55 protein-coding genes and 1 pseudogene (1 of these 56 cut by a window edge) are annotated in these 56,827 nt (G+C 69.2%); 27 read left to right on the top strand and 29 right to left on the bottom strand.

Annotated elements, in window-relative coordinates; translation table 11 throughout:
- Positions 1–121 carry the start of a hypothetical protein gene (locus QMK34_RS13930; protein WP_326414323.1) on the bottom strand. It extends 194 nt beyond the left edge of the window, so the window shows 121 of its 315 coding nt (coding positions 1–121); the start codon lies at positions 119–121; its stop codon lies beyond the left edge, outside the window.
- 511 nt (positions 122–632) lie between these two features.
- Between QMK34_RS13930 and QMK34_RS13925 the strand changes: the two genes are divergently transcribed.
- Positions 633–2,498, top strand: a complete 1,866-nt coding sequence (locus QMK34_RS13925) for an NB-ARC domain-containing protein (RefSeq protein ID WP_442785148.1) — start codon at positions 633–635, stop codon at positions 2,496–2,498.
- Positions 2,499–2,857: 359 nt separating this feature from the next.
- Here QMK34_RS13925 and QMK34_RS13920 read toward each other — a convergent pair whose 3' ends face one another.
- A complete protein-coding gene (locus QMK34_RS13920) occupies positions 2,858–3,982 on the bottom strand; it encodes a hypothetical protein (RefSeq protein WP_326414321.1) in 1,125 nt (374 codons plus the stop codon).
- Positions 3,983–4,336: 354 nt separating this feature from the next.
- Between QMK34_RS13920 and QMK34_RS13915 the strand changes: the two genes are divergently transcribed.
- Positions 4,337–7,327: a tetratricopeptide repeat protein gene (locus QMK34_RS13915; RefSeq protein WP_326414320.1), complete on the top strand. Its 2,991-nt coding sequence runs from the start codon at positions 4,337–4,339 to the stop codon at positions 7,325–7,327.
- Positions 7,328–7,714: 387 nt separating this feature from the next.
- On the opposite strand, the gene QMK34_RS47825 is transcribed toward QMK34_RS13915, so the two are convergent.
- The 6 genes from QMK34_RS47825 to QMK34_RS13890 all read right to left on the bottom strand — a co-directional run bounded on the left by QMK34_RS47825 (position 7,715) and on the right by QMK34_RS13890 (position 13,884).
- Positions 7,715–7,852, bottom strand: a complete 138-nt coding sequence (locus QMK34_RS47825; protein WP_442785149.1) for a helix-turn-helix domain-containing protein — start codon at positions 7,850–7,852, stop codon at positions 7,715–7,717.
- A gap of 525 nt (positions 7,853–8,377) precedes the next feature.
- Positions 8,378–9,241: a non-homologous end joining protein Ku gene (gene ku / locus QMK34_RS13910; protein ID WP_326414318.1), complete on the bottom strand. Its 864-nt coding sequence runs from the start codon at positions 9,239–9,241 to the stop codon at positions 8,378–8,380.
- A gap of 52 nt (positions 9,242–9,293) precedes the next feature.
- Positions 9,294–9,680 carry a hypothetical protein gene (locus QMK34_RS13905; RefSeq protein WP_326414317.1) on the bottom strand — a complete coding sequence of 129 codons (387 nt, stop codon included), beginning with the start codon at positions 9,678–9,680 and terminating at the stop codon, positions 9,294–9,296.
- A gap of 155 nt (positions 9,681–9,835) precedes the next feature.
- Complete coding sequence (locus QMK34_RS13900; RefSeq protein ID WP_326414315.1) at positions 9,836–12,151, bottom strand: [protein-PII] uridylyltransferase; 2,316 nt, start codon at positions 12,149–12,151, stop codon at positions 9,836–9,838.
- Positions 12,152–12,160: 9 nt separating this feature from the next.
- On the bottom strand, positions 12,161–12,499 hold the full coding sequence (locus QMK34_RS13895; protein ID WP_326414314.1) for a P-II family nitrogen regulator: 339 nt from the start codon (positions 12,497–12,499) through the stop codon (positions 12,161–12,163).
- Positions 12,496–13,884: an ammonium transporter gene (locus QMK34_RS13890; protein WP_326414311.1), complete on the bottom strand. Its 1,389-nt coding sequence runs from the start codon at positions 13,882–13,884 to the stop codon at positions 12,496–12,498. Before QMK34_RS13890 ends, QMK34_RS13895 begins: the two co-directional genes overlap by 4 nt.
- A 174-nt stretch (positions 13,885–14,058) precedes the next feature.
- Between QMK34_RS13890 and QMK34_RS13885 the strand changes: the two genes are divergently transcribed.
- Positions 14,059–14,907, top strand: coding sequence for a putative RNA methyltransferase (locus QMK34_RS13885; RefSeq protein WP_326414310.1), 849 nt, complete (start codon positions 14,059–14,061; stop codon positions 14,905–14,907).
- The gene (locus QMK34_RS13880; RefSeq protein WP_326414309.1) at positions 14,907–15,521 is read left to right on the top strand and encodes a (2Fe-2S)-binding protein; all 615 of its coding nucleotides are present in this window, start codon (positions 14,907–14,909) and stop codon (positions 15,519–15,521) included. The genes QMK34_RS13885 and QMK34_RS13880 overlap by 1 nt, the downstream gene beginning before the upstream one ends.
- A 106-nt stretch (positions 15,522–15,627) precedes the next feature.
- Here the strand turns inward: QMK34_RS13880 and QMK34_RS13875 are convergent, their stop codons facing one another.
- Positions 15,628–16,524 carry an SAM-dependent methyltransferase gene (locus tag QMK34_RS13875; protein WP_326414308.1) on the bottom strand — a complete coding sequence of 299 codons (897 nt, stop codon included), beginning with the start codon at positions 16,522–16,524 and terminating at the stop codon, positions 15,628–15,630.
- 114 nt (positions 16,525–16,638) lie between these two features.
- Between QMK34_RS13875 and QMK34_RS13870 the strand changes: the two genes are divergently transcribed.
- Genes QMK34_RS13870 through QMK34_RS13860 form a run of 3 tightly spaced genes read left to right on the top strand, consistent with a single transcriptional unit; the run spans position 16,639 to position 18,616 of the window.
- Positions 16,639–17,928 (top strand): O-acetylhomoserine aminocarboxypropyltransferase/cysteine synthase family protein, encoded by a 1,290-nt coding sequence (locus QMK34_RS13870; protein WP_326414307.1) that lies wholly within the window; start codon positions 16,639–16,641, stop codon positions 17,926–17,928.
- On the top strand, positions 17,925–18,398 hold the full coding sequence (locus QMK34_RS13865; RefSeq protein WP_326414306.1) for a CoA-binding protein: 474 nt from the start codon (positions 17,925–17,927) through the stop codon (positions 18,396–18,398). The genes QMK34_RS13870 and QMK34_RS13865 overlap by 4 nt, the downstream gene beginning before the upstream one ends.
- Positions 18,399–18,445: 47 nt before the next feature.
- Positions 18,446–18,616 carry a hypothetical protein gene (locus tag QMK34_RS13860; RefSeq protein ID WP_326414303.1) on the top strand — a complete coding sequence of 57 codons (171 nt, stop codon included), beginning with the start codon at positions 18,446–18,448 and terminating at the stop codon, positions 18,614–18,616.
- Here the strand turns inward: QMK34_RS13860 and QMK34_RS13855 are convergent.
- Positions 18,613–18,939, bottom strand: coding sequence for a hypothetical protein (locus QMK34_RS13855; RefSeq protein ID WP_326414302.1), 327 nt, complete (start codon positions 18,937–18,939; stop codon positions 18,613–18,615). The two genes, QMK34_RS13860 and QMK34_RS13855, sit on opposite strands and share 4 nt — an antisense overlap.
- A 254-nt stretch (positions 18,940–19,193) precedes the next feature.
- A complete protein-coding gene (locus QMK34_RS13850; RefSeq protein WP_326414301.1) occupies positions 19,194–19,601 on the bottom strand; it encodes a RidA family protein in 408 nt (135 codons plus the stop codon).
- Positions 19,602–19,673: 72 nt separating this feature from the next.
- Between QMK34_RS13850 and QMK34_RS13845 the strand changes: the two genes are divergently transcribed.
- Entirely contained in the window at positions 19,674–20,312 is a 639-nt protein-coding gene (locus QMK34_RS13845; RefSeq protein ID WP_326414299.1) for a TetR/AcrR family transcriptional regulator, read from the top strand.
- A gap of 53 nt (positions 20,313–20,365) precedes the next feature.
- On the opposite strand, the gene alc is transcribed toward QMK34_RS13845, so the two are convergent.
- Entirely contained in the window at positions 20,366–21,373 is a 1,008-nt protein-coding gene (alc, locus tag QMK34_RS13840; protein ID WP_326414297.1) for an allantoicase, read from the bottom strand.
- A gap of 3 nt (positions 21,374–21,376) precedes the next feature.
- Positions 21,377–22,705 carry an allantoinase AllB gene (allB, locus tag QMK34_RS13835; RefSeq protein WP_326414296.1) on the bottom strand — a complete coding sequence of 443 codons (1,329 nt, stop codon included), beginning with the start codon at positions 22,703–22,705 and terminating at the stop codon, positions 21,377–21,379.
- Between the two features lie 127 nt (positions 22,706–22,832).
- Here allB and QMK34_RS13830 point away from each other — a divergent pair, with 127 nt between their 5' ends.
- From QMK34_RS13830 to QMK34_RS13810, 5 genes and pseudogenes are all read left to right on the top strand, one after another.
- Positions 22,833–23,309 carry a helix-turn-helix domain-containing protein gene (locus QMK34_RS13830; RefSeq protein WP_326414295.1) on the top strand — a complete coding sequence of 159 codons (477 nt, stop codon included), beginning with the start codon at positions 22,833–22,835 and terminating at the stop codon, positions 23,307–23,309.
- Positions 23,310–23,403: 94 nt separating this feature from the next.
- Positions 23,404–23,895 carry a 2-oxo-4-hydroxy-4-carboxy-5-ureidoimidazoline decarboxylase gene (uraD, locus tag QMK34_RS13825; protein ID WP_326414294.1) on the top strand — a complete coding sequence of 164 codons (492 nt, stop codon included), beginning with the start codon at positions 23,404–23,406 and terminating at the stop codon, positions 23,893–23,895.
- A complete protein-coding gene (uraH, locus tag QMK34_RS13820) occupies positions 23,892–24,218 on the top strand; it encodes a hydroxyisourate hydrolase (RefSeq protein WP_326414293.1) in 327 nt (108 codons plus the stop codon). The genes uraD and uraH overlap by 4 nt, the downstream gene beginning before the upstream one ends.
- Positions 24,219–24,224: 6 nt before the next feature.
- A complete protein-coding gene (gene pucL / locus QMK34_RS13815; RefSeq protein WP_326414292.1) occupies positions 24,225–25,115 on the top strand; it encodes a factor-independent urate hydroxylase in 891 nt (296 codons plus the stop codon).
- A 28-nt stretch (positions 25,116–25,143) separates the two neighbouring features.
- Positions 25,144–26,477: pseudogene (locus QMK34_RS13810) on the top strand (nucleobase:cation symporter-2 family protein).
- Here the strand turns inward: QMK34_RS13810 and QMK34_RS13805 are convergent.
- Positions 26,428–27,285, bottom strand: coding sequence for an alpha/beta fold hydrolase (locus QMK34_RS13805; RefSeq protein ID WP_326414291.1), 858 nt, complete (start codon positions 27,283–27,285; stop codon positions 26,428–26,430). The pseudogene QMK34_RS13810 and the gene QMK34_RS13805 sit on opposite strands and share 50 nt — an antisense overlap.
- 83 nt (positions 27,286–27,368) lie before the next feature.
- Here QMK34_RS13805 and QMK34_RS13800 point away from each other — a divergent pair, with 83 nt between their 5' ends.
- From QMK34_RS13800 to QMK34_RS13790, 3 genes are all read left to right on the top strand, one after another.
- Complete coding sequence (locus QMK34_RS13800; protein ID WP_442785147.1) at positions 27,369–27,965, top strand: TetR/AcrR family transcriptional regulator; 597 nt, start codon at positions 27,369–27,371, stop codon at positions 27,963–27,965.
- A gap of 31 nt (positions 27,966–27,996) precedes the next feature.
- Positions 27,997–28,428 carry an SRPBCC family protein gene (locus QMK34_RS13795; RefSeq protein WP_326414290.1) on the top strand — a complete coding sequence of 144 codons (432 nt, stop codon included), beginning with the start codon at positions 27,997–27,999 and terminating at the stop codon, positions 28,426–28,428.
- 157 nt (positions 28,429–28,585) lie between these two features.
- Entirely contained in the window at positions 28,586–29,254 is a 669-nt protein-coding gene (locus tag QMK34_RS13790) for a hypothetical protein (protein WP_326414289.1), read from the top strand.
- 59 nt (positions 29,255–29,313) lie between these two features.
- Here QMK34_RS13790 and QMK34_RS13785 read toward each other — a convergent pair whose 3' ends face one another.
- From QMK34_RS13785 to QMK34_RS13755, 7 genes are all read right to left on the bottom strand, one after another.
- Complete coding sequence (locus QMK34_RS13785; protein WP_326414288.1) at positions 29,314–29,685, bottom strand: allophanate hydrolase-related protein; 372 nt, start codon at positions 29,683–29,685, stop codon at positions 29,314–29,316.
- Positions 29,676–31,118, bottom strand: coding sequence for an NCS2 family permease (locus QMK34_RS13780; RefSeq protein ID WP_326414287.1), 1,443 nt, complete (start codon positions 31,116–31,118; stop codon positions 29,676–29,678). Before QMK34_RS13780 ends, QMK34_RS13785 begins: the two co-directional genes overlap by 10 nt.
- Before the next feature lie 38 nt (positions 31,119–31,156).
- Positions 31,157–31,651 carry a nucleoside deaminase gene (locus tag QMK34_RS13775; protein WP_326414286.1) on the bottom strand — a complete coding sequence of 165 codons (495 nt, stop codon included), beginning with the start codon at positions 31,649–31,651 and terminating at the stop codon, positions 31,157–31,159.
- A 124-nt stretch (positions 31,652–31,775) separates the two neighbouring features.
- Entirely contained in the window at positions 31,776–34,061 is a 2,286-nt protein-coding gene (pucD, locus tag QMK34_RS13770) for a xanthine dehydrogenase subunit D (RefSeq protein ID WP_326414285.1), read from the bottom strand.
- Complete coding sequence (locus QMK34_RS13765) at positions 34,061–35,404, bottom strand: 8-oxoguanine deaminase (RefSeq protein ID WP_326414284.1); 1,344 nt, start codon at positions 35,402–35,404, stop codon at positions 34,061–34,063. The genes pucD and QMK34_RS13765 overlap by 1 nt, the downstream gene beginning before the upstream one ends.
- Positions 35,401–35,871 (bottom strand): (2Fe-2S)-binding protein, encoded by a 471-nt coding sequence (locus QMK34_RS13760; RefSeq protein ID WP_326414283.1) that lies wholly within the window; start codon positions 35,869–35,871, stop codon positions 35,401–35,403. The genes QMK34_RS13765 and QMK34_RS13760 overlap by 4 nt, the downstream gene beginning before the upstream one ends.
- A complete protein-coding gene (locus tag QMK34_RS13755; protein WP_326414282.1) occupies positions 35,862–36,734 on the bottom strand; it encodes an FAD binding domain-containing protein in 873 nt (290 codons plus the stop codon). Before QMK34_RS13755 ends, QMK34_RS13760 begins: the two co-directional genes overlap by 10 nt.
- A gap of 124 nt (positions 36,735–36,858) precedes the next feature.
- On the opposite strand from QMK34_RS13755, the gene QMK34_RS13750 reads away from it, so the two are divergent.
- From QMK34_RS13750 to QMK34_RS13735, 4 genes are all read left to right on the top strand, one after another.
- Positions 36,859–38,328: a PucR family transcriptional regulator gene (locus QMK34_RS13750; protein WP_326414281.1), complete on the top strand. Its 1,470-nt coding sequence runs from the start codon at positions 36,859–36,861 to the stop codon at positions 38,326–38,328.
- Between the two features lie 66 nt (positions 38,329–38,394).
- Positions 38,395–38,658 carry a hypothetical protein gene (locus QMK34_RS13745; protein ID WP_326414280.1) on the top strand — a complete coding sequence of 88 codons (264 nt, stop codon included), beginning with the start codon at positions 38,395–38,397 and terminating at the stop codon, positions 38,656–38,658.
- A gap of 31 nt (positions 38,659–38,689) precedes the next feature.
- Complete coding sequence (locus QMK34_RS13740; protein WP_326414278.1) at positions 38,690–39,817, top strand: DUF2786 domain-containing protein; 1,128 nt, start codon at positions 38,690–38,692, stop codon at positions 39,815–39,817.
- A gap of 236 nt (positions 39,818–40,053) precedes the next feature.
- Positions 40,054–40,560 (top strand): GNAT family N-acetyltransferase, encoded by a 507-nt coding sequence (locus QMK34_RS13735; protein ID WP_326414277.1) that lies wholly within the window; start codon positions 40,054–40,056, stop codon positions 40,558–40,560.
- 1 nt (position 40,561) lies between these two features.
- On the opposite strand, the gene QMK34_RS13730 is transcribed toward QMK34_RS13735, so the two are convergent.
- Positions 40,562–41,455 (bottom strand): aldo/keto reductase, encoded by an 894-nt coding sequence (locus tag QMK34_RS13730; RefSeq protein WP_326414276.1) that lies wholly within the window; start codon positions 41,453–41,455, stop codon positions 40,562–40,564.
- Between the two features lie 82 nt (positions 41,456–41,537).
- Between QMK34_RS13730 and QMK34_RS13725 the strand changes: the two genes are divergently transcribed.
- From QMK34_RS13725 to QMK34_RS13710, 4 genes are all read left to right on the top strand, one after another.
- Positions 41,538–42,107: a TetR/AcrR family transcriptional regulator gene (locus QMK34_RS13725; protein WP_326414274.1), complete on the top strand. Its 570-nt coding sequence runs from the start codon at positions 41,538–41,540 to the stop codon at positions 42,105–42,107.
- A gap of 73 nt (positions 42,108–42,180) precedes the next feature.
- Positions 42,181–42,645 (top strand): hypothetical protein, encoded by a 465-nt coding sequence (locus tag QMK34_RS13720; protein WP_326414273.1) that lies wholly within the window; start codon positions 42,181–42,183, stop codon positions 42,643–42,645.
- A complete protein-coding gene (locus QMK34_RS13715; protein WP_326414325.1) occupies positions 42,629–43,252 on the top strand; it encodes a rhomboid-like protein in 624 nt (207 codons plus the stop codon). Before QMK34_RS13720 ends, QMK34_RS13715 begins: the two co-directional genes overlap by 17 nt.
- Positions 43,245–44,702, top strand: coding sequence for an NAD-dependent epimerase/dehydratase family protein (locus tag QMK34_RS13710; RefSeq protein WP_326414272.1), 1,458 nt, complete (start codon positions 43,245–43,247; stop codon positions 44,700–44,702). Before QMK34_RS13715 ends, QMK34_RS13710 begins: the two co-directional genes overlap by 8 nt.
- 197 nt (positions 44,703–44,899) lie before the next feature.
- Here QMK34_RS13710 and QMK34_RS13705 read toward each other — a convergent pair whose 3' ends face one another.
- Entirely contained in the window at positions 44,900–46,096 is a 1,197-nt protein-coding gene (locus QMK34_RS13705) for a DUF6986 family protein (RefSeq protein WP_326414271.1), read from the bottom strand.
- A gap of 4 nt (positions 46,097–46,100) precedes the next feature.
- The gene (gene aceB / locus QMK34_RS13700; protein ID WP_326414270.1) at positions 46,101–47,681 is read right to left on the bottom strand and encodes a malate synthase A; all 1,581 of its coding nucleotides are present in this window, start codon (positions 47,679–47,681) and stop codon (positions 46,101–46,103) included.
- A 123-nt stretch (positions 47,682–47,804) separates the two neighbouring features.
- Between aceB and QMK34_RS13695 the strand changes: the two genes are divergently transcribed.
- Positions 47,805–48,569, top strand: a complete 765-nt coding sequence (locus QMK34_RS13695; protein ID WP_326414269.1) for an IclR family transcriptional regulator — start codon at positions 47,805–47,807, stop codon at positions 48,567–48,569.
- A gap of 49 nt (positions 48,570–48,618) precedes the next feature.
- Here QMK34_RS13695 and QMK34_RS13690 read toward each other — a convergent pair whose 3' ends face one another.
- Together QMK34_RS13690 and ftsY are read right to left on the bottom strand one after the other, a co-directional pair.
- Positions 48,619–49,134 (bottom strand): GNAT family N-acetyltransferase, encoded by a 516-nt coding sequence (locus tag QMK34_RS13690; protein WP_326414268.1) that lies wholly within the window; start codon positions 49,132–49,134, stop codon positions 48,619–48,621.
- 105 nt (positions 49,135–49,239) lie between these two features.
- On the bottom strand, positions 49,240–50,535 hold the full coding sequence (gene ftsY / locus QMK34_RS13685; protein WP_326414267.1) for a signal recognition particle-docking protein FtsY: 1,296 nt from the start codon (positions 50,533–50,535) through the stop codon (positions 49,240–49,242).
- Positions 50,536–50,676: 141 nt separating this feature from the next.
- Between ftsY and QMK34_RS13680 the strand changes: the two genes are divergently transcribed.
- The gene (locus tag QMK34_RS13680) at positions 50,677–51,918 is read left to right on the top strand and encodes an anhydro-N-acetylmuramic acid kinase (RefSeq protein ID WP_326414266.1); all 1,242 of its coding nucleotides are present in this window, start codon (positions 50,677–50,679) and stop codon (positions 51,916–51,918) included.
- Entirely contained in the window at positions 51,905–53,479 is a 1,575-nt protein-coding gene (locus QMK34_RS13675) for a sodium:solute symporter (RefSeq protein ID WP_326414265.1), read from the top strand. The genes QMK34_RS13680 and QMK34_RS13675 overlap by 14 nt, the downstream gene beginning before the upstream one ends.
- Before the next feature lie 28 nt (positions 53,480–53,507).
- On the opposite strand, the gene QMK34_RS13670 is transcribed toward QMK34_RS13675, so the two are convergent.
- The 3 genes from QMK34_RS13670 to QMK34_RS13660 form a co-directional block, all read right to left on the bottom strand.
- Positions 53,508–54,542: a ketoacyl-ACP synthase III family protein gene (locus QMK34_RS13670; protein WP_326414264.1), complete on the bottom strand. Its 1,035-nt coding sequence runs from the start codon at positions 54,540–54,542 to the stop codon at positions 53,508–53,510.
- Positions 54,542–54,844 (bottom strand): hypothetical protein, encoded by a 303-nt coding sequence (locus QMK34_RS13665; RefSeq protein WP_326414263.1) that lies wholly within the window; start codon positions 54,842–54,844, stop codon positions 54,542–54,544. The genes QMK34_RS13670 and QMK34_RS13665 overlap by 1 nt, the downstream gene beginning before the upstream one ends.
- Before the next feature lie 418 nt (positions 54,845–55,262).
- On the bottom strand, positions 55,263–56,827 hold a 1,565-nt coding region (locus QMK34_RS13660; RefSeq protein WP_326414262.1), incomplete at its 5' end, for an AAA family ATPase.

Here is a 56,827-nt window from a genome sequence, read left to right as displayed (position 1 = left end):
CATACGTGGTGGTGAAATGCGCGATGGCGATTCCCAGCCTGCGAGCCACCCGATCGGCCCAGCCCAGATGCGGATCGACGACCACCAGGTCGGGCTCGAACGCGATCAGCTCCCCGGCCAAGAACCCCGCCTCCCGCCCGCGCCGCAGGATCCGGCGCCCCCAGCGAACGGCGCTTCCAGCCCAGGCAGTTCCGGAACGTGGACCACGACGTCCCCCGGCAGCACCACCACCTCGGCGCCGGTCCCGGCGATCGCGCCGGTGAACGTCCGCCCCGCGTGCCACCAACGCCGCGATCATCGGCAGTAGAGGATTGACGTGTCCGTACGCCGAATAGGGAACGAAGACGAACCTGCTCACCGGCCTCCGCTCTTCCTGCGCTCGTGCATCTGCATGGGAATATTCGTATCTTCGATGGAAATACTCCCTTGAAACCGTATGACAAGGCCATACGCCGGTAGAGAATCAGGTACGGGGAGGGGCGATGGACATGCGAGACAGGGAAAGCGAGAAAGCTCCTCATCAGCTTCCGCGTCCGCCCGCCGCACTTGTCGGCCGGGAATCCACCGAAGCGCGGTTGGACGCCCTTCACGCAAAACACGGCTTCAGAAACCCGCTGATAGTGATCAGCGGAATGGGCGGTGTCGGTAAGACAGCCCTGGCGCTGACCTGGCTGCACCACACCCGCGAACTGTTCCCCCATGCTCAGCTCTACGCAGATCTGGGGGCATCGCGCGACGGCCCGCCCGCGGATCCGGGCGAGGTCCTGCACGGTTTCCTGACGGCCATGGGCAGCTCGGCCGTCGAGATTCCGCCGGAGACAAGTCAACGGGCCGCGGCGTTCCGCGCGGCGACAACGGGTCTTCATCTCGTCGTCCTGCTGGACGACGCCGTGTCTGCCGCCCAGGTCAGTCCACTGCTTCCGGCGGGACCGGACGCCACGGTCCTGGTGACGAGCAGGTGGCGGCTGACGGACCTGGGGACACAGGACGCCCAGTTCTTCGAGCTGAATCCACTCGACGCAGTTCAGTCCCGCACCGCGCTCGCCACGGGCATCGGTGACGAGCGCGTCGACGCGGAACCCGACGCGGCCGACGAAATAGTCGCGCTGTGCGGCGGCCTTCCGCTGGCTCTCTCGGTGGCGGCGGCACGACTCAGAGCGCGCCCCCGGCGAAGCCTGGCCAGGGAGGCCTCCGCCTATACCCGCAGCGTGTCGAACGCGGGCGAAGGTCGAGTACCCCTTGCCCAAGCCGTCTTCGACGGGATCTACCAGAAACTACCGCCGAACGCCGCCCGGGTTTACCGGGCGTGTGGCGTTCATCCGGGATCAATTCTCTCCGCAGAGGTGCTCGCGGCCGGCCTTCATCGTCCTGTCGACCTCGTCGAGGAAGACATCGAAGAGCTCGTCGAGGGAAACCTGCTGGCCGACGCCGACGGTGATCGGCTCACCCAGCACGAACTGCTCCACCGGGACGCCGGTGCCAGGGCCGACCAGGAAATACCGGCCGACGCGCGGTTGTCGATGCTGAGGACGTTCACGGAGTGGTATCTCGAGCGGGCCTTGGCCGCGGACGAGCTGATCCACCCTCATCGTGAACGGTTCGCCGGACGGCAGTCAGCCGAACCGGCCTCGACGATCTTTCCCGACCGAACAGCAGCCACCGACTGGTGGAGGGTGGACCTACCCGCGCTCCGGGCGGTGTTCGCCAAAGCAGTGGGCCACGGCTGGGACGAACTGATCTGGAAGTTCTGCGAGGCCTCGTGGGGATTCTTCCTGCATCACCGTGACTACGCGCCTTGGATCACCATGTATCAGGACGGGGTAGCCGCGGCCCTGCGCTGCGGCAACTCGCTGGTCGAGGCGCGGTTACGCTCCCAACTGGGATTCATCTACACCAAACTCGGCCGGTTTGACCAAGCCGCCGAAGAGAACGTGGTGGCACTGAGGTTGGGGCAACGTCAACAGCACGTTCCGACACAGGCGACCGCGTTGTCCCTCCTCGGCGGCTCCGCCCAAGGGCAAGATGACTGGGAAGGGGCACTCGACTTCTACCGCCAGTCAGCCGACCTCCACGCCGGGGCCGGCATCCACCGCGGCGTGGCGCTCTGCCGCCGGAGATCGGGTGAGGTACTCGCCCGGCTCGGGCGGTACGGCGAAGCCGAAGCCGAGCTCACAGCGGCGGCGTCGACCATGGCGGAACTCGGTGACGTCACGCAGTACTCGAGGGCGGTCATGACCCTGGCGAAGATCCACAGCAGGCAAGGACTTGTGGATCAGGCTGTCCAGCTGCTGGGTGACGCGCTCACCACGACCCGTTCGCTGAATTCGCCTTACTACCTGGCGGAACTACTCTCGGCGCTGGGAACGGTCGAGCTGGAACACGGACATCGCGAGGAAGGTCGCCACCACCTGGCCGAAGCTCGCGAGCTCTACACGGAGATGGGTGATCCCCGAGGGGACAACCCGCTGATCACCCCCGGCCAAGACCTCCAGGACTGAGGTCCACTGGATGCTCGTCGTGGCCGGGCAGGCCGAGTAGTACGTCACCCGGGGAGAAGGACCATCCGTGCCCCGGCAGGCGAGGAGCACACCACCGGAGTGAGCGGAAACCGCCGCCACCGCACCTGGGTGGGCACACAGTGCGGAATCCGCGATGACAACTGCGGTCTCGATGTCCTGCCCGGCCGGACACAGCAGTACGTCTGCGCAGTTACACCACGGCGCTGCTGCTTCTGGTTCCGCAACGACGAGGACGTCTGCCCGTTCGACGTGGCCCGAGTAGGACACGGCCCGAAGTCCCACTCTGACGACTCCGTGCGCGAGCCGCCGAACGACTGCGTGAGACTGTGCCATGGGAGTCACCGCCCGACCGGCTCGGGCGAGGGCAGCACGTTCGTGACGGCCTGCGACTCGGGCTCCGACAGCTGCAACTGGCGGTACATGGCCCTACGAAGGATCTTCGCGGACTGGCCAGGGCGGGAACTGATGGCCGCCGAGACGGCGGGAACGAGACCCGCCCTCCGTTCCACGGCCATCGCCGCTTGCACGTGGAGCGGCTGGTCATGGTTGAGCCGCGGTGCATGGTGACCGACGACATCGGCGATGCTGCCAGGGCGTAGCTGATCACCGGGGTGAGTAGCAAGTGTCACCGGTGTTCCGGCAGCCGCCGCGTAGGCAGTGGTGGAACCCTGGTCTCCGATCACCCAGTCGGAGGCGATCATCGTCGCCTGCCAACCCTGGTCGGGCGGAATGAGCAACAGCCCGGCCGCCAGTGCGTCCGACAGCCACGCCGTCACTTGCCGTCGCCCGTGCACCGCCCAGACATTGGGGTGCAGCACCGCGGAGACCGCGTAGTGCGCACGCGGGACGCCGCTGAGGATCGTGGAGCAGAGATCGGGCAGCCGTCCGAAGCTGGACTCCGCCGACCAAGTCGAGCTGATGGTGATCAGCCCGCGTTGCGGCGGGAGCCCCAGCGCGCGACGGTAGTGCTCGCGCAGGTGCCGACTCGCGTTCATCCGGTCAAGGCAGCTGTCACCGGCGACTACGGCAGCACTCAGCGCTTCCGGGCAGAGAGTGCGGAGGGCCTCGTATTCGGAGTCGGTTCCCAGTGCCAAAGCCGCCGGGAGTACCCGGCCACGGTAAGTGAGCAGCTCGCGGTCGAGCCCGGTCGCAGGCAAGGAGGGGGTCTCGGCCTTACGGCTGTAGCGGTACGACTTCATCGTTCCCGCGCCGTGCCCGACCAGGACGATCGGGCCCCGTAACTGGTCCAGGTGGCGATGGCTGGCCGCGAGCACCAGGTCGAACGAGTGCCGGATGGCCTGCTGCCAAGGCAGCACGAGGCCGTGCTGCGCACGAACGTATTCTTCGACGCCGTGCCAGCGGTCGGTCGTCTGCGGAACGGTGAACATCACCTGCACCCGATGGTCGGGCTCCAGGAGTTGCACCAGATCGAGCAAGCGGGTCCCCGCAGCTTGAGTGGGCACGACCACGAGCGCGGCACGGCATCCCGGCCTGGTGATGCGCGCTGCCGAGCCGGCTCCGATCGGTCCTCGTATCCATGTCTCCGTATTCACCGGTTTCCTCCCCGTCATCGGTGGGCTACTGGGACAAGCGTGAGCCCCGCACCTGACAAAAACCTTTCCGAATACGGGTCAACACAATGACACTTGATCTTCAATTGCCGTCATAACGCCCTATCGAGCCCGCCGAACTGGCCTTTCGCCGGAAAGAATGTGAAACTGATGAACGGCAGCAGTGGGGCGAGGAGGTACGCCACGCCCTCAGGAGGGGGCGACGTGGAAATCGTGTTCGGAATACTCGGGCAAACTACCATGCGAATGCACGGGAACCTGACCGTGAACTGGGCGAAGCCGCGACCGACGCGCGTCTTGGCCGCCCTACTGACCGAACCGGGCCGCCGGATGTCCATCGACACCGTGGTCGACTGGGTCTGGGATGACACCGCACAACGGCCCAAGGACCATAAATCGACCATATACCAGTACATCAAGCAGATTCGCCACGCGCTGGCCCAGGCGGACGCACCAGCGTCGCTGACCGTGGCAAACGGCTCCTGCAGCCTGATTGTCGACCCCTCGCTCATCGATTACGTCGCCTTCCGCACGACTATGACGGCCGCTCGTGAGCATTACAACGACGGCTACCGCAAACGCGCGCGTGAAGATGCACACGCAGCCTTGCGCTTGTGGCGCGAAGAACCCTTGGCCGATTTGCCAACAGACCGGGCAGCGCAGTGGCGTACCTCGTTCATCCGGTCAGACTGGATTCCGGCCAACTCCTTCCTGCTCGACCAACAATTGGCGGACGGCCAACCCGCCGCCGTGCTCAGCATGCTCGACGACCTCGAGCGGAAACACTCCCTCGATCTCAGCTTCACCAAACTCCGAATGCGGGCACTGAACGCACTCGGCCGCTACAACGAGTCGACCGAGTATTTCCTCAGGATGCACAGTGCTTTCCGTGCCGCGGACGACGAGCGCGCGGCCGGGGATCTGCGCGCCCTGAATGACAAGCTCGAGAACAGTCACGCCCAGGAGACGGCGATCGTGACGAGTGGTGCCGACCAGCAGGCCGCTGCCGAAAGCCCGATCAACTCGGTGCGCCAGCTGCCACCCGATGTCGGCGACTTCACCGGGCACGGGGACACACTGTCCACACTGGACTCTCTGACCGGTGGACCAGCTGGTGCCACCCGGCCCGTCGTAGTGACGCTGACAGGGCCTCCCGGGGTCGGGAAGACCACCACGGCAGTTCATTGGGCCCACCACGCCGCGTCGCGGTTTCCCCACGGCGTGCTCATGCTGGATCTGCACGGTGGTGGCCAGGGCAGGCGGCATGAGGTCACCGACGTCATCGACACCGTGCTGTCGGCACTCGGCTATCCCGTCGACCACATCATCGGTGCGGCCGGACGCGCGGCGAAACTGACCGGGCTGCTCGCGCGCCGCCCGATGCTGCTGGTCTTGGACAACGTCGAGAACTCCGCCCACGTCCAGCCGCTGCTGAGCGTGCTCGGCACCTGCACCGTCGTCTTGACCTCGCGTCGCCGCTTGACAGCGCTGTCGGTGCGGCACAACGTCCGCGTGGTCACCGTCGCCCCGCTGTCCGTCGACGAGTCCCGCGAGCTGCTGACCCGGCGCCTCGGACCGCGATCCATCGCGGAGCCCGCCGCGGTCGGCCAGCTGGCCAAGCTGTGCCAAGGTTTGCCGCTGGCTTTGACGATCGTGGCCGAACGAGCGGCAGGCCGCAGTGGGACACGGCTGCAGACACTGGCCGAGCAACTCCGCGACGTCGACACCTTGCTCACCATCGGCGACGACGGGGACGGGGCAGGCACCAGCCTCCAATCGGCGTTTTCCGTGTCCTACCTCGCACTCGACGAGACCGAACGGCGGACGTTCCAGCTCATCGGCCTTCATCCCGGGACCGAGTTGACCACCGAAGTCCTCGCCTCAGCCGGCGGCGTCAGCGCGCCATCGATGCGTCGCTCGCTCGACGTCCTGGTCGCCGCACACCTTGTCCAGCACCCTGGCGACCTCGATCGCTACCGCGTGCACGACCTCCTGCACCAGTACGCGGCCACTCTCGCGCTCCAAGCGGCGGACCTCGACCACGCCCGGCGGCGGATGCTGTCGTTCTATCTGCACTCGGCCCACAACGCGCATCTCACCATCTATCCGCACAAGGGCCGACCACCGATGACGCCGGTGGAGGCGGGCTGCGTCCCGATGACCTTCGACGGCACCGACGCCGCGTGGCAATGGTGCCTGCGCGAGCGCAGCAACCTCAACGCCGCGACGGAGTGCGCCGCACTGCACGAACTCCACGAGATCGGCTGGCGTCTGCCGCACATCGTCGCCGACATCCACGACCAGTACGGCTTTTACGATGACATCGTCACCGGCCTGACCACCGCGGCTTCGTGCGCCGCGATCGCGGGTGTCGTAGACGCGGAGGCCGCGACTCTCAACGATCTCGGCCAGGTTCACATGCTCATCGGCAACGACACCGAGGCCGACCGGTACCTGCGACGGGCCTTCGAACTGGTCACCGCCCACGGAATCGACGTCGGACGGCTGGCAGTGCTGCTGAACATGGCACGCCGGCACCATCACGCGGGCCGCGCGACGGAAGCGGTGCTGCTCTACCGCGAGTGTCTGGAACTGGCTCGGGTTGTCGCAGTTCCGGATCTCCTTGCCAAAGCCGAACAGCGTCTCGGTGACGCACTCGTCGAAGTCGACGACCTCGACAACGGGTTGGAGCACTACAACCATGCGTTACGAATGAGACAGGAGCTCGGGGACGTCGCGAGCCAAATCTCGATTCACACCGCGCTGGGGGCTCTGCACACTCAGCTGGAACGCTTCGACGAAGCTGCCAATCACTGCGAAGAAGCGCTCCATTTGGCAGGCGAAGCACGCCACCTGCCTGCGACGATGAAGCTCTACACCGTGCGAGCACAGTTGGCACATGCCCAGCGGCACGACCGCAAGGCGTTGGAGTACGCGAGAGAAGCGGTCGAGCTGGCGCTTCGCTCCCTGCACGCGACTGGACTTGCCAGAGCCTTGGCCACGCAGGGACAGATCCTGGCGGACCGAGGCAATACCGCGGACGCTCGCAAGATGTGGACCCGTGCCGCCAGCCTCTATCGCGACCGCGAACGTCACTCGAAAGCGGAACGCGTCGATACACTTTTGAGGGACCTGCCCGCGGATCGGCCCACCATCCCGTCCGCACGCACCGGTGACGAAGACACCATGGCCATGCCTGCACCTCCACGACGTAGGAACCGGTACTCCTCGAAATGATGAAATCGCTGGGCTGTTCGAGTGACCTCGGCCCGCAGATTCCAGAAACGCACAAGCCGCCATGGGTGCGCCTTTTTGCTTACCGGTGTCACACCTAGAGGGTGCCTCGCCACGGCCAGACGGTTACCCCTACGCTCTGACGGATAAGCGATTGATCCACTTCGCCAGGATCAACGTGATCGCCATCCGTTAGAGGAGCATTGTGAAGAGGTACCTGCAGGACTCGCTGGTCGCGAGCACGCTTTCGGTTTGCGTTCTTCTCACCATCACCCCCCTGGCCGCAGCTGGCCCACCCGGAGAGTCCGATTCCACATCTTGGTGGCGGACATACGGGCTAAGGGCATAGGCGCCGCTGGGTTCCTGCGACAGGGTCACCGGAACCCAGTGTCAATCTTCAGCCGCGGGGGGTTTGCCCGTAGCCCTCAACTTGACACCCTCTCGCAAGAGCATTCGCCTGGCTGTACCGAAACTCAGCCCGAAGGCGGCAGCGACCGCGCGTATCGTGGCACCCCGCTCGTATGCCATGACCATTCCCTCGGGCGTAACCGGAATCGGCGTACCCGAGACGCGAAGCGTGACTCCTAATCGAAGAAGCGCGTCGCGTACTGCGGCATGGGTCATGCCATGACGCTCAGCCAGTGCCAAGATCGTCATACCCTTCTGATAACCCTGAACCAACGAGCGAGATTCGTCTGGACTGGATTCATCGTCCTTTCCACCGCTGTCGTGCTGATCCGCCACTCCAGCATCACCGCCCCGCGCAGTTCCACTGATACCTCGTGAGGTCAAGCCAAGAACATCCGCGCACTTTGCTGTACCGCTAACGGGGTCGGCTTGCGCCCATGCCACCGGCCGACCGCCCAGCGGCTTCCCATCACCGCAGTTCAGAGCCCGGTCATGCCCCTCAGTGACCAGGTTCACTGAGGGGTTCACCGGCGTGAACCACCGGACGAAGTAACCCGCTCGGGTGGTACGGCGGCCATGGACTTGGGGCATGGCAGGACGGTGGGGCCTGCCTGACCGCAACCCCAAATCACTGAAGTGTTCATTTCAGCCCGGCGTGCGCGTCCGGGGTTTCGCGGCCGTCTTGCGGGCGGCAGTGCGGGCCTGCCTGGCCTTCGCCGCCGCCGTTTTCGCCTTGCTCACGGCGCCCGCGGCCTTGACCGTGTCCTGCAGCGCGGCCAGCAGCTTCGTGACGCCCTCTGCCTGCTCGGCGGCGGTCGGCTGGACGACGTCGGCGCCGTCGATCTTCGCGCGGATGAGCGCGTCGAGCGCCTCGCGGTAGTGGTCGGTGTACTTCCCCGGTGCGAAGTCGGTGGTCAGTTCCTCGATCAGGTTCACCGCGGCCTTCACCTCGCCGCGCCGCAGGTCGACGTCCTCGTGCAGGAACGGGAAGTCCGGGGTGCGGACCTCGTCCGGCCACAGCATCGTTTCGAGCAGGATCACCTGGTCCCGCACCCGCAGCACGCCCAGCGTCTCCCGCTGGCGCAACGCCACCTTGACCACGGCGACGCGCCCCGACTGCCGCAGCGCCTCGCTCAACAGCACGTACGGCTTGGTCCCCGCCGGCTCCGGCTCCAGGTAGTAGGTCTTCGCGAAGTACACCGGGTCCACCTGCTCCAGCGGCGCGAACCCGCGGACGTCGATGGACCGCGACGTCGGCAGCGGCAGCCCGGCCAGGTCCTCCTCGCTGAGCAGGACCGTGTCCCCGCCCGGCAGTGGGAATCCCCTGGCGATCTCCGCGGCGGGCACCTCGAGGCCGTCGACCTCGCAGACCCGTTTCACCCGGACCCGCCCGCCATCGGTCTCGTGCACCTGGTGCAGCGTGATCCCGCGTTCCTCGGTGGCGCTGTACGCCTTGACCGGGACGGCGAACGCCCCGAACCCGATAGTGCCCTTCCAGACCGCGCGCATGAGGCCACCTCCGCTCGTTTCCAGCGTAGGAGCGACCTCGCGTCCCGGACAGCTACAAACGGGTGCCAGGGCCGACTGATTCGCTCACACATTCGAACGAAGGCTCGACTTCGCCCAGCGCGTCGGCCGAACAGCCCACGGCCTCCGCGGCCATCTGGAGGATCTCGGCGACCGCGGCCACGTCGGCCTCCGGCGCGGCGGCCAGCGCCCCCGTCCGCCGCGCGAGCCCGATCCGGGCGCTCAGGCCCTTGAGCGCCTCGGCGAGCGCGTGCTGCCCGGCGACCAGCTGGGTGACGACTTCAGCGAGCTCACCCGCGGTGGCGGGTGCCCCGGTGACCTGCAGGGACCCGGTCAGCTCGTCCGCGCAGCTACGCAGGTGCCCGGCGACCACGGTCGGCGGCAGGGACAGGCGCTGCGGGTTCTGCTCACTGCCCAGCACCGCTCACCGCCCTCTCACGCACCGATCGGGGCCATAGTGCCACCGCGCGGCACGCACCCCCGACTCGACACCCCGACCGGTCAGTTCAGCTGACCGAAATGCGGTTGCCGCGCCAGGTGTCATGAAGGGACCCTTCATGACACCTGGCGCCCCGGCTAGGAGGCGGCGCCCAAAACGGCCGCCTCGACCGCGGCCCGCCACTCCGCGTCGACCCGCCCGCTTCGCGGCGCGACGGCGAACGAGTCCACCACCGCCCCGCCCAGCGTCGCGACCTTCGCCCAGCGGACCTCCGCCTCGCAGCGCCGCAACGCGCCGGCGACCCGATACAGCAGGCCGATCCGGTCCGCCGCCCGCAGTTCCAGCACCACGGTCTGCGCGCCGCTGGTCTCGTCGTCGAACCACAGCATCTTCGGCTCGGCCTGGGGCGCGGACGGCGTGCCGTAGTCGCGCTCCTTGTCGGCAAGGCGCTGGGTGAGCGGCAGGGTGCCGGCCACCGCGCGGGCGAACTGCTCGCGCAGCAGCGAAACGTCCGGCAGCGAACCGAACTTCGGCGAAGCTGTGAACACTCCCGCCCGGCCACCGGCGTGCCCACGCAGCACGGCCGTGTGCACCTCCAGCGAGTTCAGCGCGAGCACGCCCGCCGCGGGCGCCAGCAGTTCCGCACGCGCGGGCACCGCCAAGACCACCGTGACGACCTTGCCCACCGTGCTGATGTGGACCTCGCCGCGGCCCGACTTCGCCACCGCGGCGACGAGCTCGCGCTGTTCGTCGTCCATCGGTTCGGGCTGAGTGAAACCCTTACCGCGCAACACTTCCTCACACCCGGTGACCAGCTCGGCGAGCAGCCGGGCCTTCCAGTCCGTCCACACCCCCGGCCCCGTGGCGAGCGAGTCAGCCTGGGTCAGCGCGTGGAGCAGGTCCAGCAGCACCGGGTCGTTGTCCAGCGTCTTCGCCACCCGCGAAACCGTTGCCGGGTCGCTGATGTCGCGCCGGGTCGCCGTGTGCGGCAGCAGCAGGTGGTGCCGCACCATCGCCGACACCAGCGCGACGTCCACCGGGTTCAGCCCGAGCCGGGCCGCGACCTGGGCGGAGATCTTCGAGCCCAGTTCCGAGTGGTCGGCGTCGCGTCCCTTGCCGATGTCATGCAGCAGCGCGCCGATCAGCAACAGGTCCGGCCGCGAGACCGTGGTCGTCAGTTTCGACGCCTCCACGCAGGCCCGCACCAGGTGCCGGTCGACGGTCCAGGCGTGCACGGGCGAGCGCGGCGGCAGGTCCCGCACCGCACCCCACTCGGGGAACAGCCTGGCCCACAACCCGGTCCGGTCGAGCGCCTCCACGGCACTGACCAGGCCTTCACCCGCGCCGAGCAGTTCCACCAGCGCGTTGAGCGCGTCGGCGGGCCACGGCGCCCGGAGTTCGGGCGCGGAGTCCGCCAGTGCCCGCAACGTGCCGTGCGCGATCGGTTTCCCGGTCCGCGCCGACGCTGCGGCCACTCGCAGCAGCAACGCGGGATCCTTGGCCGGGACGGCGTCCCTGGCCAGCGAGACCTCGTTGCCGTGCAGGACGACACCCTCGTCCAGCGGGGTCCGCGACGGCCGCCGCCCGAACCGCGGTTTCGATGGCTCCACAGTGGACCGGAGGGCGACGTCGACCGCGTAGGCGATCGTGCGTCCCGCCCCGGAAAGCTTGCGTGCCAAGGTGAAACGGTCGCCGAAGCCGAGCTCCGCCGCGACGAGGTCGGCCTCGGCCGCGCCGAGGATGTCCCGATCCCGCTTGAGCTCGCGCCGCATCTCGGTGCGGACGTCGAGCAGCAGTCCCTTGGCGGCCAAAAGCTCCTCCCCCGGCCGCGCTGTCAGCTGTGCGGCCGCCAGCGCGTCGAGCACGCCGAAGTCCCGCAGCCCGCCGCGCCCGTACTTGAGGTCGGGTTCCGCGGACTGCGCGATCTCGCCGCTGCGCTGCCAACGTTGTCGGACCGACTCGGAAAGCTCGTCGATCCGCTTGCGCGCCGTCCGTCGCCACTGCTCACGGGCGGCGGTGGCCAGCCGTTCGGTGAGTTCCGCGTCGCCGGACAGGTGCCGCGCGTCGAGCAGTCCGATAGCGGTGCGCAAGTCCTCCGAAGCGACCTTCACCGCTTCGCCGGGCGTGCGCACCGAATGGTCCAGCCCGACCCTGGCGTCCCACAGGGGATACCACAGCGCGTCCGCGATCTTCCCCACCTCGGAGTTGCCGTTGTGCACCAGGACCAGGTCCAGATCCGAAAAAGGCACGAGCTCGCTACGGCCGAGACCGCCGACGGCGACCAGCGCGACACCGGGTTCAGCGGTGTCCACACCGGCCGCCGTGGCGGCCTTGCCGAGCCAGAACTCGTACAGGTCGACCAGGGCCGCCCGCAGTGCGGCGGCTCCCAGCCTTCCGTGCCGGCCTTCGAGCAAGCGCTCGGTGGCCTTGACCAGTTCGCCCCCGTCAACCATCCCCGAGGCCTATAGAGCGTCCGTGCCGCGCTCGCCGGTGCGGACCCGGATCACGGTCTCCACCGAGGTCACCCAGATCTTGCCGTCACCGATCTTCCCGGTGTGCGCGGCCGTGACGATCGCTTCCAGGACCTTTTCGACGTTGGTGTCGTCGGTGACGACCTCCAGCCGCAGCTTGGCGACGAAGTCCACGGAGTACTCGGCACCCCGGTAGACCTCGGTGTGGCCCTTCTGCCTGCCGTAGCCCTGCACCTCGCTGACCGTCATGCCGAGCACGCCCAGCTGCTCCAGCGCGGAGCGGACGTCATCCAGTGTGAACGGCTTGACGATCGCCGTGATCAGCTTCATGCCTTGCTCCCCTCGAGCTTGCTGGTGGTGCTGGCCGACTTGACCGGGATGGTGGTGGGCTGGCCGATGCCGCCACTCGAACCGGTGAAGTCGTACGCGCTTTCCGCGTGCTGTGCCTCATCGATACCACTGACCTCGTCCTCCACGCTGACGCGGAAGCCGCCCGCCTTCTTGATCACCCAGCCGATGATGAAGGTGAGCACGAACGAGTACGCGAGGACAGCGCCCGCGGCCGCCGCCTGCTTACCCAATTGGCCGAGACCGCCGCCGTAGAAGAGGCCGTTCGCGCCAAGGGAGTTGACGCTGGTGGTCGCGAAGAAACCGATGAGCAGCGTGCCGACGAGACCGCCAACGAGGTGGACGCCTACGACGTCGAGCGAGTCATCGAAGCCGAAGCGGTACTTGAGGCTGACCGCGAGGGCACACAGGACACCGGCGATGAGGCCGATCGCGATCGAGCCGAGCGGGCTGACGAACCCACAGGCCGGGGTGATCGCGACCAGGCCCGCGACGGCACCGGAGGCGGCGCCGAGCGTGGTCGGCTTGCCGAACTTCAGCTGCTCGACGACCAGCCAGCCGAGGATGGCGGCCGCCGTGGCGACGGTGGTGTTGGTGAACGCGACGGCGGCGAGGTCGTTGGCGGCCAGCGCCGAACCCGCGTTGAAGCCGTACCAGCCGAACCACAGCAGGCTGGCGCCCAGCAGCACGAACGGGACGTTGTGCGGACGGCCGGTGTCCTTCGGCCAGCCCTTGCGCTTGCCGAGCACGATGGCCAGCGCGAGGCCCGCCGCACCGGCGTTGATGTGGACCGCGGTGCCACCGGCGAAGTCGAGCGCCTTGAGGTTGTTGGCGATCCAGCCGCCGACCGCGTCGGCGCCGACGAACCCGTTGAACGAGAACACCCAGTGCGCGACCGGGAAGTAGACGACGGTGACCCAGATCGCGACGAACAGGGTCCAGCCCCAGAACTTCGCGCGATCGGCGATGGCGCCCGAGATCAGCGCCGGGGTGATGATCGCGAACATCAGCTGGAACATGACGAAGGCGAGGATCGGCAGGGCGTCGGAGCCCGGCCAGGCGACTTCGGGTGCGGTGTCGGTCGCGGCGGTGACGAAGCCCGCGAGCTTGCCGACGGTGTTCGACAGCCCGGCGAGGTCGAAGTTACCGAGCAGGCCACCCCCGATGTCGTTCGAGAACGACATCGAGAAGCCGTACAACACCCACAGCACGCCGACGACGGCGAGCGCGATGAAGTTCATCATCAGCATGTTGAGGACGCTCTTCGCGCGGACCATGCCGCCATAGAAGAACGCCAGTCCTGGGGTCATGAGCATGACCAGCGCGGCGCTGACCAACACCCACGCGGTATCTCCTGCGTTCAGCACAATTCTTCCTCCCGTGCCCTGGGCAACTGCGGGAAAGTTTTGGACCGGGGTGTTTCACCGGGCGGCAGTTGAGGTTTCGCCTGCGTGAACTGTCGGTGCCCGGTTGTTACGTCCACGTTTCCGGTTACCCGGTCCGTAGTGTCCGGTTGCGAAACGTCATGGTCGAATATGGCCATGACACCGGCCGCGCACGATAATGACCCACTGCCACCAAAGGTCATCGCGTCGTTGCGCTGCTCGGTGTGCGGCGCCCCGGTCGGGCTAGTTGATCGCACGCTCAGTTGCGAAAACCGTCACTCGTTCGACTTAGCCAGACAGGGTTACGTGAACCTTTTGCACGCACGAATCCCGTCCGGCACGGCCGACACCGCGGCCATGGTCGCCGCCCGTGCCGATCTCCTCGGTTCCGGTGTTTACGACCCCCTCGCGGACGAGCTCGCGACGCACGCGGAGGACGGTCTGATCATCGACGCGGGCGCGGGCACCGGCTACTACCTCGCGCGCGTGCTCGACGCCGCGCCCGGCGCGTACGGCCTCGCGCTGGACGTCTCCGCGATCGCCCTGCGCCGTGCCGCCCGCGCGCACGAGCGCGCCGGGGCGGCGGTGTGGAACCTCTGGGAGCCGTGGCCGGTGGCCTCGGACTCGGCGGAGGTCATCCTCAACGTCTTTTCGCCGCGGAACGGCCCGGAGTTCCGCCGCGTGCTGGCCCCCGGCGGCAAGCTCGTGGTCGCCACCCCGAACCCCGCGCACCTGATCGAGCTCGCGGACCTGGTCGTTTCCGTCGACGACCGCAAGGCCGAGCGCGTCGACGCGACCCTCGGCGAGCATTTCACCGTGGCCGGGCGCACCGAGGTCACCCGTACGGTGGAGCTGTCGCCGGAGCAGGTCCGCCAGGTGGTCGGCATGGGCCCCAGCGCCCACCACCTGCACCGCGACGGCCGCCAGGAGCGCCTGGACGCGATCACCGAACCGGTGGACGTGACCACCTCGTTCACCGTTTCGGTCTACCGTCCGGTCCTGTGATGACCTCCGCGACCCTGCTGGGTGACCCCACCTGGGTCAAAGCCCGCATCGGCGGCGCCGCGAAGCTCTACGGCTGCGCGCGCCCGGAAGTGCTGGGCACGATCTGGTGGTACTCACTCTCGTCCGTCCTGGTGGCGCCGTCGCTGGAGTCCCTGGTCAACACCGGCACCCCACAGGACCCGTCGCTGGACGCGATCACCCTCGACGTCGTCGCCGACGGCCGGTTCACCGGCGCCCACTCCTCCCGCGACCTGCCCGGCGGCCTCGGCGAACTCGGCAAGGCCTTCGCCGGGACGCTCGGCACGGCGATCGACACGATCGCGTCCGTGTCCGGCGCCAACCCCCGCGCACTCGGCGCGATCGCGACCGACTCGATCGGCAACCGCCTCCTCTGGACGAACGACCCGGAACGCGCGATGACCCTCGCGGAACCGCTGGTCGCGGCGATCGACCTGGGCCTGCCGAAACCCCGCTTCGTCCACGTGGGCCGCACCCCCGCCGTCCGCCGCGCGTCATGCTGCCTGATCTACGAAGCGGGCAACCCGAAGTGCACCAGCTGCCCACGTCAGACGCCCGCGGAACGCGACCGGCGCCTTCGCGCCGCACTGGGATGACTGGTCAGCGGCAGCTGGGACAAGATCCGACCGCTCGATCAACGCCCTGAAGGCCACCATGACGGCGTTAAACGCCGTTGCGTGGGGGCGCCATCAAGAGTGGCCTTCAGGGGCCCGTCCTCTGTGGACGGTGGACGCCAGCCGCATCGGACCGCTGGCCGGGGACCTCGCCGACCCCGCACCACATGAACGGGCCCGCTTCCTTTTCCGCCGCGGTGATCTCGTCGTCGGGGCGCCAGTCCGCCAGGTGCACAATCCCCGGGCTCAGCACCGCGAGGCCGTCGAACCACGGCTCCACCTCGGCTCGGGTGCGCAGGAAGGCCGGGTTCTGCGTGGTGCTGTACTGCGCGGCGAGGCGGGCGAGCTGCGCCGCGCCGTCCGGTTCGCTGTCGTCGTTGCAAATATGCGAGAGGCCGAGCCAGCTTCCCGGTGCGAGCCGCTCGCGGTAGCGGCCGACGAGGGCGGCGACGTCGGTCTCGCCGCCGACGAAATGCAGGACCGACACCATCAGCACGCACACCGGAAGCGAGAAGTCGAGCAGCCGGACCGTGGTTCTGTCGCCGAGGACGACCTTCGGCTCCCGCAGGTCCGCCCGCACGATTCCGGCCCAGCTCAAGACGTCCTGCTGGGCGAGGATGTGCTCGGCATGGGCCACCGCGACGGGCTCGTAGTCGACGTACACCACCTTGCCGCCCACCGTGCGCTCATGGGCGGCGACGGCTTCGTGCACGTTGCCCGCCGTCGGCACTCCGGACCCGAGGTCGAGGAACTGCGTGATGCCGCGGTCCAGCGCCGCGTGCACCACCCTGCCGAGGAAGCGCCGGTTCGCCCTCGCCAGTGGCTTGATCAGCGGGAACTGCTTCACCGCCTGCTCGGCGAAGGCCCGATCGACCGCCCAGTTCGTCGTCCCGCCGAGGTAGGCGTCGTAGATGCGGGCCGCGCTCGCCGCCTCCAGGTTGACGCTCGCGGGCGCGTCGGGCGCGTCCTCCGAGGCTTTGTCCACGTGTGCTCCCGACCGGTTCGTGCCCCACCCCGCCGCACTGAGGGTAGTCATGTCCGCCCGTCCAGCGACCGGGAACGGGTGCGGGCGCCCCGCCGGGTGGGTACGGTGGCGCCGGTGAGCGAACGCACCTGGGGTTTCCGCACCCGTGCCCTGCACGCCGGCGGCACGCCCGACCCGGCGACCGGTGCGCGGGCCGTCCCGATCTACCAGTCCACCAGCTTCGTGTTCGAGAACGCGGCCGACGCGGCGAACCTGTTCGCGCTGCAGAAATACGGCAACATCTACAGCCGCATCGGCAACCCGACGGTCGCCGCGTTCGAGGAGCGGCTGGCGAGCCTCGAAGGAGGCATCGGCGGGGTCGCCACGAGCAGTGGCCAAGCGGCCGAGTTCCTCACCTTCGCCGCGCTCGCCGAGGCCGGGGACCACATCGTCTCCGCCAGCGGGCTCTACGGTGGCACCGTCACCCAGCTCACGGGCACTCTCAAGCGCTTCGGCATCGAGACCACCTTCGTCGCCGGTGACAGCATCGACGCCTACGCCGCCGCGATCACCGACCGCACGCGCCTGGTCTACACCGAGGTGGTCGGCAACCCGAGCGGCGCGATCGCCGACCTCGCCGCGCTGGCCGACCTCGCCCACGCCCACGACATCCCGCTGGTCGTCGACGCCACGCTGGCGACGCCGTACCTCTGCCGCCCGATCGAACACGGCGCCGACATCGTGCTGCACTCCGCGACCAAGTTCCTCGGCGGCCACGGCACCACGCTCGGCGGTGTCGTCGTCGAGAGCGGGAAGTTCAACTGGGGCAACGGAAAGTTCCCCCGGATGACCGAACCCGTCGAGAGCTACGGCGGCCTCAAGTACTGGGAAAACTTCGGCGAGTACGCGTTCTGCACCCGGCTGCGTTCCGAGCAGCTGCGCGACATCGGCGCGGTGCTCTCGCCGCATTCGGCGTTCCTGCTGCTCCAAGGCGTCGAAACGCTGCCACAGCGGATGGACGCGCACGTCGCGAACGCCCAGGCCGTCGCCGAGTACCTCGCCGCCGACGAGCGGGTCGAGTGGGTGAGCTACGCGGGGCTGCCGGACCATCCGCATCACGAGCTGGCGCGCAAGTATCTGCCCGCCGGGCCCGGCGCCGTGTTCGCCTTCGGCGTCCGCGGCGGACGGGCCGCGGGCGAGCGGTTCGTCGACTCGGTCGAGCTCCTGTCGCACCTCGCGAACGTCGGCGACGCGCGCACCCTGGTCATTCACCCGGCCTCGACCACACACCAGCAGCTCTCCGACGACCAGCTGGCCGCGGCGGGTGTCGGGCCGGACCTGATCCGGCTGTCCGTGGGGCTGGAGGACCTCGAAGACATCCAGTGGGACATCGACCAGGCACTCTCGAAGGCGGTGGCGGGATGAGTTACGACGTCGGCGCGGTGGAACGGCGTCAGCTGCTGTCCCGCACGAGATCGGTCACCGTGGTCGGCGCGTCGAACAACCCGGCGCGGCCCAGCTTCTTCGTCGCGACCTACCTCCTCTCCTCCACGAAATACCAGGTCAACTTCGTGAACCCGCGCCTGGACACCCTGCTCGGCCAGCCGGTGTACCCCACGCTGGCCGACGTCGGGGACGTGGACCTGGTGAGCGTCTTCCGCAAGCACGACGATCTGCCAGGGGTCGCCGAGGAGGTCATCGCGGCGGGCGCCCGCACGCTGTGGCTCCAGCTCGGCCTCTGGCACGAGCCCGTCGCCGACAGTGCCCGCGAAGCCGGGCTCGACGTCGTGATGAACCGCTGCGTCAAGATCGAGCACGCCCGCTTCGCCGGTGGTCTCCACCTCGCGGGCTTCAACACCGGCGTCATCAGCTCTCGCCGCCAGTCCGCGCCCTGAACCGGGGAGCGCGCCGAGCTCTGAGCTGTGCGTGAGAGGCTGAAGGCATGGCGAAGCCGACACCCCTGCAGTTCCGCAACATCCTCATGGCCGTGCTGATGGCGGCCGCGGTGGTGTGGAACATTTCGCGCGACGGCCAGTGGTGGCTCTCCGCGATCTTCGGTGTGGGCTGTGTCCTCGCCATCGCCTCAGCCGTGCTCAACAAGCGCGAGGCCTAAAGGCCAGTCACCCCATCCTCGGCCCCCCTTTCAAGGTCTTCGGACAACTCCAGCAGCGGCTCGTAAGCCTTGACGGCCGCATCGGCGTCGATCTCTCCGCGGCTCACCGCGGTGCCGAGATCCATCAGCGCGCCTGCCTGCCGCCGGGTGACCGACAGCTGCTGCGCGACCAGGGAGACCAGCTCCGCACGAGGTTGGTCACGGGCGGCGATTTGCGCGAGCACCCGCAGTTCCTGGACACGAGCCTGCGCGATCTGGGCCTGGATGGACCGCAACTTCGCGAGCCGCCCGCGATAGGACGAGGTGGATCTGTCAGTGGACATACCGCCATTCTATCGATCATATGTTCGACAGGACATCGCTGAATCCGGTGAATTCCGCTCGCCGCGTTTCAGCTGACGGACACCTGCGTCCATCGTCCGTCAGGTCCCTCACTCGACCCGGACCTTGAGGGATGCCGGGTTTCGGTGGGACACAGAAGGACCTTGCTTCCGGCCGCGAAGGCCACGCAACCGGACATGTCAGCCACGGCTCGAGCCTAGGCGGCACCACCGACAATTCGTCACGCGTTGGGCAGTCAGTCGAGGACCGCGGTGGCCTCGACTTCGACCATGAGGCCGGGCTCAGCCAAGGTGACGACGCCTATCCCGGTGAGCGGCGGCATCGGGCTGACGCCCAGCTTCGCCGCGGCACGAGCGACCCCTTCCACGAACAGGGGCATCTTGTCTGGCGTCCAGTCGACGAGGTAGACGGTCAGTTTCACCACGTCGTCGAACGAGCCGCCGACCGCGGCCAGCGCGGTGCCGAGGTTGAGGTAGCACTGCTCGACCTGAGCGGCGAAGTCGCCTTCGCCGACCTTGCCGCCGTCGGCGTCGACGGCGACCTGACCGGCGATGAACACCAGCCTCGATCCGGTGGCAACCGAAACCTGCCGATAGAGGTCGACCTTCGGCAACCCGTCGGGGTTGATCAGGGTGATGGCCATGCTGACTCCTCGCTCAGGAAAGGGGACTCGGTCCCTAAACTATAGCATTGCAATGCTATATAGTCTGGGGCCATGGCGAGGTCGAAGGATCCAGCGGTCCGCACTCTGCTCATCGAGCGGGCCGCACACCTGCTCCGCACCCGCGAGCCCATCACCCTGCGCTCGCTGGTGGCCGGGACAGGCGTGTCGACGATGGCCGTTTACACCTACTTCGGTGACATGAACGGAGTTTGGAAGGGCCTGCGCCAGGAGGGCTTCACCCGTCTGGCGGCCAGGTTCGCGACGGTGGTCACGTCCGAGGACCCGGTCCGGGATCTGACGGCGCTGATCGCCGCCTATCTCGGCAACGCGCTGGAGCACACCGACCTGTACCGGGTCATGTTCGACGCGAACTTCGACCTCGAAGACCTCAAGGCCGCGGACGCGACCCTGGAATACCTGGTCCAGGCCGCCGAGCGAGGCAGGCAGGCTGGCCGCTTCCCGGACGGCACCGACCCGCTGGAACTGGCGACCCAGAGCTGGACCGTCGCCCACGGGCTGGTCTCCCTGGTCGCCAACGGTCCTCTGCCGCGCGCGACGCTCGCCAACGGCGTCCCCCTGCTGACGGCCCTGTTCATCGCCACGGGCGACGACCCCGCGGCGTGCCGTCTCTCCGTCGCGAACGGCTGGACCGACCTGCCCGTTCCGAATGTCCCTGAAGGCCACTCTTGATGGCGCCCCCACGCAACGGCGTTTAACGCCGTCATGGTGGCCTTCAGGGACCGTCAGGAGTCGCGGAAGCGGGACTCCAGGTGCGCACGCCCGGCCTCGGTGAGCGCGCCGAACAGCCGGAGCCGCGCCATTCCGCCGTCCGGGTAGATGTCCAGCCGGACGTCAGTCACCTCGGGAGCGGACGTCAGCACGAAGCGGTGCCGGGTGTCCGGCTGAAGCCGCGTCTTGGGCAGCAGCTCGACCCAGTCGTCCCCGGCGAGCCCCCGCAGTGACGCCCAGCCAGGCGAGTTTCCCTTGAGGTTGCTGGTGTCCAGTTCCGCGAAGCGGATCGTCCCGGCGCCCGCGAGGCGCAAGGTCACCCAGTCGTTGCCGTCGTCGCGACGACGCGCGGTCTCCCAGCCCTCGGCCTGGTGCGCCGCGAGGCCCGGGGAGAGCATGTTGTTCGGCGAGGAATAGAACATGTCGCTGCACCCCGTGCACACCGCGCCGTTCTCCAGCGCGGCCAGGTCGAGCGCGCCGAGGTCCAGCATCGCCGGATCGGCGATCGACTGGCCGTGCACGCGCAGCCGGGCGACGCCGCCGTCGGGGTGCATGGTGAGGCGGACGTGCGTGTAGCGCCGGTTTCCGTTGATCTCGAAGAAGTTCTCGGTGTGCCCGGCGACCGCGGCCCCGTCGACCAGTACCTCCCATTTCGCGTCGGCGAGCTCGGCCGCGTTCGGGTAACCCTCGACGGCGACGGCCTCGACCGAGACGTGTGGCGGGTAGTTTCCCTTGAAGAACGCCGTGTCCACGACAACACCCGTGACCGTGCCGGGCAGGCCGAGCCGCAGGACGGCCTGGTCGTCGCCCTTCTCGCGCCGCCGCCGGGTCTCCCAGCCGTCGTACACCTGCCCCTTCGGCCCGAACGTCTCCGCGCGGTGCGCGGGCGTCCAGGTGTTGATCAGGTTCTCCTTCTCCGCGAACAACTCGTCCGTCGCCCACATGACGGTGCCGCCGAACTTGCGCGAGGCCAGGTCGGGCAGGGTTGTCCATTCAGGACGGTCGGACACGCTCTCCTCCATCTGTCAGCAGTTTCCGCGCGTCAGCAGGACGCCGGTCGGCTCGTCGCCGGTGATCTCCTTGCCCCGCAACCAGGTGCTCCGCACGACACCCGCGAGCGGACGCCCGTTGTAGGCGCTCACCGGGTTGCGGTGCTTCAGCTTCGCGACGTCGACGACGAACGCGTCTTCCGGGGCGAACACACAGAAGTCCGCGTCATAGCCCGTCTGGATGTGACCCTTACGCCGCATCCCGGCCTGCGCGGCCGGGCGCTCGGCCATCCAGCGGACGACGTCGGTCAGTGCGAACCCGCGTTGCCGCGCGTTCGTCCACACCGCGGGCAGGCCGACCTGCAGCCCGGCGATCCCACCCCAGGCCAGGCCGAAATCGCCACTGTCAAAGCGTTTCAGCTCGGGCGTGCACGGCGAATGGTCACTGACGACGCAGTCGATGACGCCGTCGGCGAGGCCCTGCCACAGCAGCTCTCGGTTGGCCGCCTCGCGGATCGGCGGGCAGCACTTGAACTGCGTCGCGCCGTCGCGGATCTCCTCGGCGGTGAAACTCAGGTAGTGCGGGCAGGTCTCGGCCGTCAGCGAGACGCCGTCGCGTCGCGCGCTCGCGACCATCGGCAGCGCGTCCGAGGAGGACAGGTGCAGGATGTGCGCGCGGACGCCGGTCTGCCGGGCCAGCTCGATGACCTGCGCGATCGCCACGTTCTCCGCGCCGCGCGGCCGTGAGCGCAGGAAGTCGTCGTACTTTTCGCCGTGCGGGTCGGGCGCCTGCTCGATCGCGTCGGAGTCCTCCGCGTGGACGATGATCATCGCGCCGAAACCCTGTAGCTCGCGCATGGCGGCCTCGAGCCCGGCCGGGTCGAGCGGCGGGAACTCGTCGACGCCGGAGTGCAGCAGGAAGCTCTTGAACCCGAACACCCCTGCCTCGTGCAGCTCGCGCAGGTCGGCGAGGTTTCCGGGAATCGCGCCGCCCCAGAAACCGACGTCGACGTGCACCCGCCCCTCGGCCGTCTTGCGCTTGACCTCCAGCGCGGCGACGTCGACCGTCGGCGGCAGGCTGTTCAGCGGCATGTCCACGATCGTGGTCACCCCACCGGCCGCAGCCGCACGGGTCGCGCTGCCGAAGCCCTCCCACTCGGCCCGGCCCGGGTCGTTGACGTGGACGTGCGTGTCCACCAATCCGGGCAGCAGCACGACGTCCTGGCCGAGTTCGATGACGGTGTCACCGGCGAGTTCCGCGTCGAACGGCTCGACCGCGACGATCCGGCCGCCGTCGACGCCGACCGTCGCGGGTACTTCCCCGGCCGCGGTCACCGCGCGGGCGGCCTTGAACACGAGTTCCATGCGCTTCACCCTTCCTGGCGCGGTCAACTCACGCAAATTTCGTATTGCGGAAGGTAGATTTCACGATACGAGTTAACGCCAAGACGGCGAACTCGTCAACGGGCCCGTGCCGGGATACGTTCGGCGGGTGCAGCTTGAAGCCGAGTTCACCAGCGAGCCGTTCCAGGGCGAAGGGCCGCCGCCGGACCACGCCGTCCGCGCCTGTGAAACGGCCCGCGAGGCGGGACTGGACGCCGACTTCGGCCCCCTCGGCACGCTCGTTCACGGCGAAGCCGACACCATTCTCGACGCCATTCCCGCGATCGCCCGCGCGGCGCTGGCAAGCGGCGCGACCCGGGTGACCCTCCAGCTGCGTCAGCTCGACGGCGTCACCCCACCGGCCCCTTCCGTGGAACTCAACAGCGCGCTCACCCGGCTCCTCGCCGAGGTCGAGCGCGAACTCGGCGGCGAACTCGCCACCCTGGACCGGCCCGCCAAGCAGCGCGCGGTGCGGCTGCTCAAGGAGCGCGGGGCCTTCACGCAACGGAAAGCCGTCCCGACCGTGGCCGACGCACTCGGCGTCACCCGGTTCACCGTCTACAACTACCTCAACCGGGACGCCTAATTCAACACTCTGCAAATTCAACAAAGTGTTGACGACATGGCGGCCTCGCCGTACCGTCGCTCGCACATCCTCCCGCCGGCTACGAGGAGACCCCGTGCCGCTAGCGCTCGCCGAGTTCAACATCGCGAATCCGGACGAGCTCCGGCCGCTCCTGCACGCCTGCCTTGCCGTCCCGCGGTGGGGGGAGGTCGTCCTGCTCGGACGTCCGTACGCCGAACTGTCCGCTCTGGTCGGCGCGGCCGAGAGCGCGTCACCACTGCTGCCGGGCGAGATCGCCGCCGCAATCGCCGCCCACCCTCGGATCGGCGAAAAGGCGAGCGGGAGCGGCACCGGCGCGGGCTGGTCACGCTCCGAACAGTCCGGTGTGGACGAAGCCGCGGCGCGGGAATTCGCCGACGCCAACATCGACTACGAAACCCGGTTCGGGCACGTGTACCTGGTCTGCGCCAGCGGGCGCAGCGGCGAAGAACTCCTCGCCGATCTCCGGTCCCGTTTGGACAATGACCCCGGAACCGAACTCGCCGTCGCGGGCCGGGAACTCGCGAAGATCGCCGTACTCCGGCTACAGAAAGCAGTGACCGCATGAGCCTCGTGACCACCCACGTGCTCGACACCGCCACCGGCAAGCCCGCGACGGGCATCGCCGTCTGGTTCGAAGTGAAGGACGGGCTCGAGTGGCGGCCCGTCGCCGAGGGCCGGACTGACGACGACGGCCGCATCCGGGAACTCGGCCCGGAAACGCTCGAGCCCGGCGTCTACCGGCTCACCTTCGAAACCGCCGCCTACCTGGGCCAGGACGCGTTCTTCCCGGAGGTCACGCTGGCCTTCCGGATTCTCGACGGCGCCGCGCACCACCACGTGCCGCTGCTGCTCAGCCCATTCGCCTATTCCACCTATCGAGGGAGCTGATCGCCCGTGGGCATCACCCTGGGTCCCAATCAGTACGGCAAGGCCGAGGTCCGCCTCGTCACGGTGAACCGATCCGGTCCCGTGCACCACGTCAAGGACCTCACCGTCTCGACCTCGCTGCGCGGAGAACTGGCCGCGACGCACCTGACCGGCGACAACTCGGACGTCGTGGCCACCGACACGCAGAAGAACACGGTCTACGCGTTCGCCAAGGAGAGCCCGGTCGGCGAGATCGAGGACTTCGCACTGCGGCTCGGCCGCCATTTCGTCGGCTCGTTCAGCCACATCTCCGGCGCCCGCGTCCTGATCGAGGAGCACGGCTGGGACCGCATCGCCGTCGACGGGAAGCCGCACGACCACGCGTTCTCCAAGGCGGGCAACGAAAAGCGCACCACAGCCGTCACCGTGCAGGACGACAGGGCATGGGTCGTGTCGGGGCTCGACGACCTCGTCGTGCTGAAGTCCACGGGCTCGGAGTTCCACGGCTTCCCGCGCGAGAAGTACACAACGCTGCCGGAGACCGACGACCGCATCCTCGCGACGGCCGTGACAGCGCGCTGGCGCTACCAAGGCGACGGGATCGACTGGACGGCCAGCCACGCCGAAGTCCGGCGCATCCTGCTGGAGACGTTCGCGACGAAGCACAGTCTTTCCTTGCAGCAGAGCCTTTACGCCATGGGCGAGGCCGTGCTCGAAGCCCGGCCGGAGGTCGCGGAGGTCCGGCTTTCGCTGCCGAACAAGCACCACTTCCTCGTCGACCTGAGCCCGTTCGGGCTGAAGAACGACAACGAGGTCTTCTACGCCGCGGACCGGCCGTACGGCCTGATCGAGGGCACGGTCCTGCGCGACGACGCCGAGGACGCGGGTCTCGCCTGGCACACCCTCGCCGCCTTCTGACCGCCCGCCACCAGCTCCGGGAGTCCGCATGACCGCCACCAGCACCCGGCCCGCGACCGAGGTCCACCCCGTCGACCGCCGCCCGCCGTTGCCGCACCTGGTCATCGGCGGGATCCAGCATGTAGCCGCGATGTACGCGGGCGTGGTCGCGCCGCCGCGATCATCGGCGCGGCCGCCGGGCTCTCCCCTGGCCAGCTCAGCCTGCTGATCAGCGCCAGCCTGTTCACGGCCGGGCTGGCGACGCTGCTCCAGACGTTGGGCGTGTGGCGGTTCGGCGCACGATTGCCGCTGGTCAACGGCGTGACGTTCGCCAGCGTGGCCCCGATCCTGTCGATCATCAACCAGCACCAGGGCGGCAACGCGCTCGGGATCGTCTACGGCGCGACCCTCGTCGGCGGCGCGCTGGTGGTGCTGGCGGCACCGTTCTTCTCGCGGCTCACACGGTTCTTTCCACCGGTCGTGACCGGCACGGTGATCACGCTGATCGGGGTGTCGCTGCTGCCGGTGGCGATCAAGTGGGTCTCGGTGCAACAGCCGTCGGCGAAACCGTCGGGGCTGCTGCTCGCGGGCGTCACGCTGATCGCGGTGCTGGCGTTCAACCGGTTCCTGTCCGGCTTCTGGAGCCGGATCGCGCTGCTGCTGGGGCTCGTCGCCGGGACGCTCGTGGCCTGGCCGCTCGGGGAGGTCGACGCGTCGACGCTCTCGCAGGCACCGATCTTCGGCATCACCACGCCGTTCCACTTCGGCGCGCCCGCGTTCGACGTCGCGGCGATCGTCTCGATGGCCATCGTCATGCTGGTGGTGATGGCGGAGAGCACCGCCGACATGCTGGCGCTCGGTGAGATCGTCGAAAAGCCCACCACCGCGCCGACGCTGGCCGACGGGCTGCGTGCCGACGGCCTCGCGACGGCCGTGAGCACGGTGTTCGGCGGGTTCGCGTGCACGGCGTTCGCGCAGAACATCGGCCTGGTGTCGCTCACCCGGATGGTCAGCCGGTACGTCGTCGCCGCGAGCGGTGTGGTGCTGGTTCTGCTCGGCGTCTTCCCGGTGACCGGCGGCATCATCGCGCTGGTGCCGCAGCCCGTGCTCGGCGGCGCGGGGCTGGTGCTGTTCGGCAGCGTCGCGGTGAGCGGCGTGCGGACGCTGGCGAAAGCCTCGTTCGAGCGTCCGGCGAACGTGACGATCGTGGCCGCGTCGCTGGGCATCGGGCTGATCCCGATCGCCGCGCCGGATTTCTACGCGGGCTTCCCGGCGGCGGCGCAGACCGTGCTGAACTCCGGGATCAGCGCCGGCTGCATCGCCGCGGTGGTCCTCAACCTGATTTTCGGGGAACGTGCGCCGCGGGAACGAACTCCCGGATGAAGCGGACGAACTCGCGGGGCTGGTCCTCGGGAATCAAGGTGTAGCTGTCGTCGACCTCGACCAGTTGCCCGGCGGGGAACAGCTCGGCGAGGCGGCGGCCATGCTCGCGTGGCATGAGCTTGTCCTCCTTGGCCCAGACGACGAGCACGGGACGTTCGAAGGACCGCGTGCGCTCGGCCCAGTCGAGCAGGACGTCCTTCGGCGGCACCGAGGTGACGTACTTGACCAGGTCTCGCCGGATCTCGGCCGAGGTCGTCGCGGGCCGGAACCAGCCATCCATCACCTCGGTGGGCACCGGCCGCTTGCTCATCCAGCCCCACGAAGCCGGGCCACGCCGGAAAGCCTTGAACCGCAACAGGTTCAGCAACAGCCGGAGTCCGCCGGGAACGCGGCAGGCGAGCCCGATCGCCCGGCCGGGAATGCCCGGCGGATAGTTGTCGAACGCCTCCACGGCAGCGAGGACGAGCCTGCCGACGCGGTCCGCTCGACCTTCGGACAGCAGGATCTGGCCGCCGCCCCAGTCGTTGAGCACCAGCGTGACGTCGCGCAGGTCGAGCCGCTCGAGGAACTCACCGACGAGCAGCGCGAGACCCTTGAGGGAGAGGTCCGCGTCCGGGCGCAGGGGTTTCCGGTGCGCGCCGAGCGGCCACGTCGGCGTGATGCAGCGGTAGTCCGCGCGCAGGCCGGGGACCACCTCGCGCCAGACCGAACTGTCGATGGTGAGGCCGTGGAGCAGCACCAGGACCGGCCCGTCACCGCCGGTGTCCTCGTACTCGATCGGCCCGGCGGACAGCTGGAGCTCCGACATCGTTCACTCCGATTTGATAGATCGCTCTAGCGTGACGGTAGCCTAGGATGGCAGGACCGGGCAACGGGTGAGCGAGGAGTGACGTGGCAGGCACCAAGGACCGCATCATGGCGGCGAGCGCGGAACTCTTCCGCCGCAACGGCTACACCGGCACCGGCCTGAAACAGATCGTCACCGCTGCCAACGCACCGTTCGGCTCGCTTTACCACTTCTTCCCCGGCGGCAAGGAACAGCTCGGCGAGGAGGTCATCCGCACGTCCGGGCTGATGTATATCGAGCTGTTCGACATTTTCTTCACGCCGGACACGGACCTGGTCAGCGGCATCGAGGCCGCCTTCGCCGGCGCCGCGGTCACCCTGCGCGAGACGGACTTCGCCGACGCCTGCCCGATCGCGACGGTCGCCCTCGAGGTCGCGAGCACCAACGAACAGCTACGCAAGGCCACCGCCGACGTCTTCACCGCGTGGACCGTCGCGGGCACCGCGAAGCTCAGCGACTTCGGGCTCGGCGAGGCGGCTGCCAGGACGTTGACCCTGACCATCGTCACCAGCCTCGAAGGCGCCTTCATCCTGAGCCGCTCGCTGCGCGACACCGAACCGCTCGCCGTCGCGGGCGCCGCCTGCGCCGCCGTCGCGCGAAACCTGCTGGCCGAAGCCGCTCGCGGAAACCCGGGCGATTGACTCCTTATATGCCTTGGTGGTTATATAGAGCATGACCTTCTGCCCACCGGAGCTGTCCTCGCGCCCGCACGGGCTGACCGTCGAACGGACGGTCATGGCGTCCCCGTCCGCGGTCTACCGCGCCTGGACCCAGGAATTCGGCCGGTGGTTCGCCGCGCCGGACTCGGTCCTGATGCGCCCCGAGGTCGACGTCCCGTTCTTCTTCCAGACCGAGTTCGAGGGCACGCGTCACCCGCACTACGGCCGGTTCCTGCGGCTTGAACCGGCCACGCTGGTCGAGCTGACCTGGCTGACTTCCGGCACCGGCGGCGCGGAAACCGTCGTCACCGTCGAGCTGACCCCGGAAGGCGACGGAACACACGTCCGCCTGGCCCACCACGGCTTCCCCACCGAGTCGTCGCGCGACGGACATCGGGACGCGTGGCCGGAGGTGCTGGCACAGTTCGACGAGCGCGTCCGTTAGGCCACTTGGCTGCCCCCGACAACCGGGGTGTGAAGCACCGACGGCTGAGTACTGAACGCGGCGAGAATCCCGGCTCGAGTCCGAAACGGACTGTCCCGCGTGGCCGACCTAGCCGAGGCCAGAGTCACCCAGCCTTGGGGAGAACATGCGCCACGCCATGACGAAACTCGCGCTAGCCGTAACCGCCCTGCTCACACTCGGCGCGCTGCCCGCGCACGCCGACACCATCACCACCCAGCTCACCGCACAGGCAGGCAGCACCAGGATCGACGCGGGCATGGCGGTGACCATCACCGGCAGGCTCACCAAAGCCCCAGGGACGACGCCGATCGCAGGCGCTCAGGTGCCACTGTCGTTCTGCAACGACGACTTCTGCGGCGAGGCAGGCGTCGCGCCGGTCACCGACGCCAACGGCCGCTACCGCGCCACCGTGACCCCGATCCGCTCCGGGCACTACCACGCCGACTACCTCCCGGCCGACGCCGTGCTCGCGGCTTCCAGCGCCGACACGGCGAACATCGTCGTCCTGCAGCCCGCGAAGATCACCTCGTTCACCGCCGCTCGCGACACCGCGGGCAAGGTCGCCACCACGGGCACGATCGACTTCCCCGGCTTCACGCCGTCGCCGATCCCCGTGCGAATCCAGTACCTGTCCGGCTCCGGCTGCTGGACCACCGCGACCACGATCGAGGCCGCGTGGAACGGCACCACGTTCGCGTTCTCGTCGTCCACCGGCCACCCCGCCCCCGGCGTCTGGCGTGCCTTCTACCCCGGCACCCCGGACTTCGTCCACTCCGCCACCAGCAAGCCCACCTTCGTCCGCTGACGTCCCCTGAAGGCCACCATCACGGCGTTTTACGCCGTGATGGTGGCCTTCAGGGGCAATCAAGCGAGGTGGGCGCGCCAGGAGCCGAGGACGGTGATGTCCTGGAGGCGGGGGTCGTCCAAAAAGGACTCGCGGAGGACCGTGGCCAGGCAGGACGCGCCGTGTTCGAGTTCGATGACGCCGAGCTCCAGCTCCGGGGGTTCCGCGGGGACCAGGTGGTCGCGCAGGACGGTCAACGGCAGGTCGTACAGCTCGCCGACGACGGAGCCGCCGCCCGCGGGGACCGCGTGCATCGCCGGGAAACGGTCGTCGACCGAGTAGTAGCGGTACTTCGGCGCCGAGCGGGCGTGACAAAGCAGCGGCGCGCCTTGGAGTTGCGAGTGCAGTGGGCCGCCGCGCATGCCGCCGCCGTTGAGGAACATCAGAACCATGAGGTGATCCCTTCGATCCCGAAGTAGACGGCGAACACCGCGGCGAGGATCCCGAGCAGCCAGCCGACCTCGCGGATCTTGCCCTTGCCGACGCGGATCAGGACGTACGCGATGAGGCCCGCGCCGATGCCGTTGGTGATCGAGTAGGTGAACGGGATGAGCGCGATCGTCAGGAACACCGGGATCGCGAAATCGAGTTCCTGCCAGGGAATCCGGCGGCACTGGGCCATCATCATCCCGCCGATGACCACCAGCGCGGGCGCCGCGGCCTGCGCCGGGACGACGGCTGCCAGGGGCGTCAGGAACAGCGTCGCGGTGAACAGTCCGCCGGTGATGATGCTCGCCAGGCCGGTCCTGGCGCCCTCGCCGACTCCGGCGGCGGACTCCAGGAACACCGTGTTCGGCGCCGAGCCGGTGATCCCGCCCGCGAACGCGCCGACGCCGTCGACCAGCAGGATCCGGCCCATGCCCTCGACCTTGCCGTCCTTCACCAGCCCGGCCTCCTCGGACACGCTGGTGATCGTGCCCATGGCGTCGAAGAACCCGGACAGCACCAGGGTGAACAGGAACACCGCGGCGGTGACGGCCCCTGCCGAGGCGAAGCCGCCGAACAGGTCTATGTGCCCGAGCAGGCTGAAGTCCGGACTCGCGACGATGTGGTCGGGCACCTTGGGCTCGACCAGGCCCCAGCTGTCGACGCGGAACACCGCGTCGACGGCCACTGCCAGCACGGTCGCGGTCAGGATGCTGATCAGCACCGCGCCCGGCACCCCGCGGCTGACCAGCACGATCATCAGCAGCAGCCCCAGGCAGAAGATGACGATCGGCCAGCCGGTGAGGTGCCCGCCGAGACCCATCCGGACCGGGACGGTCGAGTGCGCCGCGTCCGGGGTCCTGGTCACGAAACCGGCGCTGACCAGGCCGACGAGCGCGATGTAGAGCCCGATCCCGACGGTGATCGCGACCTTGAGCGGCGCCGGGATGGCGTTGATGATCCGTTCCCGGACCCCGGAGACGGCCATCAGCACGATGCACACGCCTTCGAGCACGACGAGCCCGAACGCCTGCGCCCAGGTCATCGCCGGGGCCATCTGGAACGCGACCACCCCGTTGACGCCGAGGCCCGCCGCGAGCGCGAGCGGCGCGTTGCCGACCAGACCCATCAGGATGGTGGTGATGCCCGCGGCCAGCGCGGTCGCCGTCGTCACCTGCTCGGTGGTCAGCCGCGCGCCGGTGATGTCCGCCGACGCGCCGAGGATGAGCGGGTTGAGCAGCACGATGTAGCACATCGCGACGAAAGTGGTGATCCCGCCGCGGACCTCGCGGCCGACGGTGCTGCCGCGCCGCGAGATCCGGAAGAAGCGATCGACTGCGGATTCTTTGCGGGGCAAGGGTTCGGGGTGGTGGGGACGGTCAGTACGAAGCTGGGTCATGAGGGGGCTCCACAGCATTGTGGGGGCTCGACCAAGAATCAGTAGGCGCGCTTGTCGGGTTTCGACAGCCATGCCTGAAAGGGAGTGAAAGAGTCCGAAGTGGACAGCTGGCCGACGGGTAGTGGCCAGGTGTCCCGCGGACGGGAGAAGAGGTCGTAGAACTCGCGATCGTCGAACCCGGCCTCGGCCGCGTCGTCACGATCAGCGGCGTACAGCACGCGATCCACGCGCGCCCACAACGCCGCCGAGAGGCACAGCGGGCAAGGCTCGCACGAGGAAACGAGCACACAGCCTTCGAGCTTGTAGTCGCCGATCACCTGGCAGGCCGCCCGGATGGCGACCACCTCGGCGTGCGCGGTCGGGTCGAGCGACGGCGTCACCTGGTTGGTCCCGGTCGCGATGATCTCGCCCGCGCGGACGATCACCGCACCGAACGGCCCACCGCCCTCGCCGACGTTCGCCGTCGCCAGCGCGACGGCCTCGGCGAGCCAGTTACGCTCGTCGGACTCCAAAAAGGACAGAGGTGTCCCCACGAAAGGTCTCCTAGCTTGTCAGTCACGTCGTGATCGGAATGCCGTCACCCGTGTCTGGATTGCCGTCACGCGAGACGGCAATCCAGACACGCGTGACGGCGATTCGGACACGGGTGTTGCACGTTTACGTACCGGTCAGGTGCTCGGGGCGGACGGGGCAGCGGGGCAGGGCGAGGCCGGTGGCCGCTCTGATCGCGGCCACGATGGCCGGGGTGGACGAAATCGTCGGCGGTTCGCCGACGCCGCGCAGGCCGTAGGGCGCGTGCGGGTCGGCGCGCTCGAGGACGTCGATGCTCATCGGCGGCATGTCGAGCACGGTCGGGATGAGGTAGTCGGTGAACGAGGGATTGCGGATCTTGCCGTCGACGGTCTGGATCTCCTCCATCACGGCGAGGCCGAGCCCCTGCGCCGAGCCGCCCTGGATCTGGCCGAGCACGGCCTGCGGGTTGAGCGCCTTGCCGACGTCCTGCGCGCAGTCGAGTGCGACGACCTTGACCAGGCCCAGTTCGACGTCGACGTCCACCACCGCGCGGTGCGCGGCGAACCCGTACTGGACGTGGGCGAAGCCCTGCCCGGTCTCGGGGTCGAGCGCGGTGGTCGGCCGGTGACGCCACTCGACGGTCTCGTCGAACTGCTCGCCGTCGAGCACGTCGACGAGGTCCGCGAGCACCCCGCCGTCACCGGCGACGACCTTGCCGCCGGTCACGCTGAGCTGCCCGCTCGTACCCAGCCTGGCCGCCGCATGGGACAGCAAACCCTGGCGCACGGCCACACACGCGGCCTGCACGGCACCACCGGTGACGTAGGTCTGGCGTGACGCCGAGGTCGAGCCGCCGTTGCCGATCGAGGTGTCCATCGGCAGGATCGTCACCTGCTCGATGCCCAGTTCGGTCCGGACGATCTGCTGCATGATCGTCACCAGGCCCTGACCGACTTCGCACGCCGCGGTGTGCACGGTCGCGGCGGGTTCGCCGCCGACCACCTGCAGCCGCACGCGCGCGGTCGAGTAGTCGTCGAAGCCCTCGGAGAAACAGACGTTCTTGATGCCCACGGCATACCCGACGCCGCGGACGACGCCCTCGCCGTGGGTGGTGTTCGAGACGCCACCGGGCATCCGGCGCAGGTCGAGCTCACCGCGTTCGGCGGGCAACGGCTTGGCCCGCAAGCGTTCCAGCAGTTCGGCGACCGGCGCGGCGGAGTCGACGACCTGCCCGGTCGGCATCACGCTGCCCTCGCTCATCGCGTTGCGGATCCGGACGTCCACCGGATCGAGCCCGCACGCCTCGGCGAGTTTGTCCATTTGGGACTCGTAGGCGAACCCCGCCTGCACCGCGCCGAAGCCACGCATCGCGCCGCACGGCGGGTTGTTCGTGTACGTGCCCCAGCAATCGACCGAAGCACTGTCCACATTGTATGGACCGACGCCCAGGGTGGCTGCGTTCGCGACCACCGCGCCGGTCGAGGACGCGTACGCGCCGCCGTCGAGGAACAACCGCGCCTTGACGTAGCGGAGCTTGCCGTCGCGGTCGGCGCCGTGCTCGTAGTACATCTTCGCCGGATGGCGGTGCACGTGACCGTAGAAGGACTCTTCACGGTTGTAGACCATCTTGACCGGCTTGCCGGTGTGCAGCGCCAGCAAACACGCGTGGACCTGGATCGACAGGTCCTCCCGGCCGCCGAACGCACCGCCGACGCCTCCCAGCGTCAGGCGCACCTTTTCCTTGGGCAGCCCCAAAGCGGTGACGATCTGCTGCTGGTCGACGTGGAGCCACTGGGTGGCGACGTACAGATCGACGCCGCCTTCCGTGTCGGGCACGGCCATGCCGGACTCCGGGCCGAGGAAGGCCTGGTCCTGCATGCCGACCTCGTAGACCCCGGACACCACGACGTCGGCGGCCATCTCCTGCGAACCGTGCCGGATCTTGACGTGCCGCACGACGTTCCCGCCAGGATGCAGCTTCGCGCCATCGCCCGCGACGGCCTTCTCCGAGTCCGTCACCGGCTGGATTACCTCGTAGGTGACCTTGATCCGCTTCATCGCGCGGGTGGCCGTCTCGGGGTGGTCGGCCGCGACGAGCGCCACCGGTTCACCCTGGTAGCGCACGATGTGGTCGGCGAGCACCGGCTGGTCGGCGTGTTCCAGGCCGTACCGGTTCACCCCCGGGACGTCCTCGTGGGTCAGGACGGCGTAGACGCCTGGCACCTTGAGGGCGTCCGTCAGGTCGATGCCGGTGATCCGCGCGTACGGATGCGGGCTGCGCAGCGTCGAGCCCCAGATCATGTCCTCGTGCCAAAGGTCCGAGGAATACGCGAACTCGCCCTTGACCTTGATCGTGCCGTCGGGCCGCTGCGGGCTCGCGCCGACGCCGTTCACCGAACCGGTGACGGTGTCCTGGTGGGTGGAAGTCACTACGCCTCCCTCAGTTTCGCGCCGGCGACGGAAAGTTCACGGGCGATCACGTCTTCCTCAGAGCGGAGCAGCACGCCTTCGCTGACGACGGTCTCGCCGCCGACGAACAGCCGGGCCAGCGGCGGGACCGCGCCGAGCACGAGTGCCGCGACCGGGTCGGTGATGCCCGCGTAGCTCAGCCCGCGGAGGTTCCAGACGGCCAGGTCGGCGAGCTTCCCGACCTCGATCGAGCCGATTTCCGACTCCCGGCCGAGGCACCGGGCGCCGCCCATCGTGCCCAGGTACAACGCCTCGCGGGTGGTCAGCGCCCGGGGTCCGCCGCGCTGACGGGCCTGGAGCAACGCCTGGTGCAACTCCTCGCCGAGTCCGCCGCGCTCGTTGGACGCGGCCCCGTCGACGCCGAGGCCGACCGGCGCGCCCGCGTCGAGCAGCTGCCGTACCGGGGCGATGCCCGCGCCGATGCGGCCGTTGGACGTCGGGCAGTGCGCCGAGCCGGTGCCGGTCGCGCCGAGCCGCCGGATGGCGTCACCCGACAGGTGGATGGTGTGGGCGAGCCAGACGTCGTCGCCGAGCCAGCCGAGCTTGTCGGCGTACTCGGCCGGGGTGCAGCCGACCTCGGCCAGGCACTGGCGTTCCTCGTCCAGCGTCTCGGCCAGGTGCGTGTGCAGCCGGACGCCCTTGCGGCGCGCCAGTTCCGCGGCCCCGGTCATCAGCGGCTCGCTCACCGAAAAGGGTGAACAAGGCCCCGCCGCGATCTGGACGTGCGCGCCCCGCGAGGCGTCGTGGTGCTTGTCGATCGCGGCCTCGGTGCCCAGCAGCGCGGCCTCGGTCTCCTCGACCAGGTTGTCCGGCGGCAGGCCGCCTTGCGACACCCCGCGGTCCATCGACCCACGCACGATGTGCAGCCGGACGCCGACACGTTCACGCGCCGAGACGAGCGCCTCGACCTGGTCGCCGCCTTCGCGGGGGAAGACGTAGTGGTGGTCGGCGACCGTCGTGCACCCGGTCGTCGCGAGGCGCGCCAGCCCGGCCGTCGCGGCGGCGTGGGTGATCCCGGCGTTCAGCCGTCCCCAGATCGGGTACAGCTCGACGAGCCACTCGAACAGGGTGTGGTCGGCGGCCAGTCCGCGCGTCGCCCATTGGTAGAGGTGGTGATGCGTGTTGATCAGGCCCGGCGTCACCAGGCAGTTGCGCGCGTCGACACGCTCGTCGGCGTCACCGGGTGCGGGCCCGGAGCCGACAGCGGTGATCACCCCGTCCTCGACGACGACGTGGCCGGACGCGTGCTCGGTCCCGGCGGCGTCGACGGTCGCGATGGCGGCGTTCTCGATGACGGTCCTCATGCGCTCGCACCCCGGCTCGCGGCGAGGCGGACGGCGTCGAGGATTTTCTCGTAACCGGTACAGCGGCACAGGTTCCCGGCGAGCGCCTCGCGGATCTCCTCGTCGGCGGGCTCGGGGACGCGGTTGAGCAGGTCGTGCGCCGCGACGACCAGCCCTGGCGTGCAGAACCCGCACTGGACCGCACCGGCGTCGACGAACGACTGCTGCACGGGGTCCAGGATTTCGCCGTTCGCGAGTCCTTCGACGGTCCGCACCTCGCGGCCCTCGGCCTGCCCGGCCGCGACCAGGCACGAACACACCGGCACCTGGTCGAGATACACCGTGCAGGAGCCGCACTCGCCCTGCTCACAAGCGTTCTTCGAGCCCGGGAGGCCGAGCCGCTCACGCAGGACGTAGAGCAGGCTTTCGCCCTCCCAGACGTCGTCGGCCTGGCGGTCCTCGCCGTTGATCTTCACGTTCAGGCGCACGAGCGCTCACTCTCCTGCTGAAAGTCGGTCCAGGCCCAGGTCAACGTACGGCGCGCCAGCACGGACAGCGCGTGTTGGCGGTAGGCCGCGCTGCCGCGGACGTCGTCGATCGGCGACGTCGCATGGGCGACGAGCTCACCGAAACGACGTTTGACGGAGTCCGCGATCGGCGCGCGCGTGGCCCAGGGCAGCTCGGCGGCGAGGTACGCCTCGGCGTCGCGGGCGTGGCGCGGGGTGGGCGCGGCCGAGCCGACGACGGCGCCGACCCCTTGGTACTCGGGCCGCAGCGCGATCGCGAACGAGCACACCGCGATCACCATGGCGTTGCGCGTGCCGACCTTGGCGAACTGCTGCGGGCCCGCGTGCTCAGGCAGGTGCACGGCCGTGATCAGCTCGTCGGGCTCGAGGGCGTTGCGCTTGACGCCGAGGTAGAACTCCTCCGCCGGGATCGTCCGCACCCCGCGGACCGAAGCGATCTCGATCTCGCCGTCGAGGGCGAGCACCACCGGGTGGGTGTCCCCGGCGGGCGACGCGGCGCCGAGGTTGCCCCCGACCGTGCCCCGGTTGCGGATCTGCGGCGAGCCGACCGTGCGCGAAGCCATCGCCAGCGCGGGCACTTTTTCACCCAGCTCAGCGATCACCCGGACGTACGGGACCCCGGCACCGAGCCGGACCGTGCCCTCGGCGGCCGACCATTCGGTGAGCTCGGCGATCCGCGTCAGGTCGAGCAGGGCGGCCGGTCGACGATGGTCGAAATTGAGCTCGACCATGACATCGGTACCCCCGGCGATGGGCACGGCTTCGGGCCGTTCGGCCTTCCACGCGAGCGCCTCGCCGAGCGTGCTGGGGCGCAGGAAATCCACTCTCTGGCTCCTTCGATTGCGGCAGTGCCCCAGTAGACGCCAGGGGCGTGGCACACGGCAACGGTGCCGAAGTACGAACCTGACCGTGCGGAAAGCCATCTGTTTGTGCTTTCCTACAACAGTCATGACAACCGTGAAAACTCTGCTCGCCCTGCCCGGATTGCGCTTGCGTCCGCGCACCGGGACCGCCCGGCTCGACCGGCCGGTGACCCGGATCTACGTCACGGAGCTGCCCGACCCCGGCCGCTACCTGTCGGCGGGCGAGCTCGTGCTGAGCGGGCTGCTGTGGTGGCACCAACCCGGCGACGCCGATTCGTTCGTCGCCCAGCTCGCCAGTGCGGGCGCGTCCGCGCTGGCGGCGTCCGGCGCGGACTCCGGCGGCATCCCGCAGGACCTGATCGACGCCTGCGTCCGCCATGACATCCCCCTGCTCGAGGTGCCCACGGACCTGTCGTTCGCGGTGGTCATCGAACGGGTGGTCCTGGCGCTGGCGTCGTCCTCGGGCACCGCGCGCAAACGTTTGCTGTCCGCGGCCGCCGACGACGAATCGCCGGAGTCGCTGCTCGACCGGGCGACGACCGAGCTCCGCGTCCCCGGCTGGGTGCTGTCCACGACCGGCCGGGTGGTGGCGGGCCCCGACCCGCTCCCGGAGCGGGCGGACGAGCTCGCGCGGCGGTTCGTCGCGGCGCGCGGCAGGCCGACGGAGGTAGCCGGGTTGTCGCTGTCGCCGGTGGGCGGCCGCCCGGCGGTGCCGTGGTTCGTGGCGGTGGCGACGCGGCTCACCACGGCGCAGGGCGAGGTCGTCGACGAACTGGCCGGGCTCATCGGCGTGGCCAGGGCGCGCGCCGAGCAGGTGCGCCGCGTGACCGACCGGGCCGTCGAACCGCTGCTCGCCGTGCTCGAAGAGGGCGGCGATCCCCGAGACACCTTCGCCGCGACAGGTCTGTCCGGCTCGGTCCGGTTCCTCCTCGCGCGCACCGAAGGGACACGCGAGAGCGGCGACGTCCTGGCCGAACTGCTGGCGAACCACCCGAGCCGGGTCCTGCTCGGCGAGCCTGGCGAGGACACCTACGCCGTCGTCGAGGACAACGGCGACTGGCCAGACGACTGGGCCCGGCGGGCGGCGGCAGCACTGTCCACAGTGGAACCAATGCTGTCGGCGCCCCGGGTGCTGCTGAGCTTCAGCGACCCCACGACGGTCACCGGCCTGCGTGGTGCCAAGGAGATCGCGCGGCACGCGCTGGCCGTGGCGGCGGCTCGCCCAGGGCCGGTGGCCGTGGTGCCCGCCGGGGAGATCGGCGTCCACCGGCTCCTGCTCGCCGGTGCTTCGGACGAGTTCCGCGCGGCGCTGCGTGAGCGGGTGCTCGGCCCGCTGCTGGCCTATGACGCCGAGCAGAACACCGAGCTCGTCCACACCCTGCGGACCTTCCTCGGCTGTTCCGGCTCCCCGACCAGGGCCGCGCGGGCGCTGCACGTCCACGTGAACACCCTGCGGTATCGCATCGGCCGGGCGAGCGAACTGCTCGGCGCGGACCTCACCGAGTTCACCGAGCAACTGGACGTCTACCTCGCCCTTCTGGCCGAGAGTGATTGATCGCCCACACAGGGACACCATCTTGGCGTAAACTCACTCCCCGTCGTCTCGCTCGAGGGAGGGCCCGTGAACGTCTCGCTCGTCATCATCGGCGCCGCGCTCGTCGCGGCCGCCCTCCTCGGGGGCACCCGGCTCGGCGGCGGCGTCATCGGCTCGACGGCGGTCAAGATTTTACTGGTGCTGGTGGGGGTGATCTCGCTCCTGCTCGGCATCTTCGCGAGCACGCTGAGCAAACCCACCGCGTCGCCCGCGGGCCGCGCGGCGACGTCGATCGCCCTCCGGCTCCGGGCCGGGGAGAGCGAGGCCACGGTCGGGAACCCCCGGGAGTGAGCGCCCACCGGCGATAACGAAAGATCTGTGCATGCCCGAAGCGCCCCCAGACCTCTTCACCGCCGCGACCGCCTACGCGCGCGGCGACGAGAAAGCCGCCGGCGCGATCAATCCAGCCCGCCCCGAACTCGGCGAAGAGGCCGAGCAGACGACCCGCCAGGTGCTGAAGCGGGTGTTCGAACGCGGGTGGCTGCCCGACGACCTCTACGAGCTCGCCCGGCGCCGGTTCGACGAGTTCGGGACGAGCTACCTGCTCGACTCGCTCGCGATCTACGTGGATCCCTACGCGCCAGAGACCGTCGACGCGCGCTGGCTCGAGGGGCTGGACGCCAAGGTGTGGTGGTCACGGACCGAGCCGCACCTGGGGCAGTGGGCGGCGAAGCAGGTGCTCATCGGCGAGGAAGTCGTCGCGGCCGTGATCGAGGTGCTCGGGCAACTGCTGCGGCTGCCGACGTTGAACCTCATCCTTTCGCTGCCCGGCACGGTCCGGAAGGAGACGGCGCACGTCCACCACGGCGTCGACGAAAAGAAACTCGGCCGCGTCCGGGCGCTGCTCGCGAAGGCCGAGTCCAGCTCGTTCCCCGAAGAGGCCGAGGCGCTCACGGGAAAGGCGCAAGAGCTGATGACGCGGTACGCGCTGGACCGCGCACTGGTCGAGGCCGAGACGGGCGTGAACACGGACGCGTTCGTCACCAGGCGGTTGTGGCTGGAGACCCCGCACCTGGACGCGAAATCCCTGCTGGTGCAAGTGGTTTCGGCCGCGAACCGGTGCCGCGCGCTGTTCCACGGCGAGTTCGGCTTCGTCAGCGTCCTTGGTGACGAGGACGACGTCGACGCGGTGCTCCTGCTGACGACCTCGTTGCTGTTGCAGGCGACCAAAGCGACGCTCGCCAGCGGCAAGAAGGCGACGCGGGCGTACCGGAAGTCGTTCCTGGTCGCCTACGCGTCGAGGATCGGCGAGCGGCTCGAGCAGGCGCGGATGACCATCACCGCCGGCCAGCCGTCGCTGCTGCCGGTGCTGGCCACCCATCAGGCCAAAGTGGACGAAACCTTCGAGCGGGTGTTCCCCGCCAAGGTCGGCAAGCGGGTCTCGGTGCGCAGCGGAGAGGGCTGGGAGGCGGGCCGCGCGGCGGCCGATCAGGCCACGCTCGACGGCTGAGGTTTCTTACCCTCCAACGTTTCCAGCACCTCCCCCGGTTTGACCGTCCCTGAAGGCCACTGTGTCCCCAAAGGCCCGTCGCCTCGTCGGCGACGGGCCTGACGGCGTTAGACGCCGTCACGGTGGCCTTCAGGGACCGTTGATTAGTGCGGCGGGAAGTCCCCGATCGACGGTCCCCGTAGGATCGGTTCCACCGCACTGCCGCCGACCCGAAGAATCCCGGAGCACTGGTACCCGTGTCCGTCACCATCCGGCGAGCCGACCTCGCCGCCGAGGCCGAAGAAATCACCAAGCTCCTGGTGGACTACATGACGGTGGCCACGGAACAGCTCCTCAGCGAGTTCGGTATCGAGGACCCGCCCACCGACATCTCCGGTCTGCGGGCGTCGCTGCAGGAGTACGACGATCCCTCCCGCGCGCTGCTCGTCGCCGAGGACTCGTCCGGCTCCCTCGTGGCGGTGGCGGGGTTGCGCACGCTGGAACCGCGCGTCGTCGAGCTGAAACGGATGTACGTCGCGCCGGAACGCCGCGGGCAGGGCGTCGGCGCACGCCTGCTCGACTCGCTGCTCGAAGAAGCCGCGCGGATGCGGGCCTCGACGGTCCGGCTCGATACCGCCCGCTTCATGGCGGAGGCCCAGCGCTTGTACCGTTCGCGGGGCTTCACCGAGCGAACTCCCTATCAGGGCACGGAAATACCGCCGCACCTCCAGCAGCACTGGCTGTTCTTCGAACGACGCGGGTGAGTCACTCGTGCGGGATGTCCGCCGCCCGCGCCGGGACGGCGTCCAGCGCGGCGAGCGTCGCGTCGTCGAGCACGATCGCCCCGGCGTCGACGTTCTCCCGCAGGTGCTCGACGCTGGCGGTACCCGGGATGAGCAGCACGTTCGGGGCGCGGTGGAGCAGCCAGGCGAGGCCGACCTGCGCGGGCGTGCGGCCCAGCGACTCCGCCGCGGCCACGACGGCCGGCTCGTCAGTCACCTTCGGCATGCCGGGCAACGCGCCGCCGAGCGGGAAGAACGGCACCCAGGCGACACCTTCGGCGATACAGAGGTCGAGCAGTGCCTCGTCGTCGCGGGCCACGAGGCTGTAGGCGTTCTGCACACAGGCGATGCCCGCCGGGAGCGCCCGGCGCAGGACCTCGATGTTCACGCTGCTCAGCCCGATCGCACCGATCTTGCCCTCGTCGCGCAGCGCGACCATGACCGCGAGCTGGTCGTCGAGATCGACCACCTGGTCGCCCTCCGCCCGCAGGCCCGGCCCGGTGTCCGTGCGGCGCAGGTTCACCAGCGGGATGCGGTCGAGACCGAGGCTGGCGAGGTTGGCCTCGACACTCGCCCGCAGTTCTTCCGGCCGCTGCGCGAGCCGGACCGGGGTGGGCCCGCCGGGACTCGAATCAGCCCCGACCTTGCTGGCGACGAGAACGCCGTCCTCGGGGCGGATCGCCTCGCGCAGGAGGCTGTTGGCGTGACCGTCGCCGTAGAACTGGGCCGTGTCGATGTGGTCGACGCCGAGTTCGACCGCACGCCGCAGCAGTTCGACGGCCGCGGTGCGATCTCCGCCCGGACGCAGCTGCATGGCCCCGTAGCCGACGCGAGAGACAGTGCGGCCGGCGAGCAGGATGGTGCCACTGGAGGTCATGGAAGTCCCGTCCTCGTGCGATGATGCTGGAGGCGGAGGAACCTCCGCTTCCGACTGTTGCACTACCGGAGGTGCCTCCGTTTTGACTCCGTCCGAGCCCCCCGCCACGGGCCGCGCCGACGCGCGGCGCAACCGCGAAAAGCTCATCACCGCGGCTCGAACGGCCTTCGCGACCGCGGACGCCATGGTCGCGCTCGAAACCATCGCCCGCGACGCCGGAGTAGGCATCGGCACGCTCTACCGCCACTTCCCCACCCGCGGAGCCCTCGTCGAGGCCGTCTACGCCGCCGAGCTCGACGAGGTCGCGACGAGCGCCCCCGCCCTGCTCGCAGAGCTCCCGCCCGAGCTCGCCCTGCGCGCCTGGATGGACCGCTACGTGGCGTTCGTCGCCGCCAAGCGGGGCATGATCGACACACTTCGCGCCGGAATCGCGTCGGGGACCATTTCAACGCCGCACACGCGGAAACGCCTCAACGCCGCGATCGCCACGATCCTCGCCGCCGGAGTGCGGACAGGATCGCTGCGCGCCGACGTCGACGCCGACGACGTCACCGCGATGCTCCTCGGCGTGTTCCTCTCCACGGCGGCCACCGGCACCCCGGACCGGATCGACGCGCTCCTCACACTCGTCGTCGACGCGGTAAAGGCCTGAACCCGATGTCGCCGTTGACCTTTACCGGCCAACGGGATCCTGTCCCGGCTCCAGGCCCAATAGCATGCCGAGCATGACCCGCGTAGTCTTGGCCTCTGTGGTGATCTCGATCATGGCGTTGACGACCGCGGGCTGCGGCACTCCCCCCGAGGCCGCCCCGCCGCCACCGGCCGCGTCCCCGTCTCCCTCTTCCGCCGAAGATCACCAGGAGTTCTGCGGCAACCTGAACGGCTTCGCCACGGTCGCCGGGCCACTGTTCACCCTCATCGCCTACCCGCTCGTCACGGACGGCGAGACCCCGCAGAACCGAGCCAAGGTTGTCGAGGCCGTGGGGCAAATCGCGTACTCCGGCGTCGTCCTGCTCTCGAAGCTGCCGAAAGCACTGGACGACAAGCTCCGCAAAGTCGTCTACGCCGCGGCCGACGCGAAGAAGAACCTGGCGGACGGAACCCCGGCGAGCAAAGCCATCGCACCCTTGGAAACCGCGGAGATCGAGGCCGCGCGGAAAGCCGTGGTGGACTATCGCGGCTCCTGCTGACCACGTTCGCGGCACGGCCTGCTACCTCGGCGTCCTGCTGATCACCCACCTCCTGGTGGCGAACCTGCCCGCGCCCGCCGCGGACAGCCTGCTGCACGCCATCAGCACCGCCCCCGCGGACGTCGACTGGTGGTTCCCGGTGCGGCTGTTCGCCGGCGCGCTGGTGGTGGACACCTCCGGCGACCTGCTCAACGTCGTCCTGATCGTGGTCGCCGGGGTCGCGTTCTGCCTCGGCCTGCTGGAACACCGGCTGGGCACGGCTCGCGCGTTCGGGATCTTCCTGACCGTGCACGTGGTCGTCACCCTGCTGACGCTGCTTCTGATCGCCGTGGCGGACTACCCGGCCGAAGTGCGGACGGAGCTCGACTACGGGGTGAGCTACGGCGCGCTGGGCGCCGCCGGTGCGGCCACCTGGTTCCTGCCGCGCTGGACGCGCGTGCCCTGGGCGGCGTTCATCCTGCTCTACCCGCTGACCGCCGCGGACTGGTACGGCAGACTGCCGGACGTCACCACGTGCGGGCACGTCCTGTCCGCCGCGCTCGGTCTCGGGCTGGGGCTGCTCGTCCGCGCACACCGGGTCCGGACGGCGGGAGAAAACGTTGGGTAGCAAGCCGTTGGGTGACAAGCCGTTGGGTAGCAAGCAACAGCGCCGCCGGGTGTTCCTGACGGGCGCGTCCGGGAACTGGGGCCGGTCTGTCCTCACCGAGTTCGCCGAGCGCGCCGGCCGGTTCGACGTCGTGGCGCTGGTCCTGCCGACCGCGCACGACCGCGAGGCGATACGTGCTTTCCAAGGCATGGACAACCTCACCGTGGTCCACGGTGATCTCACCGACTACGCGGTGGTCGAGAACTGTGTCAGGGACGCGGATTTCGTGCTCCACGTCGGCGCGGTCGTCTCGCCGTACGCCGACGACCACCCCGAGCTCACGCACCGGGTCAACGTCGGCAGCGCCCGCAACATCATCCGCGCGGTGGCGGCCCAGCCAGATCCCGCGTCGATCGGGGTCGTCATGGTGGGCTCCGTGGCCCAGACCGGTGACCGCAACCCGCCGCACCACTGGGGCCGGATCGGGGATCCGTTGCGGGTCGCCCGATTCGACGAGTACGGCCAGAGCAAGATCGTCGCGGAACGGGCGCTGGTCGACTCGGGACTGCCGAAATGGGCCTGGCTGCGGCAAACGGGCATCTTCCATCCGGGTCTGCTCGGCGTCCGCGACCCGATCATGACGCACTGCCCGTTCGAGGGCACCATGGAATGGGTGTCCGTCGAGGACTCCGCGCGCCTGCTGGCGAACCTCTGCGAACCCGAGGTCCCACCCGAATTCTGGTGCGGTGTCTACAACATCGGCGGCGGCGAGGACTGGCGGCTGACCAACTGGGAGCTGCAAACCCGCCTGGCCGCCGCGCTGGGCGTCACGGACATCCGGCGCTGGCACGAACGCGACTGGTTCGCGACGCGGAACTTCCACGGCCAGTGGTACACCGACTCGGACCGGCTGGCGGAGCTCGTCCCGTTCCGCCGCGACACCTTCGACGCGGCACTGAATCGGGCGGTGGCCGCGGCTCCGGCCACCGTGCGGCTCGCGGGCAAAGTCCCCGCGTGGATCGTGAAGAACCTCGTGATGAAGCCGTTGACCCGGCGGCCGCGCGGCACCCTGCGTTTCCTCGCCGACGACGACACCGACCGGATCGACGCCTACTTCGGCTCCCGCGCCGAGTGGGCGTCCATCGGCGACTGGACGACGTTCGTCCCACCCAGCCCGGACCGGAACCCGCGATACCTCGACCACGGTTACGACGAGCCGGCGGCTTGGAGTCGTGCGGACTACCTTCAAGCCGCGCGCTTTCGCGGCGGCGAACTGCTTTCCGACAACCCCGAGCCCGGCGACATCACCACGCCCCTGCACTGGCGCTGCGCCTTCGGCCACACCTTCCTGGGGAGTCCGCGGCTCGTCCTGACGGCAGGCCATTGGTGCCCCGACTGCGTCCGCGACCCCGCGGGCTACCGCGCCCAAGCCGAGCGCAACCCGTTCCTGGCACAGCTCGAAGACCGTTGAGCACGCGCGGAATTTCTGGTCGTCGGGTTCGTCAACGAGGTCATCGCAGGCTCGACGAGCTGGCCGTACGCGACCTGACCACCATCCCGCAACGCGTCGACGAGTCGTGGTCGTTGAACGCGCAAGCACCACAAGTCGTCGACGAGTCGTGGTCTCTCAGTGGCCAAGAGACCACGACTCGTCGACGAGTTGCGAAACTAGACCAGGCGCCGGGCGTAGCGGTCCAGGGCGGCGCGGTCGAAGCCCAGTTCGGGCTCGTCGAGTGCGCCGCAGTCCAGCCCCCGCAACAGGAAGCTCGCCAACGCCTGTGCCGTCGCGGGCTCGTCGAGTACGCCCCGGTCGGTCTTGTCGGCGTAGTCGCGCAGACGCGACGCGGCCGAGGAGAAGCCTTCGCGGAAGAAGGTGTACGTAGCTGCGAAGCGCGTCGGCAATTGGTGCGGGTGCAGGTCCCAGCCCTGGTAGAACCCGCGTTCCAGCGAGCGGCGGATGAGGCGCAGGTGTTCACGCCACGCGCTCAGGACGTTGTCCCCCACCGGCAACTTGTTCGTCGAGCCGTCCGACAGCCGCACGCCGGTGCCCGCCGCCGCGACCTGCATCAGCTGCTTGGCGAAGTCCGCCGCGGGGTGCTCCATGCTCTGGTACTGCGCGCCGATACCGAGACCGGCGCTGTAGTCGTACGTCCCGTAGTGCAGCCCGGTGCACCGACCGGCTGCGGCCTGGACGATGCGGGCGACCGCCACCGTGCCGTCCGTGTCCAAAATGGACTGTGCCGTCTCGATCTGGACCTCGAACCGCAGCGCGCCTTCCGGCAGTTCGTACGCGGTTTCCAGCTCTCCCAGCAGGTCCGCGGCCACCGCGACCTGCTCCACCGCGGTCACCTTTGGCAACGTGACGACAAAGCCTTCCGGCAGCGGGCCGCTTTCCAGCAGCCCGGCCAGGAACAGGTCCAACGTCCGGATGCCGCGACGTCGCGTCGCCGCTTCGAAGCTCTTGAACCGGATCCCGACGAACGGGGTCCCGCCGGTGATGGCGAGGGTCCGCCCGGCGGCCAGCGCGGCCGCGTCCTCGGCCTCGTCGCCCTGGTTCCCGTACCCGTCCTCGAAATCGATCCGCAGGTCTTCGATCGGCTCGGTGAACAGCTTCTGCCAGACCCGCTGGGAAACCTCGGGACTCAGGTCGAGCGAGTCGCCCTGTTCGCCGAAGATCCGCTGGGCCTGCTTGCCCCAGTCCGCGACGAACCGCGCCTTGTACTGCGACGCGGGCACGTACACGGTGTGCACCGGCTGGCGGCCGGACGGCTCGCCGGGATACGTGGCCGCCACCCGCGCGTCCGCCTCGGCGAGGCGCGCGTCCGCGGCGGCGTAGGTCTCGTCGGTGAGCCGGCCGGTCCCCACGGCGCTACTTGATCCGCTCGTAGGCGGGCAGCGTCAGGAAGTCCGGGAAGTCCCGCGCCAGCGAGACCTGCTCGAACAGCTCGACCGCGGGCGCGAGCAGGTCTTCCTTGATCTCGGACGACAGCTCGCCGCGGACGTCGGCCAGCACGCCGCGCACCAGCTCCTCGGTCACCTTGTCGCCGGTGTCGAGCACGGTGCCGTTCTTGACCCACTGCCAGATCTGCGAGCGCGAGATCTCGGCGGTGGCGGCGTCCTCCATCAGGTTGTGGATGGCCGCCGCGCCGTTGCCGCTGAGCCAGGACGCGAGGTAGCGGACGCCGACGTCGACCGCGGCACGCAGGCCCGCCGCGGTGGAGCCGCCCGGGGTGGACGCGACGTCGAGGAGCTGGTCTGCGGTGACACTGACCTCGTCACGAGTCCGGTCGAGCTGGTTCGGCTTGTCGCCGAGGACCTTGTCGAACTCCTCGCGGCAGATGTCGACCATGCCCGGGTGCGCGACCCAGGAGCCGTCGAACCCGTCGGCCGCCTCGCGGCTCTTGTCCGCCCGCACCTTGTCCAATGCGGCGGCGGTGACCTCGGGGTCCTTGCGGTTCGGGATGAACGCGGCCATGCCGCCGATGGCGAACGCGCCGCGCTTGTGGCAGGTGCGCACGAGCAGCTCGGTGTAGGCACGCATGAACGGCGCGGTCATCGCCACCGAGTTGCGGTCCGGCAGCACGAACTTCTCGCCCGCGTCGCGGAAGTACTTGATCATGCTGAACAGGTAGTCCCAGCGGCCCGCGTTGAGGCCGGACATGTGGTCGCGCAGCTCGTAGAGGATCTCGTCCATCTCGAACGCGGCCGGGATGGTCTCGATCAGCACGGTCGCGCGGACGGTGCCGTGCTCGATGCCCAGCGTCTTCTCGGAGTGGGTGAAGACGTCATCCCAGAGCCGCGCTTCGAGGTGGCTCTCCATCTTCGGCAGGTAGAAGTACGGGCCCTTGCCGCGGTTCAGGAGCTCCTGGGCGTTGTGGAAGAAGTGGAGCCCGAAGTCGACCAGCGCGCCGACAGCCTCGCGGCCACCGAAGGTCAGGCCACGCTCGTTGAGGTGCCAGCCGCGCGGACGGACCACGATGGTGGCGTGCTCGACGTCGTCACGCAGCGCGTAGCTCTTGCCACCGGCCTCCAAGCTGATCTCTTCGCGAACGGCGTCACGCAGATTGACCTGGCCGGACACCACGTTCGCCCAGTGCGGGGTGTTCGCGTCCTCGAGGTCGGCGAGCCACACCTTGGCGCCGGAGTTCAGCGCGTTGATGGTCATCTTGCGGTCGGTCGGGCCGGTGATCTCGACGCGGCGGTCGCGCAGCGCGAGTGGTGCCTCGGCCACGCGCCAGTCGCCGTCGCGGATCGACTGGGTCTCGGGCAGGAAGTCGAGCTTTCCGGTGGTCCTGGCCTCTTCTCGGCGCTTGCCGCGGGCCTGGAGGAGCTCGTCGCGGCGGGCCGCGAAGGCGTCGTGCAACCCGGCGAGGAAAGCGAGCGCTTCCGTCGTCAGGATCTCGTCGCCACGCTCGACTGGGTCACCGTGCACCTGGACTTCGGAAGACATGCGAAACACCCCGTGCGGTCGAAGACTGGTGACGCCCCCAAACAGGACGCCCCTACGGTTTTCTACATCACGGACTATAGTTTCTGCATAGCGGAAGCTCAATGTGACGTAAGGAGAGCCTCGGTGGCAGAGGAGAAGACCGGGCGCGACGGGGGCGTCCAATCCCTTCAGCGGGCCTTCGAGCTGCTGGAACACCTCGCGGACACCGGCGGCGAGGCCAGCCTGTCCGAGCTGGCGACCCTGTCCGGGCTGCCGATGCCGACCATCCACCGGCTGATCCGCACCCTGGTCGCACTGGGCTACGTCCGGCAGAACACCAACCGCCGCTACGCGCTCGGCGCCCGGCTGATCCGCCTCGGCGAGAACGCGAGCATGCAGTTCGGCGCGTGGGCGAAACCCCTGCTCGCGGAGCTGGTCGAGGAGGTCGGCGAGACGGCGAACCTCGCGGTGCTGGAGCGCGACGAGGTCGTCTACGTGGCCCAGGTGCCGTCGAAGCACTCCATGCGGATGTTCACCGAGGTCGGCAGGCGGCTGCTGCCACACGGCACCGGCGTCGGCAAGGCGATGCTCGCGCACCTGCCCGACGCCGACGTCGAGGCCCTGCTCGGCCGCACCGGCATGCCCGCGTACACCGAGCACACCTTCACCGACGAAGCCGCGCTGAAGGTCGAGCTGAAGAAGATCGCGAAGCAGGGCTACGCGCTCGACGAGGCGGAACAGGAGCTGGGCGTCAGGTGCGTTGCCGTGAACGTCCCCGGCGCTCCCGCCCCCGCCGCGGTGTCTGTATCCGGCCCGTCCGGGCGCCTGACGATGGAGGCCGTCTCGCGCATCGCCCCGGTCGTGCAGCGGGTGGCCGCGACCCTCGGCGCCCACCTCGAAGGTCCCTGAAGGCCACCTTCACAGCGTAAAACGCCGTGAAGGTGGCCTTCAGGGGCAATCACCAGGACGGCCGGACCAACTCGTCGGCCAGCAGGTCCATCAGCAGGCCGTCGTGCCAGGTGCCGTCCTGGCCGCGCTCGTACTGGCGCAGCAGGCCGACCGGACGGAACCCGAGCTTGGCGTAGCAGCGGACGGCGGACTCGTTGGCCGCCGCCGGGTCGATGGTCAGCCGGTGGTGACCGCGTTCGTCGATCAAGTGCCGCGCGAGGGTGTGGATCGCGTCGGTGCCGATCCCCCGGCCGTGCCACCCCGGGTGCACCGCGATGTCGATGCCCGCGTGCCGGTACTGCGGGGTGAGCTCCTCGGAGCTCTGAATGATCCCGACCAGCTCACCCTCGAACTCGATGACATAGGACGCGGTGTCATCGCCCTCGTCGAGCAGGCCCTTGGTCTCGGTGTCCGGATCGCCCCACCACCGCGAGACCTCGGAGGTCGACAGGATTTCGCGAGCCCTCGGCTGGTCGGCAGCCGTATACGTCCGCAACAACACCCGGTGGCCGTGGATCGTGGTCATGGCAGCTTCCACCTCCTCCTCAACAGCGCTGATTGCCCCTGAAGGCCACCTTGACAGCGTAAAACGCCGTGAAGGTGGCCTTCAGGGGCTGTTAGCAGGAAAGGCTCAGCCGAGCAGGGCGTCCACGAACGCGCCGGGCTCGAACGGGGCCAGGTCGTCCGGCCCCTCGCCGAGGCCGACGAGCTTGACCGGGACGCCGAGTTCGCGCTGCACCTGGAAGACGATGCCACCCTTGGCCGTGCCGTCGAGCTTGGTCAGCACGATGCCGGTGACGTCGACGACCTCGGAGAACACCCGCGCCTGCATCAGGCCGTTCTGGCCGGTGGTGGCGTCGAGCACGAGCAGCACCTCGTCGACCTTGGCCAGCTTCTCGACCACCCGCTTGACCTTGCCGAGCTCGTCCATCAGGCCGGTCTTGGTGTGCAGGCGGCCCGCGGTGTCGATCAACACGGTGTCGACCCCGGCGGCGATCCCGCGCTTGACGGCGTCGAACGCGACGGCCGCCGGGTCCGCGGCTTCCTTGCCGCGCACGACCTCAGCGCCGACACGCTCGCCCCAGGTCGCCAGCTGCTCCGCGGCGGCCGCGCGGAAGGTGTCCGCCGCGCCCAGCACGACGGTGCCGCCCTGCACGACGAGCACCCGCGCGAGCTTGCCGGTGGTCGTGGTCTTGCCGGTGCCGTTCACCCCGGCGACCAGCACGACGGCGGGCTGCTTGACGCCGTCGACGACATGCGGCAGCGCCCGGACGGCGCGGTCGTGGTCGGTGGACAGCGCGGCCGTGAGCACCTCGTGCAGCACGGCGCGGGCGTCGGCCGAGGTCCGCACGGCGCGGCGGCTCAGCTCGTCACGCAGGCGCTCGACGATCTCGGTGGTGGTCGCGGCACCCAGGTCGGCCATCAGCAGGGTGTCCTCGACGTCCTGCCAGGAGTCCTCGTCCAGGTCCCCGGCGCCGAGCAGGCCCAGCAGGCTCTGCCCGAACACCGAGCGGGACTTCGAGAGCCGCCCGCGCAGGCGTTCGATCCGCCCGGTCGCCGGGTCGATCTCGTCGAGCGCGGGCGCCGGGGTCTCGACCGGTTCGGGCAGGGAGACGTCCAGCACGGTGCGCTGCGGCGAGTCCCTCGGCACCGCGGCGTCGTCACCGACCGCGGGCTGGCCGTCGACCTCGGGCCGGTCCTCGACCGGGTGCTCGGCGGCCTCAGGTTCAGCCGTTCCGCCAGGAGCGAGCGCGATGCCGCTGCTGGCCGTGTAACCACCGCCGCGCGGCTTCTTCTCACCTTCGACCCGGCGGGCTTCGTCCAGGGTGATCCGGCGGCGGCGCGCGATGAGCAGGCCCGCCACCAACGCGATGACCAGTACGACGACGGCTACGACAACGATCCACAACCAGGGGGTGCTCGACACGGTCGCCATCTTCGCATCCGGAACCCGGGACCCCCGCCACGCCCTCCCGCCAGGGCAACAGATAACGATGTACAACCTGATTACGCCAAATGGTCACATCCAGGCTTGCGCAGTCCGACATCGCCGACTAAACCCCTTCGGATGACTGTGCGCCGCAGCGACGAGATCCGGGTGGTCGGGCTGATTTCCGGCACCTCGCTCGACGGCATCGACGTGGCGGCCGCCGGACTGAGCGTCGAGGACGGGACCGTCCTGCTGCGTCCGCTCGGCCACCTCGAACTCCCCTATCCCGACGAGCTGCGGGCGGACCTGCTCGCCGCGCTGCCACCGAACCCGTGCACCGCCGAACGGCTGACCAAGCTCGACACCCAGGTCGGCCAGGCCTTCGCCGAAGCCGCCGCCCACGGCGTCCGGGAGCTCGCGGGCGGGGACGCGGACCTGATCGCCTCACTCGGCCAGACGGTGTTCCACTGGGTCGAAAACGGCGTCGCGCGCGGCACCCTGCAGGTGGGGCAGCCCGCGTGGATCGCCGAGCGGACCGGGTTGCCGGTGGTCGCCGACCTGCGCTCACGCGACGTCGCCGCGGGCGGGCACGGCGCCCCGCTCGCCAGCACGCTCGACGCGCTGTGGCTGCGGAACCTCGCGGACGAGAGCGGGCACGCGGTCGCGGGCCTCAACATCGGGGGCATCGCCAACATCACCGTCGTGCCACCGGAAGGCGAGGTCGTCGCCTACGACACCGGACCGGGCAACGCCCTGCTCGACGTCGCGGCGGCGCGCGTCACCGGCGGCACGCAACGCAGCGACCTCGACGGCAGGCTCGCCGCCCTCGGCACAGTGCGTCCCGAGCTGCTCGCGCGCCTTCTCGCCGACGCGTACTACGCGGCCCAGCCGCCGAAGTCCACCGGTAAGGAGGTCTTCCACGGCGGCTACCTCGACTCCGCCACCACCGGGCTCACCCTGTCCGGTGAAGACCTCCTGGCCACCCTCACCGAGCTGACGGCCGTCAGCATCGCGCGGGAGTGCGTCCGGCACGACGTCGTCACGGTGGTCGTCTCGGGCGGCGGCGCCGACAACCCGTCGCTGATGGCGGCGCTCGCCAGAAACCTGCCGGACACCGCGCTCAAGACCAGTGACGACCTCGGCCTGCCCCGCGCCGGCAAGGAGGCCTACCTGACGGCGTTGCTCGGCTGGCTCACCCTCTCGGGCGTATCGGGGAACGTGCCGACGGCGACCGGCGCGCGCGGACCGCGAGTTCTCGGCAGTATCAGTCCCGGCGACGGACCTTTGCGTCTTCCTGCCCCGCTGGGGGGCACCGTGACCCGGTTGCGGGTAGCGGGCGAAGCAGACAAGACGGTAGGAGATACACATGAACCCAGTTGACCTGGTGATCGTCGTGGCCTATCTGGCCGCGATGCCGATCATCGGCGTGCTGATCGGCCGCAAGCAGAAGTCCGCGTCCGACTACTTCGTCGGCGAGCGCAGCATGCCATGGTGGGCGGTGACGCTGTCGGTGGTCGCCACCGAGACCTCCACCCTGACCGTGATTTCGACGCCGGGGCTGGTGTTCGGCAGCGCGTTCCTGTTCCTCCAGGTCGCCTTCGGCTACATCATCGGCCGGACCATCGCCGCGTTCGTGCTGCTGCCGCGCTACTTCAAGGGCAACTACGTCAGCGCGTACGAGTTCCTCGGCAAGCGGTTCGGCCGCGGGCTGCAGGGCACGGCGTCGGTGACGTTCGTGATCACCCGGCTGCTGGCCGAGGGCCTGCGGCTGTTCGCGGGCGCGATCCCGATCAAGGTCATCCTCGACCACTACGGCATCCACACCGCCTACTGGCACATCGTGGTCCTGCTGACCGGGCTGACGGTGATCTACGCGTTCGTCGGCGGGATCAAGTCGGTGATCTGGGTGGACGTGATCCAGTGGTCGCTCTACATCCTCGGCGCCATCGCCGCGATCATCGTGCTGGGCTCCAAACTGCCCGCCGGGTGGACGAGCATCGCCTCGGACCAGGGCAAGTTCAAGCTGGTCGACTTCGGGATGAACCTGCTGACCCAGCCATACGCGTTCCTCTGCGCGGTGATCGGCGGGGCGTTCCTGTCGATGGCCTCGCACGGCGCGGACCAGCTCATCGTCGGCAGGCTGCTGTCCTGCCGCAACCTGCGCGACGGCCAGCGCGCGCTGATCGGCTCGTCACTGCTGGTGTTCGTCCAGTTCGGACTGTTCCTGGTCGTCGGCGCGATGCTGTTCGTCTACACCGGCGGCGCGGGCGGCGCCACCGCGACGAACATCGCCAAGGGCACGATGTCCGGGGACGACGTGTTCCCCAACTTCATCGTCAACGACCTGCCGGTGGGCCTGGCAGGGCTGCTCATCGCCGGCATCCTGGCCTCCACCATGGGCGCGCTGGCCTCGGCGCTCAACGCGCTGTCGACCTCGACCATCGCCGACCTCTACCAGCGGTTCACCAGCAAGTCGGTCGAGGATTCGAAGCTCCTGCGGCACGGTCGCATGTGGACACTGATCTGGGCGGTGGTGTTCGCGATCTTCGCCTCCCTGTTCACCAACTCCAAGGACCCGGTGATCCAGCAGGGCCTCGGCATCGTCGGGTACACCTACGGCGCGTTGCTTGGCGCGTTCTTCCTTGGCCTGCTGGTGAAGAAGGCCCGCCAGGCCGACGCGGTGGTCGCCTTCGTCGCCTCGGTGGTCGGGATGGCGTTCATCATCCTGTTCGTCAAGTTCGACAAGGCGACGACGTCGGTGCACCTCCAGTTCGGGGCGGCGACGAAGACGCTCGTGCCGCTCGCCACCTTCTGGTACACCTTCGTCGGGGTGATCATCTCGCTGCTCGTCGGCGGCCTGCTCGCCCTGCGGCACCGCGACGCGGATCCGAAGTCGATCGAGATCGACGCGCCGGAGACGGAGCCGGAACCCGCCGCCTAGTGTCCGCCTTCGGTGGGCGGTGCGCCGCTCACCGAAGGTCCCCGGTGATCTCGAGGACGACGGCGGTCCACGTCATGCCGACACCGATGCCCAGCAGCAGCACGTGATCGCCGGGCCCGACCGTCCTGTTGCGGAGCAGGAAGTCCAGCGCGACCACCTGGTCGCTCGCGCCGAGGTGGCCGACGCGGCGGCCGAGCGCGAACATCGTCTGGTCCTCGGCGATGCCCATCGGCCGCAGGATCTGGGTGTCCACCAGGCGGCGGCCGTAGTGGGGCGCGCAGACCTTGGCGAGATCCGGCAGGTCGAGCTCGGCTTCCACCAGCGCGGTCTTGACCACCTCACAGACCCCGGCGGCGTTGCGGGAGAGCACGGTCGACCGATCCTGCGAGGTGAACCACTCGGCCTTGCGACGGCGGATGTCGAGGGGCTCGTGCGCCGCGACGCTGGCCATCCGGAACGGTTCGTCGCCGCGTTGCAGGCCCTCCAGCGAGGGATCGGTATACGAGGCGATGGACAGGATCCTGGCGAAACCGGGTTCGCGCGACAGCACCACGGCCGAGCCCGCGTCGCCGTAGACGATGCCGAGATCGGTGTTCCAGTGCGGAAAACCCGGGCCGCCGAACCGATCCCCCGCGGTGATCAGCACCGCGTTGTGGTCCGGCCTGCCTGCCAGCAGGCTGGCCGCGAGGTCCATCCCGGCCACCACGCTGTTGCTCATGGCGCCCAGTTCGGCGTTGAGGCCGGGGCCCGCCGGGAGGCCGAGCTGATGGCGCACGAACGACGCGGCATGCCAGAAGTCGATGCCGGGATAGTAGATGCCCGCGTGCAGCGAGCAGGTCGGCGCCAGCGGCGCACCGAGCTGCTTTTCGGCCTGTGTCAGCGCCTTGTGCCCGGCCCGCACCGCGAGCCGCGGGCCCGGCAGGTCGGCGACGGAGGTGGACAGCTGTGCCGATTTCTCGGCCTCCGCGGGCTCGTATTGGCCTGTTTCGATGGCGTGCCGGACGGAGACGAGCTTGCCGACCTCAGTGCCGATGCCGACCAGGTTGATCGAGGTGAAGCGCATCAGTTCGCCACCCTCGCCGTGAGCTCCAGGCGAACCTCGAGCAGGCCGTCGTCGCGGTCGTACTCGGCCAGCACCATGTACCCGGCCGCGACGAACGGGGCGCACACGGTCTGCCAGTCACCGCCGGAAAACCGGTGGAAGGCAAGGAAAGCAGGCCGGGCGCCATCGGAAAGCTCGGCGGCGACGTGCCCCCAGCCGGTCTCGCGATCCCAGCAGACCAGCAGGCGCGGGGGCGTCTTGAGCACTTCGTCCGGCATGACGGTGAAATACCGGCGTTGAACGGGCAAGACGAAGTCGGTCATTCGTGATCCTTGGGTTTTGTGCGCGAGCCGGACAGTCACCGGCCGCCTCGTCGAGGCCGGTCCCGGGTTGACGGCAAAGCATCAACCTGCACTTGAGAGATTACCCTGAGCTATCTTGCGGGCTCGCACACCCGATCACCGAGAGCTACCAACTACCGTGTATGACGGCAGCAAAACCGGCTCTGACATGCGAAAAATGCCGTGAACAACACGAAAAATGCGCCAGACGCGATCGTGGGCATTGCTACTTGAAGTAGCCGAGATCCCTCCCGACTGATGAAGGTGACTACTTTGAGTAGCAGCACGGTGGAGCGTCGCCGCGCTGCGTCGACAACGTCGTCCCGCCTCGTGGGAAATCACGCCTGTCGGCTGACTCGGGCCTGCCACGTCCACTGTGGACAAAGACATGGCCGTCCGGCTACTCCGCGGACGGGGCCTCTTCGTCGGCCACGACGTCCTCCACCGGCTCGGACCCGGGCTCCGACACGGCTTCCTCGACCACGACAACCGGAACCTCGACCGGAGCAGCGACGGGCACACCCGGCTCGTCGCGGCCGGTGCGGAGGCGCTGGGAGATGACCTTGGTGATGCCATCGCCCTGCATGCTCACGCCGTACAGCGCGTCGGCGATCTCCATCGTCGGCTTCTGGTGGGTGATGATGATCAGCTGCGAAGACGCCCGAAGCTGCTCCAGCAGGCCGATCAGGCGGCGCATGTTGGTGTCGTCCAGCGCCGCCTCGACCTCGTCCATCACGTAGAAGGGTGAGGGGCGGGCGCGGAAGATGGCCACCAGCATCGCGACCGCGACGAGTGACTTCTCGCCACCGGAGAGCAGCGAGAGCCGCTTGACCTTCTTGCCAGGCGGGCGGGCCTCGACGTCGACGCCGGTGGCGAGCAGGTCGTTCGGCTCGGTGAGCACCATCCGGCCTTCGCCGCCGGGGAACAGCACACTGAAGACGACCTCGAACTCGCGCGCGACGTCCTCGTAGGCCGCCGCGAAGACCTCAAGGATCTTCTCGTCGACGTCCTTGATGACGCTGAGCAGGTCCTTGCGGGTGTCCTTGAGGTCCTCGAGCTGCGTGGAAAGGAACTTGTAGCGCTCCTCCAGCGCCGCGAACTCCTCCAGCGCCAGCGGGTTGACCTTGCCGAGCAGCGTCAGGTCCTTCTCGGAACGCTTGGCACGGCGGGCCTGGGTGTCGCGGTCGTACGGGATCGGCGGCGGCGGGGTGACGTCCTCGCCGCGCTCCTTGGCCGCTTCGTACTCGGCGACCTCGCCCACGCTCGGCGGCACGGGGACGTCCGGGCCGTACTCGGCGACGAGGTCCTCCAGCCCGATGCCGAAGTCCTCGCTGATCTTGGTTTCCAGCGTCTCCAGGCGAAGCCGCTGCTCCGCGCGCTGCACCTCGTCGCGGTGGACGGCGTCGGTGAGCTTCTCCAGCTCGCCGGTCAGCTCGCGGACCTTGCTGCGGACCTGCGCGAGCGCACCCTCCCGCGTCTGCCGCTGGGCCTGGGCGTGGTCGCGCTCGGCGGCCGCGCGCTGGACGGAGATCTCGATGCGCTCCAAGGCGATCTCGCCGCCGTCGACCACGGCGGTGGCGATCTCGGCGCCGCGCTTACGGGCCGAACGGGCCTTCTCGGCCCGCTCACGGGCCTGCTGCTCGGCGAACGCCGCGCGGCGCAGGGACTCGGCCTTGCCCGCGATCCCGCGGGACCGCTCCTCCGCGGTGCGCAGGGAAAGGCGGGATTCCATCTCTTCCTGGCGCACCACCGCGAGGTCGTCGGCTGCCTGGTCGCGCTCGGCGGTGTCCGGGTCCTCGTCGATTTCCTGCTCGGCGACGGCGGACAGGCGCTCTTCGAACTCGGCGAGCTGGGTCAGCGCCTGCTCGCGGCTCTGCTCGACCTTGGCCCGCTGGTTACGGAAGCGCTCGACCTCGGCCTCGGCCGCGCGCGCGGCCTGCTGCATCCGGTTGAGCCGCTCCGAGG

This window comes from Amycolatopsis sp. H20-H5 (genome assembly GCF_035828755.1).
Taxonomy (GTDB): domain Bacteria; phylum Actinomycetota; class Actinomycetes; order Mycobacteriales; family Pseudonocardiaceae; genus Amycolatopsis.
This window is presented reverse-complemented; position numbering and strand designations above follow the sequence as displayed.

Excerpts from the sequence above, each read along its gene's own strand:
- QMK34_RS13895 (WP_326414314.1), bottom strand. The coding sequence starts at position 12,499 with ATGAAGCTGATCACGGCGATCGTCAAGCCGTTCACACTGGATGACGTC.
- QMK34_RS13865 (WP_326414306.1), top strand. The coding sequence starts at position 17,925 with ATGAGTTACGACGTCGGCGCGGTGGAACGGCGTCAGCTGCTGTCCCGC.
- QMK34_RS13720 (WP_326414273.1), top strand. The coding sequence starts at position 42,181 with ATGACCCGCGTAGTCTTGGCCTCTGTGGTGATCTCGATCATGGCGTTG.
- QMK34_RS13675 (WP_326414265.1), top strand. The coding sequence starts at position 51,905 with ATGAACCCAGTTGACCTGGTGATCGTCGTGGCCTATCTGGCCGCGATG.
- QMK34_RS13850 (WP_326414301.1), bottom strand. The coding sequence starts at position 19,601 with ATGGCCATCACCCTGATCAACCCCGACGGGTTGCCGAAGGTCGACCTC.
- QMK34_RS13690 (WP_326414268.1), bottom strand. The coding sequence starts at position 49,134 with ATGACCACGATCCACGGCCACCGGGTGTTGTTGCGGACGTATACGGCT.
- QMK34_RS13885 (WP_326414310.1), top strand. The coding sequence starts at position 14,059 with ATGACACCGGCCGCGCACGATAATGACCCACTGCCACCAAAGGTCATC.
- aceB (WP_326414270.1), bottom strand. The coding sequence starts at position 47,681 with ATGTCTTCCGAAGTCCAGGTGCACGGTGACCCAGTCGAGCGTGGCGAC.
- QMK34_RS13785 (WP_326414288.1), bottom strand. The coding sequence starts at position 29,685 with ATGGTTCTGATGTTCCTCAACGGCGGCGGCATGCGCGGCGGCCCACTG.
- QMK34_RS13795 (WP_326414290.1), top strand. The coding sequence starts at position 27,997 with ATGACCTTCTGCCCACCGGAGCTGTCCTCGCGCCCGCACGGGCTGACC.
- QMK34_RS13925 (WP_442785148.1), top strand. The coding sequence starts at position 633 with ATGGGCGGTGTCGGTAAGACAGCCCTGGCGCTGACCTGGCTGCACCAC.
- QMK34_RS47825 (WP_442785149.1), bottom strand. The coding sequence starts at position 7,852 with ATGGCATACGAGCGGGGTGCCACGATACGCGCGGTCGCTGCCGCCTTC.
- QMK34_RS13750 (WP_326414281.1), top strand. The coding sequence starts at position 36,859 with ATGACAACCGTGAAAACTCTGCTCGCCCTGCCCGGATTGCGCTTGCGT.
- QMK34_RS13680 (WP_326414266.1), top strand. The coding sequence starts at position 50,677 with ATGACTGTGCGCCGCAGCGACGAGATCCGGGTGGTCGGGCTGATTTCC.
- QMK34_RS13765 (WP_326414284.1), bottom strand. The coding sequence starts at position 35,404 with ATGAGGACCGTCATCGAGAACGCCGCCATCGCGACCGTCGACGCCGCC.
- QMK34_RS13780 (WP_326414287.1), bottom strand. The coding sequence starts at position 31,118 with ATGACCCAGCTTCGTACTGACCGTCCCCACCACCCCGAACCCTTGCCC.
- QMK34_RS13845 (WP_326414299.1), top strand. The coding sequence starts at position 19,674 with ATGGCGAGGTCGAAGGATCCAGCGGTCCGCACTCTGCTCATCGAGCGG.
- QMK34_RS13855 (WP_326414302.1), bottom strand. The coding sequence starts at position 18,939 with ATGTCCACTGACAGATCCACCTCGTCCTATCGCGGGCGGCTCGCGAAG.
- allB (WP_326414296.1), bottom strand. The coding sequence starts at position 22,705 with ATGGAACTCGTGTTCAAGGCCGCCCGCGCGGTGACCGCGGCCGGGGAA.
- QMK34_RS13805 (WP_326414291.1), bottom strand. The coding sequence starts at position 27,285 with ATGTCGGAGCTCCAGCTGTCCGCCGGGCCGATCGAGTACGAGGACACC.
- QMK34_RS13665 (WP_326414263.1), bottom strand. The coding sequence starts at position 54,844 with ATGACCGACTTCGTCTTGCCCGTTCAACGCCGGTATTTCACCGTCATG.
- uraH (WP_326414293.1), top strand. The coding sequence starts at position 23,892 with ATGAGCCTCGTGACCACCCACGTGCTCGACACCGCCACCGGCAAGCCC.
- QMK34_RS13740 (WP_326414278.1), top strand. The coding sequence starts at position 38,690 with ATGCCCGAAGCGCCCCCAGACCTCTTCACCGCCGCGACCGCCTACGCG.
- QMK34_RS13790 (WP_326414289.1), top strand. The coding sequence starts at position 28,586 with ATGACGAAACTCGCGCTAGCCGTAACCGCCCTGCTCACACTCGGCGCG.
- QMK34_RS13915 (WP_326414320.1), top strand. The coding sequence starts at position 4,337 with ATGCACGGGAACCTGACCGTGAACTGGGCGAAGCCGCGACCGACGCGC.
- QMK34_RS13880 (WP_326414309.1), top strand. The coding sequence starts at position 14,907 with ATGACCTCCGCGACCCTGCTGGGTGACCCCACCTGGGTCAAAGCCCGC.
- QMK34_RS13670 (WP_326414264.1), bottom strand. The coding sequence starts at position 54,542 with ATGCGCTTCACCTCGATCAACCTGGTCGGCATCGGCACTGAGGTCGGC.
- ku (WP_326414318.1), bottom strand. The coding sequence starts at position 9,241 with ATGCGCGCGGTCTGGAAGGGCACTATCGGGTTCGGGGCGTTCGCCGTC.
- QMK34_RS13860 (WP_326414303.1), top strand. The coding sequence starts at position 18,446 with ATGGCGAAGCCGACACCCCTGCAGTTCCGCAACATCCTCATGGCCGTG.
- alc (WP_326414297.1), bottom strand. The coding sequence starts at position 21,373 with ATGGAGGAGAGCGTGTCCGACCGTCCTGAATGGACAACCCTGCCCGAC.
- QMK34_RS13900 (WP_326414315.1), bottom strand. The coding sequence starts at position 12,151 with ATGGTTGACGGGGGCGAACTGGTCAAGGCCACCGAGCGCTTGCTCGAA.
- QMK34_RS13730 (WP_326414276.1), bottom strand. The coding sequence starts at position 41,455 with ATGACCTCCAGTGGCACCATCCTGCTCGCCGGCCGCACTGTCTCTCGC.